Below are 54,603 nucleotides of genomic sequence, written 5' to 3'. Positions count from 1 at the left end.
GCCGTCAGCCGGCTTCACGGGTCGCCGGGTGTCAGGTGATGTCCAGGACGGCCTTGCCGTGGAGTCGGCGGTCGAGCAGGGCGGCGATGGCGTCAGCGGCCTCGCCCCAGGTGCCGCGCCAGGAGATGTGCGGGGTGAGGCCGCCGGTGGCGACCTGGTGGGCGAGCCACGTCAGGTCGCGGGCGAGTCCGGTGCAGGCGAGCAGGAAGAACGTGGTCAGGGAGCGGTCGTGCCGCCCCTGGTCACCGTAGAGCGCGCCGTAGGGGAAGGTTTCGCCTTCGTGGGCGGAGTGCCCGACCGCGACCAGGTTGCCTCCTTCGGCCAGCCTGCCGTAGGCGTCGACGAGTTGCCGTCCTCCCACCAGGTCCACGACCCCGTCCACAGGTTCCGCGACACGGAGCGGTTCGGCCACGACGTCGTGGGCGCCCAGGTCGCGCAGGCCGTCGCCGTGCCGTTCCGGCGCGCCGGTGGAGGCGATGACGTGGGCCCCGCCGCGTCGGGCGAGCTGCACCGCGTAGCGCCCCGTGCCACCGGTGGCACCCGTGATCAGGACGCGCCTTCCCAGGAGGGGGCCGAGGCGGTGCAGGGCGCGGAGCGCGGTGGCACCGGCGACGGGAATCGTACTGACGGCTCCGAGGTCGGCACCGGCCGGCACCACCCCCATCATGTCGGTGTCCACGGCCCGGAGTTCGGCCCACCCTCCGGCTGGTCCCAGGGTCACGACGCGGGTACCGGCCGCCGGGCCGGAACCGTCGGCTGCCGCGCGCTCGACCACCCCCGCCGCGTCCCATCCCAGGACGGTGCCGTCAGCGGCCTCCTGGAGGCCGAACCGCACCTCGCCGTAGTTGAGGGATGTCGCCTCCACCCGCACCAGGGCTTGGTGCGGGGCGGGGTCGGGGTCGGGGACCTGGGCGAGGCGGAGGCCGGCACGGGCGGAACGGTCGACGAGCAGAGCACGCATGGCGGAGCACCCTTCGCGAGATGACGGGAAACACAGTTATGCCACTCAGTGGCACATGCCTGCAAGTGGCATTCACCTCTCGGGTACGCTTTCGGTCATGGGGAATCCGCGTCCATCACCCGAACCCGGGGGCCGACTTCCGCTGCGCGAACGCAAGAAGCAGCGCACACGCGAAGCCCTGGTCGACACCGCCCTGGAGCTCTTCACCGAGCGAGGCTTCCAGGGCGTGACACTCGACGAGCTCTGCGATGCGGTGGACACGTCCAAACGCACGTTCTTCCGGCACTTCAGCAGCAAGGAAGACGTCGCCATGACACCGCTGCTCGACTTGTGGCGGGCCTTTCTGGACGACTTGGAAACCCGCGAGCCCCACGGCGGCCCGCTCCTGGAGCTGCTGCAAGAGGCCCTGCTCGCCGCGCTGGCCCGCATGCCCGTCGATCAATGGCCTCCACGCGTCCTGATCAGCCGTCAGCTGGCCGAGCGGACCCCGGCCATGGAAGCGCACGGCCTGCGCTTCTGCCGCGACACCACCCGCACCGCGCTCGACACCCTCCACCGGCGGCTCGGCCTCGCCACCGCGAACGACCCACGCCCACGCCTGGCCATCGACATGCTCGTCGCCGCCTTCCACTGCGCGCTCGACACCTGGGCGGCCCTGCCGGACACCCCCGCCCGCAGCACTCTGGCCACCCACCTGCGCGCCGCCTGCTCAGCCCTCCCGGAGAGCCTCACCCTGCCGACCGCCACAGCACCCCCACCCCGTTCCTGACCCGGGCTTCCGACCAGCCAGCCTCCACGCCACCACGCCTACGAGTTCGGCACCCCTCCGGTCCGAACCCCGGCAGGCCCCACCACGCCCCCGATCGGGTGACCCCTTGCCTCCAGTGCGCTCCAGGGCGTTGGCTAGGGCGCCATGGACTACACGCAGCTCGGCCGCACGGGGCTGAAGGTCAGCCGGATCGTCCTCGGGACCATGAACTTCGGGCCCGGCACCGACGAGGGCGACAGTCACGCCATCATGGACGCCGCGCTCGACGCCGGGATCAACTTCTTCGACACCGCCAACGTCTACGGCTGGGGCGAGAACAAGGGCCGCACCGAGGAGATCATCGGCAGCTGGTTCGCCAAGGGGGGCGGCCGGCGGGACAAGGTGGTCGTCGGGACCAAGGTGTTCGGGGCGATGAACCCGGGCGGCGAGCCGTGGCCGAACGAGGACCGTCTGTCCGCCCTCAACATCCGGCGGTCCGTCGAGGGCAGCCTCAAGCGGCTGCGGACGGACCACATCGACCTCTACCAGTTCCACCACGTCGACCGTTCGACGCCCTGGGACGAAATCTGGCAGGCCATCGACGTCCTCGTCCAGCAGGGAAAGATCGTCTACGCGGGCTCGTCCAACCACGCCGGCTGGCACATCGCCCGCGCCAACGAGGCCGCCCGGCGCCGCGGCACGCTCGGGCTCGTCAGCGAGCAGTGCCTGTACAACCTCGCCGAGCGGCGCGCCGAGATGGAGGTCATCCCGGCCGCCGAGGCGTACGGGCTCGGCGTCATCCCCTGGTCGCCGCTGGCCGGCGGGCTGCTCGGCGGGGCGATCCGCAAGGCCGCGGCGGGCGGCCGGTCGGCGGAGGCGCTCGCCAACACCACGGTCCGTGAGCAGGTCCAGGCGTACGAGGACCTGGTCGCCAAGTACGAGCTGGAACCCGGCGAGGTGGCCCTGGCGTGGCTGCTGACGCGCCCCGGGGTGACCGGACCGATCGTCGGACCGCGGACGTCCGCGCAGCTGGACTCGGCCGTGCGGGCCGGCCGGTTGAAGCTGCCGGAGGAGCTGCTGAAGGCCCTGGACGAGGTCTTCCCCGGCCCCGGGCCCGCGCCCGAGGCCTTCGCCTGGTGAACCCGGTGGCCGGGCGCGCGAGCACAACCTGCGCGACGTCTCATGGGTCCCCCGTCCCGTCCCCACCCGGACCCCGCTCCGTACGGGCGTGCCTCGCCAGCACCTCCACGAACGCGGAGGCCAGCGCGTCCGGGCGCGTCCGGGCGTACGCCACCAGCGGGCGGGTCACCGGCGGCGACGGGCGCAACAGCCGGCCGTCGAAGCGGGGCGGGACGACGTTCGCCGGGACGAGGGCCGGTCCCAGGCCGGTCGCGGCCAACGGGGCCGCGGCCGCCGTCTGCTCGGTGCGCACGGCGACGCGCGGGGTGAAACCCGCCGCGGCGCACGCCCCGTCGAGCACCTCGGCGAGGCCGTTGCCGGGGGCGTAGTGCACCCAGCCGCGGTCGGCGAGGGCGCTCAGCTCCACCCGGTCCGCACCGCCCCCGGCCAGGGGGTCGTCGGCCGGTACGACCACGACGAACTCCTCGACGCCCAGGACCCGGACGGGGCCGTCCCACTCCCCGGGCGGCGGGCCGACGGCGAGGTCCGCCTGCCCGGCGGCCATGGCGGCGCGCAGCTCGCCGGTGTGCCGGAACTCCACCAGCCGGACGCGGACACCGGGGTGTTCCCGGCGCCAGACCCGCAGCACCGGCGGGAGCACGCCGAGGCTGACCGAATAGACGGTGGCGAGCTGGAGTTCGCCCTCCTCCAGGCCCGACGCCCGGCGGGCCGCCGACCGGGCGCGCTCCACGTCGGCGAGGGCGGCACGGGCGTGCGGCAGCATGGCCCGGCCGGCGGGGGTGAGGCGGACGCCGCGCGGCAGACGGTCGAGGAGCGGGCCGCCGAGGGAGCGCTCCAGGGCCCGGATCTGGTGGGAGAGGGCCGGCTGGGTGACGTGCAGGAGCTCGGCGGCGCGGGTGAAGGAGCCGCCGTCCACGACCGTGACCAGGTACTCGAGCTGCCGCAGCGTTGCCATGCCCGGAGTCTACGAGCGCCCGACCACCGGGGGATCATGGCCTGACCAGGGGTGATGAGCAGAACTTATGGCAGCGGTGACCAGCATGCCTTGGACTGGTCCCCCGGCGGTGGCGGAGAGTCGTCCCGTGCCGCCGCCGACTCCCCCTGGTGGCGGCGGCGCACCCTCCCCCTCCCGGACAAGGACTGCCCCATGCGCCTGCGCACCTCCGTCATGACCACCGCCGCGGCCCTGGCCGCCACCGGTCTGCTCGTCACCGCCACCCCGGTCACCCCGGCCTCCGCCGCTCCGCCGCGGACGGCCACCGCCGCCGAGCGGGACCCGTGGCACCTGGTCGACCGCTCCCCCGACCTCGTACGGCCGAAGTCGCTGACCGTCGACGCCTCGCTCCCCACGCACCGGGCGCGCACGGCCGTGCGCGTCACCCAGCGGCTGTACACCTTCTGGAACACGGGGCGGGCCCGCTATCTCGCGGGCACGGTCGACCCGCGGTTCCGGGACAACACGCTCCCCGCCGGCCGCCCCCAGGGGCCCGCCGGGCTGGCGTTCGCCTCGAAGAACTTCCGGGCCGCCGTGCCCGACCTGACGTGCGAACTCTCCGACGTGCTGATCAGCGGCGACAAGATCACGGCGCGGCTGGTCTTCCGGGGTCACTTCACCGGAACGTTCCAGGGGCGCGCGGGCCGCGGCCAGAAGGTGGAGTTCGCCGCGATCGACATCCAGCACCTCGGTGACGACGGTCTCATCGTCGAGGACTGGCACATCGAGGACAACCAGACCCTGCTCGCCCAGCTGGGAGCCTGAGGGCCGGGACCGGTGGGAGAGCGCCTGGGGCGCCTGGGGCGCCGGGAGTCACCGCGCGCGGCGGCGTCACTTCACCGCTGCCACCAGGGCGACGACGACGAGCATCACGGCGAGGGCACCGGTCATGATCCGGTTTCTGGTCTTCGGGTCCACCCCACGAGCGTAACCGGACCGGTCAGCCGACCCGCCGGGTGCCCAGGGGCCACGACGTCAGGGTCTCGTAGCGGGGGCGCTCGCCGGGGACGCCGGACGCGGGAAGGTGGCTGCGGACCAGGTCCACGCGCTCGACCCACCACCGGCGGCCCCGGAACTCCGCCAGTTCCTCGGTGTAGGGCCGCAGGTTCACATGGCCGGCGGTCCGGGCGAGGGTGACGTGGGGGTGGAAGGGCTTGGTGTCGTCCACGTGGACGCCCGCCCGTCCGGCGCCGGCGCGGGTGGAGCGGGCGAGGCCGCGCAGGGTCTCCAGGGAGCCCGTGGCCCCGATCCACAGGATCCGGTCGCCGAAGCGGCCGCCCGCCGCGAACCGCAGCTCGTGCACCGGGTGCCGGTGGGCGGCGCGGGCGAGGCGCTCGCCCAGCTCGGGCAGCAGCGCCTCGTCGACCTCGCCGAGGAAGGCGAGCGTGAAGTGCCACAGGGCGGGTTCGGTCCAGCGCAGCCGGCCGTGCCGGTCGGGCAGGGCGGCGCGCAGTCGCGCCACCTCGGCCGCCAGCTCGTCGACCGCGGCCTGGGGAGGGACCACCGCTGCGAACAGTCGCATGGAGCCAGTGTGACCCGGTTCGGGGTCTCCTTCCCGGGCGGCGCCCCGGAACGGAAGGAGACCCCGTCCGGCGTCGGACGGCTGTGGCGGCCGCCCTCCGAAGAAGACCCCGCCGAGGCCAGACGGCCGTAGGGGCCACCTCCGAAGGCGCCGCCCGCGTCACGCCGCCGTGGTCACCGCCTCCTGCCGGGCCGACGGCTCGCGCGCCACGAACGCCACGTGCCGGTGCCCTCGCCGCAGATCGACCTTCAGGCGCAGGTCACCGGCGCGGGCCAGCGCCAGGCCGATGCCGGCCGCGGCCAGCAGGGACACCACCCCGCCGGCGAGGAAGCCGACGCGGGGGCCGTAGACGTCGGTGACCCAGCCCACGAGGGGAGCGCCGAGCGGGGCGCCGCCCATGAAGACCATCATGAACAGGCTCATCACCCGCCCTCGCAGAGCGGGGTCGGAGGCCAGCTGGATGCCCGAGTTGGCGGTGACGTTGATCGTCAGGCCGCACATCCCGATCGGCACCAGCAGCGCCGCGAAGACCCAGAAGGAGGGCGCGAGCGCGGCCATGACCTCCAGCAGGCCGAAGGCCGCCGCGGCCCCGATCAGCAGCCGCAGCCGGGAGGTGCCCCGGCGGGCGGCGAGGAGCGCACCGGCCAGCGAACCGGCGGCCATCACGGTGTTGAGCAGGCCGTAGGCGCTGGCGTCGGCGTGGAAGACGTCGTTGACGAAGGCCGTGAGCCAGATGGGGAAGTTGAAGCCGAAGGTGCCGATGAAGCCGACCAGCACGATCGGCCAGATCAGTTCCGGGCGCCCGGCCACGTGTTGCAGGCCCTCCCTCAGCTGGCCCTTGCCGCGCGGGGCGCGGTCGACCTTGTGCAGTTCGCCGTTGCGCATCAGCAGCAGCGCGGCGATCGGCGCGAGGAAGGACAGCCCGTTGAGCAGGAACGCCCAGCCGCTGCCCAGGGCGCTGATCAGCACACCGGCGACGGCGGGCCCGACCAGGCGGGCGGACTGGAAGTTCGCGGAGTTGAGGCTGACGGCGTTGCGCAGGTCGGCGGGGCCGACCATCTCGACGACGAACGCCTGCCGGGCGGGGTTGTCGAGGACGGTGACGACGCCGAGCGCGAGCGCGGTCAGGTACACGTGCCAGACCTGGACGTGCCCGCTGAGGGTGAGCACGGCGAGGGCGAGTCCGGTGACGCCCATCGCGGCCTGGGTGAACAGCAGCAGCCGGCGCTTGGGGTAGCGGTCGGCGATGACGCCGCCGTAGAGGCCGAGCAGCAGCATGGGGAGGAACTGCAGTGCCGTCGTGATGCCGACGGCGGCGGAGGAGCCGGTTAGGCTGAGGACCAGCCAGTCCTGGGCGATGCGCTGCATCCAGGTACCGGTGTTGGACACCACCTGTCCGGTGGCGAAGAGCCGGTAGTTGCGGACCCGGAGTGAGCGGAACATGCCTCCCTTGACGGTCAGGGAGGTGGTGCGTGTGTCGTCGTGGCGGTTCGGTGCGGGTGCGGAGTCTGCTCCGTGTCCCGAACTCAAAGGGTTCGCCTCCTTCTGGTGCGCTTACAGGTGCGCGAGTTTCTCCAGGACGGGTGCCGCGGCGCGCAGCGTCGCCCACTCGTCCTCGTCCAGCCGGCCGGCCAGGTCGGCCAGCCAGGCGTTGCGTTTGCGCCGGCTCTCCTCGAGCATGGCCTCGGCCTGCTCGGTCTGGGTCACCACCTTCTGGCGGCGGTCCTCGGGGTGCGGCTCCAGCCTGACCAGCCCCTTGCCCTCCAGCAGCGCGACGATGCGGGTCATCGACGGCGGCTGCACGTGCTCCTTGCGGGCCAGCTCTCCGGGGGTGGCGGAGCCACAGCGGGCGAGCGTGCCGAGCACCGACATCTCGGTCGGGCTGAGCGACTCGTCGACACGCTGGTGCTTGAGCCTGCGGGACAGGCGCATCACACCGGACCGCAGTGCGTTGACGGCGGCGGTGTCGTCGGGAGTGCGGGAAAGATCCGGCATGTTCTTTAGCTTATCTCATTACCTGAACTAAGGAAAGTGGGCCAGTGGGGCGGACGGAAGCACACGAGGGCGGCTGGGCATCACGCCCAGCCGCCCTCGTCGGCCGTCCTGCGGACCGGTGTACTACTTCACGCCCAGCACCTGCTCGATCGGGTCGAGCAGGAAGTAGACGAGGAAACACAGTCCGACCACGTTCAGCAGCCAGGGGATCTCCCGGGCCCGCTTGTCCGCGAGGCGGAGCAGGATGAAGGCCAGGACGCCGATGCCGATGCCGTTGGTGATCGAGTAGGTGAACGGCATGGAGATGATCGTCAGGAACGCGGGGATCGCGATCGTGAAGTCGCTCCAGTCGATCTCCTTGACGTTCGAGGCCATGATCAGGAAGCCGACGACCACCAGCGCGGGGGTCGCGGCCTGGGCCGGAACGACGGTGGCCAGCGGCGTGAAGACGAGGGCCAGCAGGAAGAGGCCGCCGGTCATCAGGTTGGCGAGGCCCGTGCGGGCCCCCTCGCCGACGCCGGCCGTGGACTCCACGAAGCAGGTGTTGGCGGAGGCGGAGCCCGCGCCGCCGGCGGCGACGGCGATGCCGTCGACCATCAGGATGCGGCCCATGTTGGGCAGCTGGCCCTTGTCGTCCGTCAGCCCGGCCTCCTCGCCGACGCCGATGATCGTGCCCATCGCGTCGAAGAAGCCGGACAGCAGCACGGTGAAGACGAAGAGGCAGCCGGTCAGCAGGCCGACCTCACGGAAGCCGCCGAAGAGGCTGATGTGGCCGATGAGACCGAAGTCGGGGGCGCCGACGACGCTGTCCGGCAGCTTCGGGACGCTCAGGCCCCAGCTCGTGTCGGGGATCTTCGCGACGGCGTTGACGACGACCGCGAGGATGGTCATGGCGACGATGCCGACGAGGATCGCGCCCCGCGTCTTGCGGACGACCAGGACGAACGTCAGCGCGAGGCCCACCACGAACACCAGCACCGGCCAGCCGTGCAGCTGACCGCCCTGACCGAGGCCGAGCGGCACGGTGGTGTGCGCGGCGTCGGGGTTGCGGGAGACGAAGCCGGAGTCGACGAGGCCGATCAGCGAGATGAACAGGCCGATGCCGATCGCGATGGCGCGGCGCAGGCCGCCGGGGATCGCGTCCATCACCCGCTGCCGCAACCCGGAGGCGACCAGCACCATCAGCACCAGGCCCGCCAGGACCACCATGCCCATGGCGTCCGGCCAGCTCATCTTGGGCGCCAGCTGGAGCGAGACGACGGCGTTGATGCCGAGGCCGGCGGCGCAGGCGATGGGGACGTTGCCGATCGCGCCCATGAGGACGGTCGAGAGCCCGGCCATCAGGGCGGTGGCCGTCACCAGCTGGGCGTTGTCCAGCTGGTGGCCGAACTTGTCGTGGCCTGCCCCGAGGATGATCGGGTTCAGCACGATGATGTAGGCCATCGCAAAGAACGTGGCCAGACCGCCGCGCAGCTCGCGGGAGACGGACGAGCCCCGCTCGGAGATGCGGAAGTACCGGTCGAGGGCGCCCTGGGGCGGCTCCGGCGTGGGGGACGGCTGCCGGTCGCCGTCGACGGCGGGAGCGGTGGTGGCCGAGGTGGTCATGCGGGGGGACCTCAGTCGTATGGGCCTGGGACAGGCCGGGACACGGGCTGCCGTCGCGGGCCGTGGGGGACACGCCCGGGAGAGCGACACCTGAAGACGATTGGATGATCGAACAAAACAACCCAATCGAATCCAGTTCGATTCAGTATGAACAAACAAAGTCCGATTGGCTATCTCCGCGCGTAGACCCCTTGGGCGCAAGGGCTCCCCCGCATCGCGCGGCCACCCGGACGCACTACGCTTGACGACCATGACGAAGTGGACCCCCAAGCACGAGGCGCCGGAGCCCCTGGAGGGCCCGGTCGTCGCCACGGTCACCGGCGGCACGATCCTGTGGTTCGTCCTCTTCGTCGCCCAGCTGCCCTTCTACGGCTGGTTCAGCGACCACGGCCACCTGTGGTGGCTGTGGACCTGCCTGGCCGGTGGCGGGCTCGGGCTCATCGGCGTCTGGTACGTCCGCGGACGCGACGCCGCGATCAAGCGGCACGCTGCCGCGCGGGCCACGGAGTCGGCCCACGGCGAGGAGAGCCGCTGAGCGGGGAGAGCCGCTGAGGGACACCCGGGCGGGCAGCGCCGCTCAAGGCCGTCCGCGCCCCCGTCGGCTCCCGGCCCCCGCCGCATCGGAATGCGCCGGTTCGGCCGGTCCGGAAGGTGAAGCGGGCCCACCGCCCGTACCGTCGGATCCATGAGCGATCCGGTGCCGCAGACCGCACGGGGGGACCCGGCCCCGCGCGAGGCCCCCGGCCCGCCGCCCGCACACCCCGGCCTCACCACCGCCGAGGTGTCCGCGCGTGTGGCCCGCGGCGAGGTCAACGACGTGCCCGTACGGTCCTCGCGCTCCACCGCCGAGATCGTCCGCGCCAACGTCCTCACCCGGTTCAACGCCATCATCGGCGTCCTCTTCCTGATCATCCTCGTGGTCGGACCGCTCCAGGACGGCCTCTTCGGCTTCGTCATCGTCGCCAACACCGCGATCGGCATCGTCCAGGAACTGCGCGCCAAGAAGACCCTCGACTCCCTCGCCGTCATCGGCGAGTCCAGGCCCACCGTCCGCCGCGACGGCACCCCCACCGCCCTCGCCACCGGTGAGATCGTCCTCGGCGACCTCATCGAACTGGGCCCCGGCGACAAGTGCGTCGTCGACGGCGAGGTCGCGGAGGCCGACGGACTGGAGATCGACGAGTCGCTGCTCACCGGCGAGGCCGACCCGGTCCTGAAGAAGCCCGGCGACCAGGTCATGTCCGGCTCGTTCGTCGTCGCCGGCGGGGGCGCCTTCACCGCCACCAAGGTCGGCCGCGCCGCCTACGCCGCCCAGCTCGCCGAGGAGGCGTCCCGCTTCACCCTCGTCCACTCCGAACTGCGCACCGGCATCAGCCAGATCCTCAAGTACGTGACGTGGATGATGCTCCCGACCGCGATCGGACTGATCGTCAGCCAGCTCGTCGTCCAGGACCACGACTGGCGGGAAGCGGTCCGGCGGATGGTCGCCGGCATCGTCCCCATGGTCCCCGAGGGCCTGGTCCTGCTCACCTCCGTCGCCTTCGCCATCGGCGTCGTCCGGCTGGGCCGCAAGCAGTGCCTGGTGCAGGAGCTGCCCGCGATCGAGGGCCTCGCCCGCGTCGACGTCGTCTGCCTCGACAAGACCGGCACCCTCACCGAAGGCGGCATGGACGTCAGCGAGCTGCGCGTCCTGCCCGACGCCCGGGCCGACGAGCGGTACGTGCGCCAGGTGCTCGGCGCCCTCGGCGAGTCCGACCCCCGCCCCAACGCCAGCCTCCAGGCCATCATCGACGCCTACCCCGACGGCAGCGGCTGGCGCTGCACCGAGGCGCTGCCCTTCTCCTCCGCCCGCAAGTACAGCGGCGCCTCGCTCAACAGCCCCGACGCCGGCAGCGGCAACTGGCTGCTGGGCGCGCCCGACGTGCTGCTGCCGTCGGGCGCCGCGGCGCTCGCCGAGGTCGAGGAGCTCAACGCCCGGGGCCTGCGCGTGCTGTTGCTGGCCCGCACGGACCGCGAGCTGGACGACCCGCGCGTCACCGAGGGCGTGCGGCCCACCGCGCTGGTGGTCCTGGAACAGCGGCTGCGCTCGGACGCGGCCGACACCCTGCGCTACTTCGCCGAGCAGGACGTCTCCGCCAAGGTGATCTCCGGGGACAACGCGGTCTCCGTGGGCGCCGTCGCCGCGAAGCTGGCCCTGCCGGGCTCCGGGGCGCCGGTGGACGCCCGGCGGCTGCCCGGCGAACCGGAGGCGATGGGCGAGGCCCTCGACGAGGGCGCGGTCTTCGGACGCGTCACCCCGCAGCAGAAGCGCGACATGGTGGGCGCCCTCCAGTACCGCGGGCACACCGTCGCCATGACGGGCGACGGCGTCAACGATGTGCTGGCCCTGAAGGACGCGGACATCGGCGTGGCCATGGGCTCGGGGTCGGAGGCCACCCGGGCCGTCGCCCAGATCGTGCTGCTGAACAACAGCTTCGCCACCCTGCCGTCGGTGGTCGCGGAGGGGCGCCGTGTCATCGGCAACATCACGCGCGTGGCGACGCTGTTCCTGACGAAGACGGTCTACTCCGTGCTGCTGGCGATCCTCGTGGTCTGCACGCGCGTGCCGTACCCGTTCCTGCCGCGCCACCTGACGCTGCTGTCGACGCTGACGATCGGGGTGCCCGCGTTCTTCCTGGCGCTGGCGCCGAACCGGGAGCGGGCGCGACCGCACTTCGTACGACGCGTGATGCGGTACGCGATCCCGGCCGGACTCATCGCGGGGACGGCCACCTTCGCGGTGTACCTGCTGGCGCGGCACCACTACACGGGGCCCGGGTCGCTGGACGCGGAGACGAGCGCGGCGACGCTCACGCTCTTCCTGACCTCCCTGTGGGTGCTCGCCATCATCGCGCGGCCCTACACATGGTGGCGCGTGGTGCTTGTGGCGGCCATGGGGGCCGGTTTCCTGGTGGTGCTCGCCACGCCGTGGCTCCAGCGGTTCTTCGCCCTGAAGCTGGTGGGGACGACCCTGCCGTGGGCGGCGGTGGGGGTGGCCGCCGTGGCGGCCGGGGCGCTGGAGCTCGCCTGGCGGTGGGTGGGAAAGCGGTTCCCGGCGTGACGGAAGCGCCCGCCGGGGCGCTCAGGCCGCGGCCTTCTCGTCCTCCAGCAGACCGCGGATCTGCTCGCGCAGCTCGGGGGTGTCCTCGTGCTCGTGCACGGAGACGGCGTGTTCGGCGGCGGCGCGCAGGACCTCGTCCTCCTCACCGGAGATGGTGAGGGTGCAGTGGGACTCGCTGGGGTACTTGCGGCAGTCGGCGACTTTCCGGGTCATGGGGGCCTCCAGGGTGTGCGGTGAGGAGGTGTTTCGCCGTACTGCCAGGGTAGGCCGGTACGGGCGTGGGCACCTCCCGCACGGACCCGCCGGGTCCTAGGCCGTTGCTCCGCCCCAGGGCCGCCCCGGGACCACCAGCGGTCCGCCGGTCACCGGGTCCGGCACGACCACCGACTCCAGGCCGAAGACCTCCCGGACCAGGTCCGCCGTCACGACCTCCGCGGGCCGGCCGGCGGCCACCACCCGGCCCGCCTTCATCGCCACCAGGTGGTCGGCGTAGCGCGCGGCCTGGTTGAGGTCGTGCAGGACCGCCACCACCGTGCGGCCCCGCTCGTGGTTGAGGCGGCGGACCAGGTCGAGGACCTCCACCTGGTGGGAGACGTCCAGGTACGTCGTCGGCTCGTCGAGCAGCAGCAGGTCCGTCTCCTGCGCCAGGGCCATGGCGATCCACACGCGCTGGCGCTGGCCTCCCGACAGCTCGTCCACCGGCCGGTCGGCGAGCTCCGCGACGTCCGTGCGGGCCATGGCGTCGGCCACCGCCCGCTCGTCCTCCTCCGACCACTGCCGCCACCACCGCTGGTGCGGCTGCCGGCCGCGGGAGACCAGGTCGGCGACCGTGACGGCCTCGGGGGCCACCGGGGTCTGCGGCAGCAGGCCCAGGGACCGGGCGATCCGGCGGGTGGGGATCCGGGCGAGCTGCTCGCCGTCCAGCAGCACCGCGCCGCGCTCCGGCTTCAGCAGCCGGCCCAGCGCGCGCAGCAGCGTGGACTTGCCGCAGGCGTTCGGGCCGACGACGACCGTCACCCGGCCGTCGGGGACGTCCAGGTCGAGGCCCTCGACGACCGTGCGCTCCTCGTAGGCGAGGGTCAGGTCGCGGGCCGCGAGCCGGCTCCCGGTCGCCGGCGTCGTCTCCGCCGGCTGCGTCGTGTCCGTCGTGCTCACGCCGTGCCTCCCGTGCGGCCGCGCATGATCAGCCAGATCAGGTACGGGGCGCCGACCGCGGCCGTCAGCACGCCCACCGGCAGTTCGGTCGGTTCGAAGAGCTTGCGGCCCAGCAGGTCCGCCACGACCACCACCAGCGCCCCCGTCAGCGCCGAGCACAGCAGGGGGATCTGCGCGGTGCGGGTCAGGCGGCGGGCGATCTGCGGGGCGAGCAGCGCCACGAAGTCCACCGGCCCGGCCGCGCCCGTGGCGACCGAAGCGAGGACGACGCCGAGCAGCGCGAGCCCCAGCCGCACCCGGCCCAGCCGGACGCCGAGGGCGGTGGCGGTGTCGTCGTCCGTGGCGACCGTGCGCTGCGCCCGCGCCGCCCAGCACACGCCCGGCAGCAGCGCCAGCAGCACCCAGGCCAGCGGGACCGCCTCGGCCCAGCCGCGGCCGTTGAGGGAGCCGGTCATCCACACCTTGGCCTGCTGGGCCACCAGGTAGTCGCCCTTGGTCAGGAAGAGCTGGGTGACCGAGCGCAGGGCGACCGCGAAGCCGATCCCGATCAGGACGAAGCGGGCGGCCTTCAGCCCCCCGCGCCAGGCGAAGGCCCAGCCGAGCAGCGCGGCCAGCAGCCCGCCGGCCACGGACACGTAGGGCATGACCGCGTAGGAGGTGACGCCGAAGGTCATGGCGCCGACGGTCGCGGCGCTCGCGCCCTGGCTGACGCCGATGACGTCGGGGCTGGCCAGCGGGTTGCGGGCGAGGGTCTGGACGAGGGCCCCGGCGACGCCGAAGGCGGCGCCGGCCAGCAGGCCGACGGTCATCCGGGGCAGCCGGAAGGTGCCCACCGTCAGCTCCTCCGCCGAGGGCAGGCCGAACAGGACCTTCAGCGCCTCGCCGGGCGGGGTGAGGGACGTGCCCACGCACAGGTAGGTCAGGCACGCCGCGGCCAGCAGCACGGTCAGGCCGACCGCGGCGGCGGCTCCGCGGCGGTGCACGAGGAAGGAGGCGCGCCCGGCGCGCACCAGCGCGTATCCGACGGGACGCGCGCCCGCGTGGGCGCGGGCGGCCGGCTTGCCCGGGGCGGCCGTGGGAGAGGTCGCGCTCACGCGGCCACCGCCTTGCGGCGGACCATGGCCACGAGGAAGGGGACGCCGATCAGCGCGGTCATCACACCGGCCGGCACCTCGCCCTCGGCGAAGACCACCCGCCCGGCGACGTCGGCGCCCAGCAGGATCACCGGCCCGAGGAGGGCCGCGGTCGGCAGCACCCAGCGGTGGCTCGTGCCGACGAGGGCGCGGGCGAGGTGCGGCACGGCGAGGCCGAGGAAGGCGATGGGCCCGGCGGCGGCGACCCCGGCGCCCGTCAGGACGACCGCGCCCAGCCCGCCGACGATCCGTACGGCCCCGACGTTGCTGCCCAGGCCCCTGGCGACGTCCTCGCCGAGGGCGAGGGCGTCCAGGCCGCGGGCCACCGCCAGCACCAGCACCGTGCCGGCCAGCAGGAACGGCCAGATCTGGGCGGCGATCGCACCGTCGCGCCCGGCGAGCGAGCCGACCTGCCAGAAGCGGAACTCGTCCAGCGCCGACGCCCTGGTGGTGAGCACGCCGTTGACGACGGAGACGAGCAGCGCGTGGACCGCCGCCCCGGCGAGCGCGAGCTTGACCGGAGAGGCCCCGCCGCGGCCGCGGGTGGCGACGGCGTAGACGGCCACGCCCGCCGCGGCGGCGCCCGCGAAGGCGAACCAGACGTAGCCGGTGAGGGTGTGCACCCCCGCCACGGCGATCGCCAGGACCACGCCGACCGCGGCGCCCTGACTGATGCCGAGGACGCCGGGGTCGGCTATGGGGTTGCGGGTGATGCCCTGGAGAACCGTTCCGGCCATCGCGAGGGCGGCGCCCACCATCAGCCCCACCAGCGTGCGGGGCACCCGCATGGTCCGGACCACCGCGGTGTCGGCGTCCGTCCCGTCGTGGAACAGGGCGTGCAGGACGTGGCCGGGGGCGACCGGACGGGCGCCCACGGCGAGGCTGAGCAGCACGGCGGCCAGCAGGGCGACGACCGCGGCCGCCGTCCAGCCGACGCGGCGGCGGACCGTGGACGGCCCGGGGCTGCTGGTCGGGACGGCGGCTGGCATCGCTTCCACTTCGCGGGTCGGACGAATCGCTCCGTCACCCGGGCACGACGGCGGACGTCAACCGGATGAAACTGTTGAACGAGTGAGGTTAGGCGAGGCTAAGTGTACGGGCGGGGGTGGCGGCACAATGTGGGGCATGACCTCGCACCCGAGCCAGCAGGAGAGCCCCCTGTTCACGGTCGGCTTCGACCTCGACCTCACGCTCGTCGACTCCCGGCCCGGCATCCGGGCCGCGTACGAGACGCTGGTCGCGGCCACCGGCGCGCACATCGACATCGACCTCGTGGTCAGCCGGCTCGGCCCCCCGCTCGTCCACGAGCTGCGCAACTGGTTCCCCGAGGAGCGCGTCGCCGAGGCCGCGGAGATCTACCTCGCCGCCTATCCCGAGCGCGGCATCGCCCCCTCGCCCGCCCTGCCGGGCGCCCGGGAGGCGGTGGCGGCCGTCCGGGAGCTGGGCGGACGGGCCATCGTGGTCACCGCCAAACACGAGCGGAACGCCCGGCTCCATCTTGAGCACCTGGGCATCGAGCCCGACCGTCTGATCGGCGACCTGTGGGCCGAGGGCAAGGCCGTGGCGCTGCGCGAGCACCGTGCGTCCGTCTACGTCGGCGACCACCTGGGCGACGTGCGGGGCGCCCGCGCGGCCGGTGCGCTCTCGGTCGCGGTGCCGACCGGGCCGTACGGGGCGGCGGAGTTGCGCGAGGCCGGCGCGGACGTGGTGCTGGCCGGGGGCCTCACGGACTTCCCCGCCTGGTTGCGCGACCACCGGACCGCGCGGGACACCCCCTAGCCCTGGCCCCGGGCCTCGCGGCGTTGTTCGGCGACCGACCGCAGCACGCCCGCCGCGGCGATCACGAAGCCCGCACCCATCAGCATGCAGACGAAGTACGCGGCCGGGGGCAGCGGATCGGCCCCCAGGAACAGCGGGGCGACCGTGGCGAGAGTGGCCACCGCCCCCACCAGGAAGACGACGGCGCCGGTCCGTACCAGCAGATCCCCGGCTCGGGGCGTTTCGCTACTCACCTGACCAGGGTAGATCCCTGTTCGGCGGAATGGCGGCCGGATGACCTAGACCACGACCGTGACCGGATCGGACGCGCAGAGGTACGGCCCGAGGACGTCTTGTCACCGGGCCCGGGACCATTAGCCTTGGGGTAGCGGGCCCTGCGGCCCGCTGTAGTGCTATCAAGAGCTGTTTTTCTGTGGATTGACGGCGATTTGTAGCTTCGCAATTTCTGGTATCCGACGAGACACGAGGACGAGGACAGACGTGCCTACCGGCAAGGTCAAGTGGTTCAACAGCGAGAAGGGCTTCGGCTTTCTCTCCCGCGACGACGGCGGAGACGTCTTCGTGCACTCCTCGGTGCTCCCGGACGGGGTCGACGCCCTCAAGCCCGGCCAGCGCGTGGAGTTCGGCGTCGTCGCCGGTCAACGCGGCGACCAGGCGCTCACGGTGACGCTCCTCGAGCCCGCCCCGTCACTCGCGGCCGCCCAGCGCCGCAAGCCCGACGAGCTGGCCTCCATCGTGCAGGACCTCACGACGCTCCTGGAGAACGTCACCCAGCAGCTCGAGCGCGGCCGCTACCCCGACAAGGCACACGGTTCCAAGATCGCGGGCATGCTGCGCGCCGTCGCCGACCAGCTGGACGTCTGATGCGGCCTCTTCTGCCGCGGCTGATACGGACGTAGCCGTGGCGGGGCGGCCCGCAGGGGCCGCCCGACCGCCGTCGGCCACCGCACCGGTGGCCGGCGGCTCAGACGAACGTGAGCGCGTCCGGCCCGAGGGCCGGCACCAGCCCCTCGGCCGCGGCCCGCGTCAGCAGCCCGCGCACGGCGGCGTAGCCGTCCTCGCCGAGGTCCGCGGTGAACTCGTTGACGTACAGCCCGATGTGCTGGTCGGCGACCGCCGGGTCCATCTCCTGCGCGTGCGCCAGCACGTAGGGGCGCGAGGCCGCCGGGTCGTCCCAGGCCATGCGCACGGACGTACGGGCCGCCTCGGCCAGCTCGCGCAGCCGCGCCGCGCCCAGCGAGCGCTTGGCGATGATCGCGCCGAGCGGAATGGGCAGGCCGGTGGTGTCCTCCCAGTGCTCGCCCATGTCGGCGAGGCGGCTGAGCCCGTAGTCGCGGTAGGTGAACCGCGCCTCGTGGATCACCAGTCCGGCGTCCACCTTGCCGTCGCGGACGGCCGGCATGATCTCGTGGAACGGCAGCACGACCACGTCGCCGACCCCGCCGGGCACCTCGGCGGCGGCCCAGAGCCGGAAGAGCAGGTAGGCGGTCGAGCGCTCGCTCGGCACGGCCACGGTCTTCCCGGCGAGACCCGCGGGCTCGCCCGCCTCACGGGTGAGGACCAGCGGACCGCAGCCCCGGCCCAGCGCGCCGCCGCAGGGCAGCAGCGCGTACTCGTCGAGCACCCAGGGGAGAACGGCGTACGACACCTTGAGCACGTCGCCCTCACCGCGCTCGGCCATGCCGTTGGTGACGTCAATGTCCGCGAACGTCACGTCCAGGGCGGGCGCCCCGGGGACGCGGCCGTGCGCCCAGGCGTCGAAGACGAAGGTGTCGTTGGGACAGGGCGAGTAGGCGATCCGGACCGGTCGGCCCGGCTCCTGCGGCTGGCTCATCGCGGCGGCTCGGCTTTCTCGGCGAGGACGGGGGCGGTGGACAGTTTCCGGAAGGCCTCCGTCAGGGCCGCCAGCGCCTCGCCGATCCGCCAGGCGGCGCGGTCGCGCGGTCCCACCGCGTTGGACACCGCCCGCAGCTCCAGCACCGGCACCCGGTGCGCGGCGGCGGCCTCGGCGGCCCCGAAGCCCTCCATCGCCTCGGCCAGCGCGGCGGGGTGACGGCGCACCAGCTCGGCGGCGCGCGCGGCGGAGCCGGTCGCGGTCGACACGGTCAGGACCTCGCCGCGCAGGGCGCCGGTCGCGCCCGCGACGGCGTCCACGAGGGCCTCGGGCACCCGGTGGACGTCGGTGCCGAAGCCCAGCTCGGCGACGGAGAGGAAGCCGTCGTCCGGGGTCCGGGCGCCCAGGTCGGCGGCGACGAGGGCCTCGGAGACCACCAGCGAGCCCAGCGGCGCGCCCGGGGCGAAGCCGCCGGCTATGCCCGCCGTGACCACCAGGTCGTACGGCTCGCCGCTCAGCGCGGCGGCGGTCAGCGCGGTCGCGGCGGCGGCCGCGGCGGCGGCCGGGCCCACGCCCGCCGCCAGCACGTCGAGGGCCGGGCCGTCGGGGCCGGCCGGCGGGCAGCGGTGCAGCACCGACCCGCCGGGCAGCGGGAGCTCCCGCGGCGGCGGCCCGGCGGCGGTCACGGCGTCACGTTCCGCCGCGACGGCGGTGACGACGAGGACACGCATCGCGGCGGATCAGCCCGCGTCGCGCTCGAGGGTGAAGTTCCAGACGCCCAGGGCCTTGCCCGAGGCGGCCTCCACGATGCTGACCTTGGTCTTCGCGACCGCCGGGCCCTGGCCGGTGGAGAAGAAGGCGCTGGCCGGGATGGAGCGGAAGGTCTTGTTGTTCGGCTCCGGCTCGACGGCCTGGTCGTTGATGAAGATCGTCCAGCCCTTGTCCGCGATCTTCGGGTCGACGCCGAAGCGGATCTTGTCCTCCATGGCCGCCTTGACGGTCTTGTCCTCGCCTTCCTTCAGGCAGGACGCGACCTTGGGCGTCTCGATGGACTCGCCGTCGTTGTAGCAGGCGGCCTCGGTGGTCACCGTCTTGGAGCCGACGGTCACCGTCGCCAGCGGCGTCGGCTTGTCGCAGGCGGAGAGGGCGACGAGCCCGAAGGCCACGGCGCCGACGGTGGCGGCGGCGCGCAGGCGCCTGCCGCGGAAAATCGCAGCGGTCATGCGGGCAGGCTATATGGCGGCCCGCCTCAGGCCACGCGCGGGTGCGGCGAGGCGCGCCGGGCGGCCGTCAGCAGCCCCCGCACGGCAGTGGCGGCGCCGAGGGCGAGGAACGCGGAGGCCACCGACATGCCCAGCACGCCGTTGAGCGGCAGGAGGATGCCGATCGCGCCGCCGGCCACCCAGCACATCTGCAACAGCGTCTCGGAACGGGCGAACGCCGAGGTGCGCACCTCCTCCGGCACGTCGCGCTGGATGAGGGAGTCCAGCGACTGCTTGCCCAGCGCCTGGGAGATGCCCGCGACGGCGGCGACCAGGACCACGAGGACCGCGCCGTAGAGCACGGCCGCGACGACCGTCGTGCCCAGCGCCACCGTCAGCACCAGCGCGATCGTCTTCTCCGGGCCGCGTGAGCGCAGCAGTGCCCCTATCGCGGTGCCCAGGGCGTTCCCGCCGCCGGCCGCGACCGCCACCACGCCCAGCGAGAACGCCGGGCTGAGCCCGCCCAGCGGGTGGACGCGCAGGAGGAAGGCGAGGAAGAAGGTGAGGAAGCCGGACAGCATGCGCAGCGCGCTGTTGGCCTGGAGGCCGTGCAGCACCGAGGCACCCACCGTGCGCAGCCCCGGCGGCCTGCGGCGCTCCTTGCGCCTGCTGCTCCGCCGGGTGACGTGGCGGCGCTGCTCGGGCGCCGCCAGCCTGGCACGGGCCTCGCCCTTGGCGGAGTCCACCTTGTGCGGCAGGGAGAAGGAGAGGTACGTGCCGAAGGCGAACACCAGGCACGCCCCGTAGAGGGGGTAGGCCGGTCCCAGTTGGTGCAGCCCCGCGCCGAGCGGGGCCGCCACGCCCGTGGCCAGCAGCCCTCCGAGGGTGACCCGGGAATTCGCCTTGACCAGCGCGATCCGTGGGGGCAGCAGTCTGGGCACCACGGCGGAACGCACCACTCCGTATGCCTTGGAGGCCACCAGGACGCCCAGCGCCGCCGGGTAGAGCTCCAGTCCGCCGGTCGCCACCGCCCCCGACATCGTCAGCGCGAGGACCGCGCGGGTCAGCATGGCGCCCGCCATCGCCGCCCTGCGGCCGTGCGGCAGCCGGTCCAGCAGCGGGCCGATCACCGGGGCCAGAAGGGTGAACGGCGCCATGGTCACGGCCAGGTAGAGCGCGACCCGGCCGCGGGCCTGGTCGGTGGGGACGGAGAAGAACACCGTGGACGCCAGCGCCACGGTGATGAGCATGTCGCCCGCGGAGTTCACCGCGTGCAGCTCGATGAGCTTGCCCAGCCCGGACTCGCCGGCGCCGTGCGCGTGGGTGGCCTTGCGGACGCCCCGGACGGCCCCCGTCAGGGGAGCGCGAAGGACCCGGCCGACGCTCCGGCCCGTACGGCGGAGCGGACCGCCTTCGGCTGACCGGATGGCTCCCACCACGCCATACTGCCCCAACTGGCACCGTGCATGGCACTTTCGGCTCATCCAGCGGGCGCGCCCGCCGCCTCGCCGAAGCCCGGGTATGCCCCGGGCGGCCGCGCGGGGTAGCGTGCGTAGCGCGCCACCGGCCGTCGCTCTTGGCCGCACCCCGAGTCCCGATCCCGCAGAATGGGTGATGACAGGTGCGCCCGAGCTCGTTCGGGCGCGGACGTCGACGCGGTCCCGCGGTCCGCTCCGTCCGCAGCCCCGAACCGTTCGGCTGGCGCACTCGTGAGACGGCGTGGAAGAGAGAATCGATTCTTGTGAGTGCTGCGATGCGAAGCCGTACCCCCGACCGCCTGTGCGCCGAGGCGGTCGAACTCGCCCGGACGGCGGCCGAGGAGGCCGCGCGCCCCGGGAAGATCGGCGAGCACGTCGAGGTCGCCGCCGACGGGGACCGGGTCGTCACGCACTACTTCACCTGCGAGGACCCCGGCTACCGCGGCTGGCGCTGGGCCGTCACCGTCGCCCGTGCCTCCCGTGCCAAGGTCGTCACCCTCGACGAGACCGTCCTGCTGCCCGGCCCCGACGCCCTGCTGGCCCCCGAGTGGGTGCCCTGGAGCGAGCGGCTGCGCCCCGGCGACATGGGCCCCGGCGACCTGCTGCCCACCGAGGCCGACGACCTGCGCCTGGAGCCCGGCTGGACCGGTGAGGACGCCCCGCCGCCGAACTCCGCCGTCTCTCAGGAGATGGCCGAGCTGGCCGAGGCCGAGGACGCCGAGGTCTCGGCCGGCCCGCCGTCCGCCCAGCCGGTCGCCCCGGCGCGAGGCTCGCTCTCGGCCGTCGCCGAGGAGCTCGGCATGCGCCGGGCGCGCGTCCTCTCCCGCTACGGGCTGCACACCGCGGCGGACCGCTGGGACGAGACGCACGGCGCCAAGACGCCCATGGCCCAGGCGGCGCCCGCCTCGTGCGTCAGCTGCGGCTTCCTGGTCCCCATCGGGGGATCGCTCGGCCAGGCGTTCGGCATCTGCGGCAACGAGTTCGGGCCGGCGGACGGGCACGTCGTGTCGCTGTCGTACGGCTGCGGCGGGCACTCGGAGGCCGCCGTCATGCCGAAGCCGCCGCGGCCGGCCCCGCCGGTCATCGACGAGACGCTGGTGGAGCCCCTGTCCCTGCGGACGCCCGACGACGAGGACGCGGACGCCGAGGACCTGGGCCACTCCTGACGCCGGCGGCCCGCCGGCCCCCGGCACCGGGCGCTCCCTGCCGCCCGCCCGTCACCGTGAACCCGGTACGTTCACCGCAGACACTGGTGGACGGCACAGGGAGACGACAGACGTGACCGGTACGGGAATGGATCCGTTCGGCACCGCGCGGCTGCGGCGGGGTGTGCTGGACGCGTGGGCGGCGTCGCCCGCGCGGTTCCGCGAGGACGCCAACGCCGAGGAGGACCTGGCCCTCGGCGGCTACCGCGACCGCCTCGTCGTCGAGCTGGCCCAGAACGCCGCCGACGCCGCCGCCCGGGCCGGCGTGCCCGGCCGCCTCCGGCTGACCCTGCGGCCCGCCCACGGCGACGAGCCCGCCGTGCTCGCGGCCGCCAACACCGGCGCCCCGCTCGACGCCGCGGGCGTGGAGTCGCTGTCCACGCTGCGGGCGTCCGCGAAGCGGGAGGGCGACGACTCGGCCGTCGGCCGGTTCGGCGTCGGCTTCGCCGCGGTGCTGGCCGTCACCGACGAGCCCGCCCTCGTCGGCCGCACCGGCGGCGTCCGCTGGTCCCTCACCGAGGCCCGCGCCCTCGCCGAGGACACCGCGTCCGCCAGCCCGGGCCTGGGCACCGAGATCCGCCGCCGCGAGGGCCACGTGCCGCTGCTCCGGCTGCCGCTGCCCGCCGAGGGCGCGGCCCCCGAGGGCTACGACACCTGTGTGGTGCTGCCCCTGCGGGACGGCACCGCCGAGGACCTGGCCGGCCGGCTGCTCGCCGGTGTCGACGACGCCCTGCTGCTGGCCCTGCCGGGCCTGACCGAGGTCGTCGTCGAGACCCCCGACGCCGCCCCCCGCACCCTGACGCGACGCCAGGAGGGCGTCTACACCGTCGTCGAGGACTCGGCCCGCGCCGTCCCCGTCACCCGCTGGCGCGTCGGCAGCGCCGGCGGGGGCCTGGACCCGGCCCTCCTCACCGACCGCCCCGTGGAGGAGCGCCTGCGCCCCCACTGGTCCGTGACCTGGGCCGTCCCCGTGGACGCCGACGGCGCGCCCGTACGCCCGCGCACCGCGCCCGTCGTGCACGCCCCCACCCCCACCGACGAGCCGCTGGGCCTGCCGGCCCTGCTCATCGCGAGCTTCCCGCTGGAGCCCACCCGCCGCCACACCGCGCCCGGTTCGCTCACCGACTTCCTCATCGGACGGGCGGCGGAGGCGTACAGCGAGCTGCTGCGCTCCTGGCACCCCGTCTCCACCGGCACCCTCGACCTCGTCCCCGCCCCGCTGGCACAGGGCGCCCTGGACGCCGAGCTGCGCCGGCAGGTGCTCCAGCGGCTGCCGCGCGTGCCGTTCCTGTCGAGCGCGGCCGCGAGCGTCCCCACCGAGGCGGAGCCGGCGCCGGCGTCGGGCGGCGTGGAGGGGATCCCCTGGACCGAGGGCCCGGACGCCGCCACGCACACGGCGGAGCCGGCCGGCGCCGCGCCGCACGGCCCGGCCGCCGCCGACACCTGGGACGACCCCTTCGCGCCCGGCGGCCCCGGCGGCGAGCCGGCCGCCCTGCGGCCCGTCGACGCCGAGATCGTGGAGGGCGCGGGCGCGGAGACCGTCGCCGTGCTGGGCGAGCTGTTCCCCGGCCTGCTGCCGGCCGGGCTGGAGCGCCGCCCCGAGCTGCGGGCGCTGGGCGTGGCGCGGGTCTCGCTCGGCGAGGTCGTCGACCGACTCGCCGGCGTGGAGCGCTCCCCCGCCTGGTGGTGGCGGCTCTACGACAGCCTCGCCGGCGTCGACCCGGACCGCCTCACCGGTCTGCCCGTGCCGCTGGCCGGGGACGCCGGGGACGAGGGGCCCGGGCGCACGGCCATCGGCCCCCGCCAGGTGCTGCTGCCGTCCGTCGACGCCACCGGATCCGAACGGCTGTCCAGGCTCGGCCTGAAGGTCGCGCACCCGGACGCCGCCCACCCGCTGCTGGAGAAGCTCGGCGCCACGCCGTCGTCGCCCCGCGCGGTCCTGACGACGCCTCAGGTGCGGGCCGCGGTCGCCGCCTCCCTCGACGCCGAGGACTACTGGGACGAGGACGGGCTCGACAACGACACCCTCGTCGAGGTCGTCCTCTCGCTGGTGCGCGACGCGGGCCTGGCACCCGGGGACGAGCCCTGGCTCGCCGCCCTCGCCCTGCCCGACGAGGACGGCGAGCTCGCGCCCGCCGGGGAACTCGTCCTGCCCGGCAGCGCCTTCGAGAGCGTCATCCGCCCCGGCGAGCTGGCCGCCTGCGACGCGGAACTGGCCGAGCGCTGGGGCGAGCAGCCGCTGACCGCCGTGGGCGTGCTCGCCGACTTCGCGCTCGTACGGGCCACCGACGTGGTTCTCGACCCCGACGAACTCGAACCGCGCGACGGCGACTTCGCCGAGCCCGACGACGTGGGCCTGCTCGACGCGGTCGACGTGTGGTGCGAGGACGTCCTGGACCGGCTGCCCGACGCGCCGGTGCCGCCGGTGGCGACCGAGGTCGTGGCGGTGCGGGACCTGGACCTGGTCGACGACGACGCCTGGCCGCAGGCGCTCGCCCTGCTGTCCCGCCCCCCGCTGCGGGACGCGCTGACGGCGCCGGTGCGGGTGCTGCTGCCGGACGGCACGACGGAGTCCGTACGCCCCTACACCGCGTGGTGGCTGCGCGGCCACCCCGTCCTGGACGGCCGGCGCCCCGCCGGCCTGCGCGTGGCGGGCGGCGACCCGCTGCTGGCCGGGCTGTACGAGGCGGCGGACACGGCGGGCCTGGCCGACGAGCAGGTGCTGCGGGCCCTGGGCGTGCGCACCTCGGTGGCGGCTCTGCTGGACGAGCCCGGCGGCGCGGCCGAGCTGCTGGCGCGCCTGGCCGACCCGGAGCTGCCGGTCGGCCCGGCCCAGCTGCACGGGCTCTACGGCGCCCTGGCCGGCCTCGACCCGGAGGAGGTGACGCTCCCCGACGAGCTGCGGGCCGTCGTCGACGGCGCGGTGCGGGTCGTGGACGCGGCGGAGGCTGTCGTGGCGGACGCCCCGGACCTGCTGCCCCTGGCCGCGGGCGTCGCGCTCCTGCCGGTGCGCCCGGACCGGGCCGCCGAGCTGGCGGACCTGTTGCAGGTCCGGCGGCTGAGCCAGGTCGTCACGGCGTCCGTCCTGGCCGACGAGGGCGAGGTGCGCGAGGTGCCGCAGGGCCTGCGGGCCCTGCTGCCGGGCGCGCCGGCGACGTACGTCGAGCACGAGGAGCTCGTGGCCGACGGGATCGAACTGGACTGGCGCTACGGGCCCGACCGCGTCCTGCACGCGGCGACGCTGGAGGGCGTGGCGGCGGGCCTGGCGTGGGCGGCGGGCCAGTGGTCGCGGCGCTTCGAGGCGGCGGCGCTGCTGGAGGACCCGTCCCGCACGGAAGAGCTGGCGCGGGCACGGTGGTTCGACTGAGGCGCCTGTAGCCGGAACGCGCCCCGCCCCGGCCCCACGGCGACGCGAGGGGCCGGCGCGGGGTGGGCCCCGGCAGGGGGCGTGCAGGGCTCTTCGCGGCGGTTGCCGGGTGACCGTGGACAGGTGGCCTGGGGCGGCGAGGAGTCCGGCCCCCAGGGGCCCGCGCCGCCCCGGCCCCGCCGGCCCAACAAGCCCCGCCCCGGCCCCGCCCCGGCGCCCCCTCACCCCGGCTTGCGCGCCCGCCACATCACGAACAGCGCCGAGGCGACGGCCGCGACCCGCACGACCACGGGCAGCGTCTCCGCCAGCGCCGTCCCCATCGCACCCTGCGGCACGGGCTCGCCCCAGCGTTCGTCGACGCGCCCCCACAGCCACGCCACGCCGCCCGCCGCCGCCAGCCCCGGCACGCCCATGACCGCCCACTTCGACTCCGCGGGCGTGAGACGGCGCGTCAGGTAGGCCAGGCCCCAGCCGGCCACCAGCACGAACCAGTTGCCGAGCACGGCGCCGACGACGAGCAGGACGGCGACCAGCACGAGCACCGGACTGAGGGGGACGCGGCCGGCGTCCTCGGCGTCCTCGGCCGCCTCGTCCTCCTCCTCGTCCAGGGCGGCCTCCGTCTCCTTCGCCGCCTTCCGGAGCCCGGCCGCGGCGGGGGCCGCAGCCGCGACCCCGGCCTCCTTCGGAGGCCGGAGCATGTCGGGGACCTCGATGCCGCCCACGAACCCGTGCACCCTGTCCCCGGCGCCCCCGCCGTCGAAGGGCCCCGGCGCCATCCGCCACCAGTCGGGGTCGCCGCCGCCGCGCGGCCGCAGCTCCTCCTCGGTAGCCAGGTGCGGCGGCAGCGCCCCGCCGGGCGGGCGCACCGACTCGCCCTCGCGGCGCTGGACCGGCACCCGGCCCGTCCCCGGCCCGTCGTCGCCGCCCGACGACGAGCCGGCTCCCGCGACCGCCTCCGAGGGCGTGCCCAGACCGTCGAGGATGCGCTGCACGGCAGCGGGCGTCTCCGCGCCCTCGTCGGCCCGGCGGCGCTCGATCTCCGCCCGCAGCCGGGAGACAAGCCGCATGCGGTCGCCGGAGGTGAGCGACTGTCTCTGGGCCAGGTCCCCGACCTGGCTCAGATAGTCGTAAACAAGCTGATCGCTCTCGATCCCCACCGAAGCCCCCAAGGCCACATCAGCCGCCGAACCCCACCGAAGGTACCGGTTTGCGGCCCTCCGGACCGCGTGCCGGAAGGAAGCCGGGGCCAAACCGCACCGACCCGGTACCGTAAGCAGAATGACCACGTCGCGGGAGACCGGCAGCACCGGAGGCAGCACCGGCGGAGCTCCGCGCACGCTCGCCGAAGAGCTGCGCACCCGCCCCGACGAGGCCCTCGCCGCCCTGCTGAGGGCGCGCCCCGACCTCCTCAACCCGGTGCCCGGCGACCTCACCCAGCTCGCCACCCGCGCCTCGACCCGCGCCTCGGTGGTCCGCGCCCTGGACCGCCTCGACCGGTTCGCGCTCCAGGTCGCCGAGGCCCTGGCGGTGGCCCCCGACCCGTGCCCGTACACCACCCTCTCGGGGCTCATGACGGGTGACGAGGCGAGCGACCCCCGGGTCGCCGCCGAGCTGCCCCGCGCCGTGGCCACCCTGCGGGACCAGGCCCTGGTCTGGGGCGGCGAGGACCGGCTGCGGCTGGTGCGCACCGCCCGCGAGCTGCTGGCGCCGAGCGCCGCCCACCTCTCGCCCACCGGGCTCGGCCCGACCGTCACCGAGGCGACGGCCGGGATGTCGCCGGGCCGGTTGCAGCGGATCATCGAGGCGGCGGGGCTGCCGGCCACCCACGACCCGGTGTCGGCCGTGGCCGCCCTCACCGCCCTGTTCGAGGACCGGAGCCGCATGGCGGCGCTGCTGGCCGGCGCCCCCGCCGAGGCCCAGGCCGTGCTCGGCAAGCTGCTGTGGGGCCCGCCGCACGGCACCGTCACCGCCGAGCCCGCGTCGCACCTGCGGTGGCTGCTCGACCGGGGCCTGCTCCTGCCGACCGGGCCCGGCAGCGTGGTGCTGCCCCGGGAGGCCGCCCTGCACCTGCGGGCGGGGCGCGCGCACCGCTGCCCGGAGCCGCTGGCGCCGGACCTGGCGCCCGTCACGGAGCACCCGTCCGCCACCGTCGACGCGGGCGCCGCCGGGCAGGCCTTCACGGCGCTCAGCGTCGTCGAGGACCTGCTCACGGACTGGGAGACGGCCGGCCCGCTGGTCCTTCGCGCGGGCGGCCTGAGCGTGCGGGACCTCAAGCGCACCGCGGCCGTCCTCGACACCACGGAGGGCGACGCGGCGTTCTGGGCCGAGCTGGCCTACGCCGCCGGCCTGCTGGCCTCGGACGGCGACGTGGACGAGCGGTACGCCCCCACGCCCGAGTACGACGACTGGCTGGCGCTGCCCGCCGAGCGGCGCTGGACGCGCCTGGCCACGGCGTGGCTCGCCACCACCCGGACCCCGGCCCTGGCGGGCGAGAAGGACGCCAAGGGCCGCGCCCTGGCCGTCCTGGGCCCCGACCTGGACCGCGGCCCGGCCCCCGAGGTGCGCCGGCGCGTGCTGGACCTGCTGGCCTCCCTCCCGCCCGGCGCCTCCGTCTCGGCCGACACGCTGCTGGCCCGCCTGGCGTGGGAGCGCCCGCCGCGCAGCGCGACGGACGACCTGCGGTCGCGGCTGGCGCTGTCGGCACTGGCCGAGGCCGAGACACTGGGCCTGACGAGCCGGGGCGCCCTGGCCGCCCACGCCCGTACCCTCCTGGCCGGCCCGGACCCGGACACGGCGGCCGCCCGCGCCGGCGCCGAGCTGGCCCCGCTGCTGCCCCGGCCGGTGGACCACGTCCTGCTGCAGGCCGACCTGACGGCCGTCGCCCCGGGTCCGCTGCTCCGCCCGCTGGCGCAGACGCTGGCCGTCCTCGCCGACGTCGAGTCCAAGGGCGGGGCGACGGTCTACCGCTTCACGCCCGGGTCCGTGCGCCGCGCCCTGGACGCCGGCCGAACCGCCGCCGACCTGCACGCCTTCCTGGCCGGGCACTCGCTGACGCCCGTGCCGCAGCCGCTCGCCTATTTGATCGACGACGTGGCCCGCCGCCACGGCCGGCTGCGCGTGGGCGCCGCCTCCTCCTACCTGCGCTGCGACGACGAGGCGGTGCTGGCCGAGATCCTCGCCGACCGCCGCTCCGCGCCGCTGCGGCTGCGCCGCCTCGCCTCGACGGTGCTGGCCGCGCAGGCGGCCCCCGACACGCTCCTGGAGACCCTGCGGGCCATGGGCTACGCCCCGGCGGCCGAGTCCGCGGAGGGCGACGTGGTGATCACCCGCGCGGACGCCCACCGCACCCCGCCGCGCACGGCGCCGGCCCCGGTGCCGGAGGGCCCGCCCGTTCCCGGCGACACCCTCCTGGGCGCGGCGGTCCGCGCCGTCCGCGCCGGCGACCTGGCCGCCACGGCCCACCGCAAGCCGTCGGGCGCCCCGGCCCCCGCCGACGGCGGCCTGCCCCGCACCACCAGCGCCGACACCCTGGCCACGGTGCAGGCCGCGGTCCTCACCGGCGCGGCCGTCTGGATCGGCTACGTCAACGCCGAGGGCGGCGCCAGCCAGCGCGTCATCGCCCCGATCCGGGTCGAGGGCGGCTTCGTCACGGCGTACGACCACACCGCGGACGAGGTGCGCACCTACCCCCTGCACCGCATCACGGGCGTGGCGGAGCTGGCGGACGACGTGGTGTGAGCGGCCGCGGCCCCGCCGGCTGCCTCCCCTCCCCCGGCACCCGAGGGCCGATGGTGGAAGCCCATGGTCAACCGGTCGCCGTTCAGCTCCCACGGCTCCCTGGGCTCCCAGAAGCTCGCCAAGGGAGAGCTGCGGACCACGGACGTCCGCCTGCGCGTCGCCTCCGGCGCGCCCCCGGGCCACGCGACCGTGATGATGTGGGGCGGCCCCGAGAACGGCTCCTACCAGCGGGCGACGACCCGCGTGATCGAGGTCACGGCCAACTGACCTGGTGCACCGCACGACCGAAGCGCCCCTCCCCAGGGAGGGGCGCTTCGCCGTACCCGCACCCCGGCCCGTACCCGCACCCCGACCCCGGGCCCGGTCAGCCGGCCCGCGCCCGGCCGGCTCCTTCCCGGCGCTCCGCACGTACCGCGCCGCATGGGGGACACTGGAAGCTTGTCCCGCGGCACGGGCGGGACCGAAACGAGCGGAAGGCCGAGGCGTGAGCGGACCCCTGATCGTCCAAGCGATCAAGCCTGATACGCATACTACGGCGGATGGGGTCGTCACGGTGCACGTTCCCGAGAACAACCGGTAGGGGCGCACCCGGAGCACCTAAGGCCCCGCCCGAACGCCAGGCGTACGACGCACGAGCGGGGCCAGTCCCTCACCGCCGAAGCGGCACCCTGCCTACGAGGGCGGACCGGGGCGAGAGCGCCTGAAGAGCGTCCCTTCAGGGTGGGCACGCCTGCCCCCGCTCAAGGCTGGTCCGGTCGGGGGACCTCTAACCGCCTCCTCCAAGCGATCTTTCCAACATGGAGGAGGCGGAGCATTGCCGCTCACGGCGATGGGCAGACACCACATCCCCCTGCCATGAGCGGCGTACCCACCTCACGGGAATGGACCTCAACCAACCCGGTCGTGGGGTCTTTCGGCCGTGCCCCCGCAGGTCTCGCACGGGAAGGGGCACGGCGGTTGATCAGCCCCCTGGGGGATGTAGACGACGCCAGAGCGCACGTCCAGCGCCCCGCCGTACGGTGTCCACCACCCCTCGGGAGAACCCGCGTACGGGCTGGCAGGGGCGTCTACGCGGCTCACCAGCTCCGGGGCCGGTAACGGGCGCACAGGGAGCCTCTGGAGCCGCGCGGGGGCCGTCACCGTTTGATCTCCCGGGTGCCGCCGCAGTGCGCGTGCCGGTACGCGACGACGGGGGCAGCCGAAGCGCGCTCGACCGTGAACCGGCGGCAGGGCTCGAGCGGCTTGATCTTCCTCCGGCAGGCGGGGCAGGTCTCCCCGGTCGGTGCGTAAGTGACGTACTCCCACTGACGTGCGTCGGCGTCCGCCGCCTGCGTGCGACTGCCCATCTCGCCATCCCCTTACGTGGTCCGGAAGAACCACCACGCTAGGAACAGCAGAGTCTCAACTCCCAGTCGATTGCACGCGATTGCGGAACAATCATCCGAGGTCCGCGATAGCTGCTGCGATCATCCTGCGGGCCTTTTGGCCGTATGCCGCCATGTCGGCAAGCGTGGCGAAGGTCTCGGCGTACGTCGATACCTCGCTGGGCTGTGTGATCGTGAGGTAGCCGGACACCAGCTCGACATTGACTTGGGCGTTGTCGTAGATCCAAAAGTTCTCGACCGGCAGTTGGCGGCGCTGCTGTGCCACCGGGATCACTCCCAGGCTGACGTTCGGCAGGCGACTCACGCTGAGCAGATGCTCTAGCTGCGCACCTTGTGCCTCTCCAGAGCTGAGCGTGTTCCTGAGTACCGGCTCTTCGATCACGAAGGCGAACAGGCGTTGCCCTTCGTGCAGCACCCGTTGCCGTTCCATACGTGCAGCCACGGCGTCGGCCACATCATCGACCGGCACCCGCTGCTGCTGGATCACGCGAAGCACGTCCTCGGTGTACTGGTAGGTCTGGAGGAGTCCGGGGAGCGCCCAGGAGCAGTACGAACGGAACCGGCGCGTGCGCTGATACAGCGGGAGCCGTTCCACCTGGGACCGTCGCAGCCCCGCACGCTCCAGTCGACGCCACGACAGCCACGTGCCCTCAACGGCACGCAGGGAGGCGATGAGATCGTCTGCCTGATCCTCAGCGCCGCACGCGCGGCACCAGGCACGAATGTCATCGGCGCTGGGCTGCGTCTTGGCGGTCGAGATCCGAGAGACCTTGGACGGGTGCCAGCCACACAGCGCGGCGAGGTCTTTGCCGTCCAGCCCGGCGTCCTTGACCAACTCGCGGAGACGGTCGGCAAGGACTTGCCGGGCTTGCTGGGCGCTTGATGATCCTGATACTGACATGGCGCGCTAGACCGGCTTGTACTCCTCGTGAGGCGTGGCCCGCTTCCAGACCGCCTCGAAGGCTTCGGTGCACCACGCGGCCAGCTCGTCGTCAGTGACGTACTCACGCTCCATGAGTACGCCATCCCCGCTGAAGTGGTGGAACAGCACCAGCTCACCGTCAAAGACCCAGAAGTCGACGGCAGGGACGGCCAGATCCTTGGCATGGCGCCGGGGGAGCCAGCGGACTTGTTCGCCAGCAGCGACGTTGGTCACGGCGTAGGCGTGCTCCCAGCGCACGTACTCACTCAGCGGCTCGGAGACGACGCGGGCACGGCGGACGGCCACGCCTCGAGACACGGCGGTGTGTACGGCGTCGTGCCAGCCCTCCCACCAGTCCGCCCGGTTGTCCGGGGTGAACGTGCGGCGGCCCTCTCGCCATGCAAGGAAGTCCGGATCCTCACTGTGGTAGTGGTCCCGAACTTCCAGATGGATTGCGGTCCGCTGTGCCTGAGACAAGGGCTCACGTGCCGGCGGCTTCATCAGCGGCGTCTCCGTCCGGTCGGGGGATGTACTGAAGCATGACCTTCGGCAGCCGGATGACCGTCTCGTGATCGGGGACGTCCGTGCTGTGACCGGGGATTGAGCCGATCTCCTTGCACGCCTTCAGCTCCTCCTCCGTGGCCCGATAGGACTGGATCAGCAGGTCTCCGCTGTCCTGGTCCAACCAGATCGTGGGCGAGTCGTCCTTGCCGGTGTTCGGGATGATCCCAAGGAACCGCAGCTTCATTCCTACCCGCTCCCTGTGTCGACGTGATTGCGACCGATTGCACGACCATCGCCCCGCCAGCCGAGCCCGTCAAGGGTGCCTGTCAGTCAGACACTTGGGGGCGAGAGGGTAGGGGCGCGCTCCCCGCCCTTGACCTGTCGTTCAGGCCCGCTACCAGCGCGTTCGCAAGCCCTTTCTGGCGCGCAGAGGGGCACGTTTTGGCAGGTCAAGGCAACTTTCCGGCTCAAAAAAGACGTCACACTCAGCGCGCGTACGTAAAGCTTGAGCCGGGATCGCTGGACGACGGCACTCACCAACTTTGATGACGCCCACCCCCCACGGCCGAGACACGATAAAGGCCGTCCGCCACAGTCGGCAGACGGCCTCTCAGCGCGGATCGGACTACTCCGCGTCGGCAAGCGCCCGGTACAACGTCGCGCGAGACACCTCGAGAGCCTTGGCTATCGCCGTGACGCTCTCCCCCTTCGCGCGGCGCGCCTTCGCGGCGGCAAGCTTGTCCGCGTCCATCACGGTCGGGCGTCCGCCGGTACGCCCTTGCGCCCGTGCAGCGTCCAGGCCGGCACGGGTCCGGTCCCTGATCAGGGACCGCTCGAACTCCGCCATGGCGCCAACCACCTGAAGCATGAGGCGACCGTCCGCCGTGTTCGGGTCGATGCTCGCCAGAGCGCCCGTGAGGACCTTGAACCCCACCCCCCTCTCAGCAAGGCCGTCCACCATCGTCACAAGGTCGATCAGCGACCGGGCGAACCGGTCCAGCTTCCATACGCAGAGCGTGTCCCCGGGACGCAGGTAGTCCAGCGCCGCAGTGAGTTCCGGGCGGTCCGTGTTCTTCCCGCTTGCCTTGTCCGTGAAGATCCGGGCGCAGCCTGCCTCAGCCAGTGCATCCAACTGAAGCTGCGCCTCCTGGCCGTCAGTGGAGACTCGGGCGTAGCCGATGAGGCGTCCGGTGTTCGTGGTCATGACGAGACCGTCTCATAACTCATCTCAGAACATCAAGCGATTTCGACAGGTTGTGAGACGGGTTTTGAACGTGAATCCGGTGCTCAGTGGGCCGTGGTGACGCCGTCTCACATACCTGGTTTCTGAGACGCCCCGCAGTGATCACTCACAGCGACACGCCCTCCGAAACGGTCCGATGAGCCACGCGAGAGATTCCGCTCACTGCCGATCGGCGTAGCGAGAGGAGGGGGGTACCCGCCCACCCCTGACCAGCCCCAAAACCCGTACGCACAGCGAGGCGCCATCACGTACCGGTATCCGGCGGTAGGCGCAGTGGGGTACCCCCCAGGGTCAGCGCGCCATCAGATGCGGCGGCGACCACTCGTCCATGAGCTGATCCTTCTTCGACGTGTTGCACGGCACGCAGACCACGCGCATGTTCGCAGGCGTCGACAGGCCACCGCGCGAGATGGGGCGCAGGTGATCGATCACGCCCCCTTCGGGCAGCGGAGCGGCGCAGTGGAAGCACCCGGCGTCTCCGTGTGCCTCGCGTATTCGGCGCTGGAGCGTCACCCGGCGCGCCACCGTGCGCTGCATCTGCTGACAGGAGCGGCACACGCCATCGCGGAACTTGAGAATCACCGGCTTGCCGCAGCGTCGACATGGCACCGGGTCAGGCTTGGTACGGGCACGCTTGCGGATGTACTCAGCGGCGCGACTACATTCCTCCGAGCAGTACAAGCGACTCCGGTTTCTTGAAGGCCCGACAGGGTTGGAGCACTTCGGGCCCTGGCACGGTTTCTGGGCTGCCTTTTCCTGCTCCCGCTGCACCTGCTTGCGGCGCTCCTCCTTGCGTGACTCCTCCGCCTCTTCAGCGCAACCCATGCAGTACCGCGCCCACGCATCACGCCCATGCGGCTCATTGCAACGCTGGCAGCGGGGAGCGCCGACAGCAGCACGCACCGCTTCACGCGCCCGCTTGGCGGCAATCTGCAACCGGGCCGACTCCACGCACAGCTGTGCCCCGCACGTCCTGCGGTTGGGACGCTCATGCGGGGCGCCGCACTCCGAACAGATGACGCGCGACTCATCAAGGGCCGTCAAGCGAGACCCCTACCTCTCTTTTTGTTGATCTTGAAACGCTGCGGCAAGGGCGCCGCAAGCCAGTAACCGCAAGGGGAAGGGCTGGTCTCCGGACGGGGCGCAAAGAAGCAAAGCAGGCGCATGCAGACCCACCCCCCACAACGTCGCTTCGTCACCTCCCTGACAAAATCGCGACCGAAGTTCGACACCTCCCGACCCTAGGCGCAGCCACCGACAACACCTCAGAAGCCGCAGAAACACCCTAGAACGCACGAACGGCCCGCTACCAGGGAATTCCCCAGCAACGGGCCGACGGGCGCTCAGGTGCGCTTACGTCATTTCGAGATCTCGGGCTACGGCCTCCCGGATGACCTCCTCCACGTCCTTGCCGTCCGCGTCAGCCCTGCGGATCTTGCCGTCCTCCCCGAAGAAGACGGCGAGTCGGGACGTGTCCAGTCGTTGTGCGCCCCGCTTGGCCGGAGCAACCTCCACGTACGCGCCTGCTTCCAGCAGGAGATCCCGCTTCCCCTCCACGTCCGCCGCCTTCCACAGTTCGCCGAACGTCCGGCCCGTGGGCACCGCCTCCATGCCCGCCGGTTTGGCGTTGCGCTGCTTCTCCTTCAGCGAGGCAAGGCGGTCCTCCAGCTTGGCGTACTGGTCTGCGTAGCGCTTCGCACCGTCGTCGCCCTTGAAGAGGCCCCGTTCGTACCGGTCCTTCTCCAGGTCGCTCAACGCCTCCTCCGCCTGGCGGATCTGCGGGCGGAAGTCCTCCCCGACGTGCTCCACCATGCGCACGACTTGCAAGCTCCCGAACTTCTCCAGGAACTGCCCCGTGACGTGCTCCTCCGTGTGCTCTGCCGGGACGGACGGGCCGTAGCAACCGCCCTGTTCGCCCGTGCGCTGCCGCTGCTTCAGGCGGCCGATGCAGCGGTAACGAAGTCTGCCCTTGGACGTGTAGGTGTACATCCGGGACGCGCACACTCCGCAGTACAGGACAGCGCGCAGCAACGCCGTGTTGTGGCGGCGCCGTTCACCGGCCCCGGTGCGCCGCTTCAGCTCGTCCTGCAAGGCGTGCCACGTATCCATGTCCAGGATCGGCGGGCGGGTCACGAGCGGCAGCCCGTCCGTGCGGAGGATCGGCTTGCCGTCTTCGATGACCTGCCCGAGGAGCTGCGGATTGGTGAGGAGGCTCTTGAGCGTGGTCGTGTACCACTGCTTCGAGTCGGTGCGCTTGCCGCTGGTCTGCCGGGACGAGTGGCCGGGCGAGGGAACGCCGGCCTTGGTGAGATCCGTCGCGATCTTCATCAAGGAGTCCTTCTCAAGGACCCGCCCCACGATCTCCCGGACCGTCTTCGCCTCCTCCGGGTTCACCACCAGCACGCGCCCGGGACCGTCCGGGTTCGGGGCCACCTGGTAGCCGTACGGGACGCGACCGCCCGTCCAGCGGCCTTCCCGTCGCAGGTGCTCGTGAGCGTTGGAGACACGCATCCCTATGGTGTCGGACTCCAGCTCCGCGAAGACCGCGATCACCTTCGCCATGGCGCGCCCCATGGACGACGTGAGGTCCAGCGGCTCGCTGGCCGACGCGAGCGCCACGCCCTCGTTCTGCGTGATCTTCATGATCTCGGCGAAGTCCACCGTGGACCGCGCGAGACGGTCGATCTTGAAGAACACGATCACGTCGAACTCTGCGAGCCGGGCCAAGATCCGCTGGAGTCCCGGACGATCAAGCCCCCGCGAGTAGCCAGAGACGTCGATGTCCTCTTCGACGGCTATGACCTGCCAGCCCCTGGCCTGGCACAACGCCTCGCACGCCGCACGCTGGCGCTCCGGGGAAGTAGACTCTTCAGTTTCACGGGAAAGGCGAACGTAGACAGCAGCGCGCATACCGGGCGCGTTCGCTGCGACGCCTTTCGGGCGCCGGGCACGGGGCATGGCCCGCGCAGTGGCAGGTGTGGTGTCTGTCACGCGACGATCCTATCTGCGGAGGTATGTGTGTCCTGCTTGATCGTCCAGAGCGACAAGACCCTGCTGCTGGAGGTGGACCACGAGCAGGCGGAGGCGTGCCGTCGCGCCATCGCGCCGTTCGCGGAACTGGAGCGGGCGCCCGAGCACATCCACACCTACCGGGTCACGCCGCTGGGCCTGTGGAACGCCCGCGCCGCCGGGCACGACGCCGAGCAGGTCGTCGACGCGCTGGTCGCCCACTCCCGCTACCCGGTGCCGCACGCCCTGCTCGTCGACATCGCCGAGACCATGGCCCGCTACGGGCGACTGAAGCTGGTCAAGCACCCCACGCACGGGCTGGTGCTGGAGAGCACGGACCGGCCGGTGCTGGAGGAGATCCTCCGGTCGAAGAAGATCCAGCCGCTGGTCGGCGCCCGGATCGACCCCGACACCGTGGCCGTCCACCCCTCCGAGCGGGGCCAGATCAAGCAGGCGCTCCTCAAGCTCGGCTGGCCCGCCGAGGACCTGGCCGGCTACGTCGACGGCGAGGCCCACCCGATCGAGCTGCACGAGGACGGCTGGGCGCTGCGCCCCTACCAGCGGCAGGCCGTGGAGGGCTTCTGGCACGGCGGCTCGGGCGTGGTGGTGCTGCCGTGCGGCGCGGGCAAGACGCTCGTCGGCGCGGGCGCGATGGCCAGGGCGAAGGCGACGACGCTGATCCTGGTGACCAACACCGTCTCCGCGCGGCAGTGGAAGCACGAGCTGGTGAAGCGGACGTCGCTCACCGAGGACGAGATCGGCGAGTACAGCGGGACGAAGAAGGAGATCCGCCCGGTCACCATCGCCACGTACCAGGTGCTGACGACCAAGCGGAAGGGCGTCTACCCGCACCTGGAGCTGTTCGACTCCCGGGACTGGGGCCTGGTGGTCTACGACGAGGTGCACCTGCTGCCGGCGCCGGTCTTCAAGTTCACGGCCGACCTCCAGGCGCGGCGGCGCCTGGGGCTGACGGCGACGCTCGTGCGGGAGGACGGCCGCGAGTCGGACGTCTTCTCCCTCATCGGGCCGAAGCGCTTCGACGCGCCGTGGAAGGAGATCGAGGCGCAGGGCTACATCGCCCCGGCGGACTGCGTCGAGGTGCGGGTCAACCTCACGGACTCCGAGCGGCTGGCGTACGCGACGGCGGAGACGGAGGAGAAGTACCGGTACTGCGCGACGACGGCCACGAAGCGGAAGGTCACGGAGGCGCTGGTGCGCAAGCACCGCGGCGAGCAGACGCTGGTGATCGGCCAGTACATCGACCAGCTCGACGAGCTGGGCGAGCACCTGGCCGCGCCCGTGATCAAGGGCGAGACGTCCAACGCGCAGCGCGAGAAGCTCTTCGACGCGTTCCGTGAGGGCGAGTTGAAGGTGCTGGTGGTGTCGAAGGTGGCGAACTTCTCCATCGACCTGCCCGAGGCGACGGTGGCCATCCAGGTGTCGGGCACCTTCGGCTCGCGCCAGGAGGAGGCACAGCGCCTGGGCCGGGTGCTGCGTCCGAAGGCCGACGGGCACGAGGCCCGCTTCTACTCCGTCGTGGCCCGCGACACGGTCGACCAGGACTTCGCGGCGCACCGCCAGCGCTTCCTGGCGGAGCAGGGGTACGCGTACCGGATCGTGGACGCGGACTCGCTGCTGGCGGGGGAGGACGCCTGAGGGCTAGGCCCTGCGCTCGTCCGCGTACTGCCCGAGCAGGGCGACGCTGACGGCCGCGCCGGCGAACGCCTTGATGACGCGAAGGGCGTTGGCGAGGGGTGAGGCGGAGGGGGTGGGGTCCGGGGTGATGGATGCCGTGGTCATGTCTTCCATGGTGGCGCCGGGGCGGCGCCCGGGCATCGGCCTGCCGGTGTAAACGCGCGAGCGCCCGCGTACGACCCGAGGATCATGCCGTCCCCTACGGGAGACGGACGGCGACCCTGAGGGCTCCCGGGGTGCGGGGGCCGCACGGGCCGTCCGGGCGCGGAAAAACCGTTCGCGCCGCCTGACCCGGCTGGCTACACTCCCTCGTTCCCCCGCCTCCCGCATCGCTTCGGGAGCGCCGCCGTCCGGACGGAAACCGGCCGGCTCACCGCTCATCCCGCCGTATGCCGTCGTGTTCCGCGTATGCCTGGAGGCCCTGCCGTGCCCGCGTTCCCGCCCGCCGACCCGTCCGTGACGGACACGCCGACCCCTGTGACCGACACTGCCGACGCGACCGACACAGCCGACGCGGCCGGTCCGCTCGCCCGCGAGCGCGCCCATCTCGCCTCCTCCCGCGCGGCCCTGCGGGCCATGCGGGCCGACGTCGAGGCGCTCGACATCAAGGACGTCGCCGCCAACTGGGTCAACGCCCAGGTGCTGCGGCGGCAGATCGACGAGCGGATCACCGCGCTCGCCGACCTCGCGCACACCCCGCTCTTCTTCGGCCGTCTGGACTACCTCCACGCGCCGGGTGCCGAGCGGGCGGAGGGCGCCGGGGGCGAGCAGTTCTACATCGGCCGGCGGCACGTGCACGACGCGGCCGGCGACCCCATGGTCATCGACTGGCGCGCGCCCGTCTCCCAGCCGTTCTACCGGGCGTCCAAGAAGGAGCCGATGGACGTGCGGCTGCGGCGGCGCTTCGGTTACACGGGCGGCGAGTTGACGGCCTACGAGGACGAGGACCTCACCGACACCACCTCGGACGACCGGGCGAGCCGGCTGCTCCAGAGCGAGATCGAGCGGCCGCGCGTCGGTCCGATGCGCGACATCGTGGCCACGATCCAGCCGGAGCAGGACGAGATCGTCCGCGCCGGCATCGGGGGCACGGTCTGCGTCCAGGGCGCGCCCGGCACCGGGAAGACCGCGGTGGGCCTGCACCGGGTCGCCTATCTGCTGTACGCCCACCGCGAGCGGCTCGCCCGGACCGGCACGCTGGTGATCGGGCCGAACCGGTCCTTCCTGCGCTACATCGAGCAGGTCCTGCCCGCGCTCGGCGAGTTGAACGTGGCGCAGGCCACCGTCGACGACCTGGTCGCCCACGTGGAGGTACGCGGCACGGACGACCCGGTCGCCGCCCGCCTCAAGGGGGACGCCCGCATGGCCGAGGTGCTGCGGCGCGCGGTGCGGTCGGGGGTGACGATGCCGGTGGAGCCGGTGATCGTGGTGCGTGGCTCGCGGCGCTGGCGGGTGCCGGCGTACGAGATCGAGGAGATGGTGCGGGAGTTGTTGGCGCGCGACATGCGCTATGGGGCGGCGCGTGAGGCGCTGCCGCAGCGGATCGCGCACGCGGTGCTCGTACGGATGGAGGAGGCGGGTGAGGCGCCGGACGACCGCGTGCAGGACGCGGTCGCGCGCAACGCGGCGGTGAAGGCGGCGGTCAAGGCGATCTGGCCGGCGGTCGACCCGGCCAAGCTGGTGCTGCGGCTGTTGTCCGACGCGGAGTTCCTGGCGGAGCACGCGGCGGGCGTCCTGGACGAGGACGAGCAGCGGGCGGTGCTGTGGGCGAAGCCGGCGCGCGGGGTGAAGTCCGCCAAGTGGTCGTCGGCGGACGCGGTGCTGGTCGACGAGGCGTCCGACCTCGTGGCCCGCACCCCTTCCCTCGGGCACGTGGTGCTGGACGAGGCGCAGGACCTCTCCCCCATGCAGTACCGGGCGGTGGGCCGCCGCTGCACGACGGGGTCGGCGACGGTCCTGGGCGACCTCGCGCAGGGCACGACGCCCTGGGCGACGACCAGTTGGGCGGAGGCGCTTGCGCACCTGGGCAAGCCGGACGCGGCTGTGGAGGAGCTGACGCAGGGCTTCCGGGTGCCGCGCGAGGTCATCGCGTACGCGTCGCGGTTGCTGCCCGCGATCGCGCCGGGGCTCGCGGAGGCGACGTCGGTGCGCGAGTCCGCGGGCGACTTCTCGGTGCGCGAGGTGGCGCCGGAGGCGCTGGACGCGGCGGTCCTGGGCGCCTGCCGCGAGGCCCTGGGGCGGGAGGGCTCGGTCGGCCTGATCGCGGCGGACGACCGGATCCCCGTGCTGACCGGGGTGCTGACGGCGGCTGGCCTGCCCTTCCTCGCCCCCGGCGAGGAGACCTCGGCGGACTCCCGCCTCACGCTGGTGCCCGCGTCCCTCGCCAAGGGCCTGGAGTACGACTACGTGGTCCTCGACGAACCGGCGGCGGTCGTCGCCGCCGAGCCCGACACGCGCACGGGCCTGCGCCGGCTGTACGTGGCGCTCACGCGTGCGGTGTCGGGGCTGGCGGTCGTCCACGCCCGCCCCCTGCCGGAGGAGCTGGGCTAGGGGGCCCGGTGGGCCATCTTCCCGCGCGTCAGCCTTCGACCCGGGCGTCAGCCTTCGACGGCCCGGAGCAGCGTGGCGACGAGGCCGGGGAAGCGGGTGTCGAGGTCCTCGCGGCGCAGCCGCACATAGCGGTTGCGTCCCACGACCCGCGTCGAGGTGACGCCGGCCTCGCGCATGACGCGCATGTGGTGCGAGATGGTCGACTTGTGGAGGTGGTCGACGCCCAGGCGCTCGGACGAGCAGTCGTACTGCTCGCCGTTCGCGTAGACCGTGAAGAGGTGCAGCCGCACCGGGTCCCCCAGCGCCTGTAGCACCTTCTCCAGCGCGATGTCCTCGACGGCCGGCTGCGGCAGCAGTTCTCCGCTCACGGTGCCCTCGTCCTCCCCATCCTCGTCCGTACAACTGTTTGACTTCCGTCAAACAGTCTCTATTGTTTGGCGTGCGTCAAACAATACCGGCTGTACCGGGGGAGGATTTTTTTCGTGCGTTTCCGCCTGCTCCTACTCGCTCTCGGCTCGTTCGCCATGGGCACCGACTCGATGGTCATGGCCGGCATCCTCGGCCTCGTCGCCGACGACCTGGAGGTCTCCGTCTCCGCGGCCGGCCAGATGGTCACCGTCTTCGCCCTCGCCTACGCCCTTCTCGCGCCGGTGCTCGCCACCCTCACGGCCCGCTGGCCGCGCCGCCGCCTGCTCCTCGCGGCGCTGGCGCTCTTCACCGTGGCGAACGCGCTGAGCGCCGTCGCCCCCACCTACGGGCTGCTGCTGGCCACGCGCGTGCTCGCCGCGGCCGGCGCCGCGCTCTACACGCCCAGCGCCAACGCCGTCGCCACCTCGCTCGTGCCGCCGGAGCAGCGGGGCCGGGCGCTGGCCACCGTGATGGGCGGCCTGACCGTCGCCACCGCGCTCGGCGTGCCGCTCGGTACGTACGTGGGCCGTGTCGACTGGCGGCTGACGATGTGGCTCGTCGTCGCGCTGGGCGTGCTGGCCTTCGCGGGGCTGGCGGCCTTCCTACGGGAACTGCCCGCTCCGGCGGCCTCCTTGGGGCTGCGCGAACGGCTGGCACCGCTGCGGGACCGCCGCGTCGTGGAGGCCGCCGCGACGACCTTCATGTTCTTCCTCGCCATCAACGCGGTCTACGTCTACCTCGCCACCGCGGTCGGCGGGGCGACGGGTGGCGACACGGGCCGGCTGAGCGTGATCCTGCTCGTCACGGGTGTCGCCTCGGTGGCGGGCAGCTGGCTGGGCGGCCGGGTGGTCGACCGCGTGGGGGCGCGGGCGGTCATGCTGGCGGGCGGCCCGGTCGCCGCGCTCGTCTACGCGGCGCTGCCGTGGCTGGGCGAGAGCATGCCGGGCGCGGTCGTCTACGCGGTGGCCGCCCCGCTCGCCGGCTGGGTCGTCGCCGTCGCCCTCCCCCACAGGCTGGCTTCCTTGGACCCGGCGAACGCCCCGCTGCTCATCTCCCTCAACAGCAGCGCGCTCTACCTGGGCATCGCCGCCGGAGGCGGCGCGGGCAGCATCGCGATCGCCCTGCTGGGCGAGCGCTGGTTCCCGTTGGCGGCGACGGTCCTGGCGGTGCTCGCCACGGGTCTCGCGGCGGCGACGACACGGGAGCGGCCCGGGACGGTACGCGCGACCGCCCCGGCCGCCCCGGGGGCGGCGGAGTCCGGGACACCGAGCCCGTCCGGGGCCTCCGGCCGGCGGTAGCCGGGGGAAGGGAGCCCGGGGGCCGCACGGCCCAGCCCGTCCGGGGGGACACACGCCACGGGGCCACGCGGCCGCCCCGTACGACGACGGCCGATCAGCCGATTGCCGACGGGACCCGCCCGGGGCCACCCCCGGCGGTAGCCAGGGGTGGCCCTGCGAGGGCCGCGCGGCCGAGGCCGTCGCCGGCGGTGGCCGCCCTACGCGTCCAGCGCCGCCCGCCAGGCGGCCACCGCGTCAGCGGCCACGGGTGCGGCCCACCCGTGGGGGCGGGCCGCGCCGCCGATGTGGAAGCCGGTGAGTCCCGCGGCCCGCAGGACCGGCACGTGCTTGAGCTGCAGGCCGCCCCCGACGAGGATCCGCGGCTCGTAGCCCGGCTCGTTCCCGCGCGCCGCCTCCGCGAGCAGCGTCGGGAGGCCGTCGTCGACGCCGGCGGCGGAGCCGGCGGTCAGGTAGGTGTCCAGGCCCGGCTGGTCGGCGAGCTGCTTGCGCAGGGCGTCGCGGTCCGCCGCGTGGTCGATCGCGCGGTGGAACGTCCACCGCGCGTCCGGCCCGACCGCGTCGGCCAGCGCCGCGACCGCCGGGAGGTCGGCGCGGCCGTCGTCGGTCAGGAAGCCGAGGACGAACTCCCGCGCCCCCTCCGCCCGCAGGGCCCGCGCCCGCGCGCACAGTGCTTCGAGCGCCGCGGCGCCACCGGCCGCGAAGCCGTCCGAGGCACGCAGCATCACGCGCACCGGGATGTCGACGGCGTCCCGCACGGCGACGAACGTCTCCAGGGGCGGGGTGAGGCCGTTGGCGGCCATGTCGCAGACCAGTTCGAGCCGGTCCGCACCTCCGGCCCGCGCCGCCACCGCGTCCTCCGCGCCGAGGGCGATCACCTCCAAGATTGCATCGCTACCCACGTGACACCATTCCTCTCTAGTAACACACGTAACTTGGACAACGTGCGTGCAATCTCTTAGGGCCGTCAGTCGCGGCGCCGCGAAGACGAAACAGGTCTAGTCCAATAGCACAGCGTAAGTCCTGCGAGGCGTTCGTGGCATCACAGCCTGGCTGGGTGCACGTCGGGCGCTTCGAGGACGTGGGCCTCAGCGGCTATGACCCCCATGTCATCCGCCCCCGGCCCTGACGCACTCAGGGAGGCCGTTCGCACAGGCGAGTGTGACGTGGTCGTGGTCTTCAAGCTGTCGCGACCGACCCGACGCGGCGCCCGCGAGGCGCTGAACAGCGAAGCCGAGCTGCGTGAGCACGGCGTCTCTTCGATCTCCGCCACCGAGCGGTTCGTCGACACCTCCGACCCCACGGGCGTCGCCTTGATCGCCGCTCTCGCCGAGCAGGAGAGCAAGAGCACGAGTGGCTTCGTCCGGTCGGCGAAGACCGAGCTTCGGGACATAGGCAGCCACACGTCCGGGATCGCGCCGTACGGGTTCACGACCACTCGCGAGCAGCGCGGAGACCTCGTGGCCGTGAAGCTCAACGCCGACCCGGTACAGGTCAAACCTTGACGGCAGCGGTGTGGGAAGCAAGCCTCGTAGACGCCCGTAGAACCGGCAGGCCGACGGAGGCTGTCATGGCGCTACTGTTCATCGCGAAGGACCCGAACACCAACGGCACCCAGTGCCCCACGGCTTGGGTGGACGACGAGGCACAGGAGATCGTCGTCCAGGGCTGGAAGGCCGGGGAAGCCCTGCTTGCTCAGTGCCGGGAGTCGGGGCCCATTCCGGAAAGCGAAGCGGTGGTGAGGCTGCCGATCCGTATGGTGCCCGCCCTCAGGGAGGCTTGTGATGTCGCAGACCGACTTGGCGTTCACTGACCTGCTGGCGAGCACCAGGCATTCGGCCGTGCACCTCGAAATGCGCGACTCGTACGGCATCGGCGAGGAAGCGGCCGAGTTCGAAGCCTGGCGGGCCGGTTGGCGGCCGTCCAGCAAACCGGGAACGTGGTGGAACGACTTTCACACCATGGTGCGCGACGCCGTGGCTCGCGGCGTTGTGTTCCGCCGTGCACGGGTCGTCTCGGAGCCGGTGAGCGATTACATCCGGTACGAACACGACTGCACCTACCAGAACGTCGCGGCGGGGGAGTTGGTGCGTTGGCTGCCCCGGCGCAAGGCGTCGGATCTCGCTCTTCCCGGCAATGATTTCTGGCTGTTCGACGAGCAGGTCATCATGTGGAACCACTTCACCGGCGATGGCGGTTCCGCCGGGCCGGAACTGGACGAGCGGCCCGAGGTGGCGAAGCTGTGTTCTACCGCCTTTGAGGCCGTGTGGGAGCGGGCGACGCCCCACGAGGAGTACCGGATCTAATCGGCGCGCCCAGAGATGCCCACCCCACCCTCATCCAGTGTTCAGGCAGCCCGGAAGGCCGTTGCTGACCGTCTCCGGGAGATCCGCCGGGACGCCGGGCTGACCGCCAAGGAGGTGGCCCGGCGTGCCGGCTGGTACCCCTCCAAGGCGTCGCGCCTGGAGAACGCCGTCACGCCGCCGTCCGACGCCGATATTCGCGCCTGGTGCGCTGCCTGCGGGGCGGATGACGTCGCCGTGGATCTGATCGCCGCCTCTCGCTCCGCCGCCACCATGTACGTGGAGTGGAGGCGGGTTCAGCGCACCGGGTTGCGCAGGCTCCAGGAGTCGTTCATCCCCCTTTTCGAGCGCACCCGGGTGTTCCGTATCTACTGCTCGAACGTCATTCCAGGCGTGCTCCAGACCCACGCCTATGCCACGGCCCTCATGAGCGCGATCACGGATTTCCACGGCACGCCCAACGATGTCGCCGAAGCAGTCGAGGCACGGCTGGCCCGGTCGCACGTGGTCCGTGAAGGTAACCACCGCTTCGCGCTGCTGGTGGAGGAATCAGTCCTGCGCCACCGGGTCGGAGACGCCGAAACCATGGCGGGTCAGCTCGGTTATCTGCTGTCGGTGACGGCCTACCCATCCGTCTCTCTCGGGGTCATCCCCTTCTCCGCCTCCCGGCGCATGTGGATGATCGAGACGTTCAGCGTGTACGACGAGGACATGGCACAAGTCGAACTGCTGACTGCACAGGTGAAGCTGACTGCACAGGTGAACGTGACTGCGCCCACCGAGATAGCCCAGTACCTGAAGGCGTTCGGGGAGTTCGCCGACCTCGCCGTATACGGCGCGAAGGCACGCGCCCTCATCACCTCTGCTGTGGACGCTCTGGGCTAACTGGTGTGAAACTCCGTAGAACCTTGTTGGGGTCCGCGTGACGGCGTCCCTAGCGTGTCGGCATGGCGAACAGCGAGCAGCCGATGCCGGGCGACGACGCCGCGCTGATGACTCTGCGGGTGAGCAGGGACGGCGGGCGAACGTACGGGCCGCCACGAGCGGTTCGGAGGGACGGCCCCGTCGTCATCCTGGCGAACCCAGTGAGCTGCCCGCCGCGCGAGTGTCCCCGCTGCACGCCTGAGCGCCAGGCGACACGAGCCGTATCGGCCCGTTCGCTGCGCCCTGCCTAGCCGCCCGCTCGGGACCAGAGCGGGCTCACGTCCCAGCACCACCCTTCCGAGGAGGTAAGACGTGACCATCGTTGAGGAACGGCCCGCGATCGACGCGGGAACCCTGGTCAGCGCTGAGCTGCGCAAGACCATCGCCACCGACGTGCGAGCGAAGTACGACCACATCACCGCCGACATGGCACACCGGGGCGTCGGTCAGATGCTGGCGTTCGTGGCCGCCAGCGCGACCAGCGAGAAGCCGCTCAGCCCGTCCCCGCTGGTGGATGACTTCTGGCACGCGTTCGTCCTGCGCACCAAGGCGTACGCCGACTTCTGCCAGCAGACGTTCGGCACGTTCGTCCACCACCAGCCCGGGTTCCTGGACCGTGAGGACCACGGCGGCGGCAAGGGGCTGAGGGCCCGGACCGTGGACGCCATCCAGGCGGCGGGATACGCGGTCGACCTGGAGTTCTGGCCGGAGCTGGACATCGCCGACTGCTCGCAGTGCCACGCGAACTGCCACAACAGCCCGAAGCACGCCATCACCGCCGCCGGTTGAGCCCGGCATACACCCCTTGGTCAGCCGTACCTTCTGGTGCGGCTGGCACCCCTTCTGAGTGCACGAGGAGAAGCGCGTGACCGACACCACCGCATGGGACACCTACGCCCGCAGGAAGCCCGGCGGCCGGCGGGAGAAGAACGCCAAGGGTGAGACCACCTGGTTCAACTGGACCCAGTACCCCGACCACGGCCCCGGCATCGACGTACTGGGAGAGGCCGAGAAGGCAGCACTCCTGGAGCTGGGGTGCGGCGCAGGGGGGAACCTCGCCCATGCGGCCACCCTCGGACACCGTGCCGTCGGCGTCGACGTCTCCCCCGTCCAGCTCAAGGCCGCCCGCGAGCGCTGGGGCGACCTGCCCGGCCTGGAGCTGCACCAGCGCGGCGCGCTCGACTTCATGGGCGAGACCGCCGAGCGCTTCGACGCCGTGTACTCCGTCTTCGGCGCCGTCTGGTTCACCGACCCGCGCCAGATGCTCCCCGCCGTTCGCCAGGTCCTCAAGCCCGGCGGAGTGCTCGCGTTCTCCCAGCGGCCCCCGGTCGAAGGCTGCTACGGCTGCCAGGCGTCGTACATCAATCAGGCCGACGACCCGAACCCCCTCGTGGTCAAGCGCTGGGACTACACCACCGACATGTGGACCGGCCTCCTGAAGGAGCACGGGTTCCGCCACGCCCTGGCGAACGAGATCCCTCCGCCGGAGGGCTGGAAGACCGGCACTCTCCTGGTCCGCGCCCTGGTGCCCGGCGCCTGAGCCTCCAGCCCCCTGAGGCGGGCGGCCTGCCCCACCATTCGGACAGGCCGTCCGCCCAGGAGTTCTCTCGATGAGTCTTGACACAGAGACCTCAAGAATTGGTCTAGATATATAGGCGGCCTGCCACACCCCCAACCCCAACACGAAGCCGTACTCCACAATTGGACGCATGGCAGCCACGCCCGAGCCCCAGCACCCCCGGCACGAGGCCCTTCACGCGCGGTGGCGGGAGACCGTCCGGCGCGTGCGCACCACGCCCGAGCCGGACTCCGGCCCGTACGCCGACGACCTCCTCGCGCGCTGGTCGGAACCCCAGCGCCGCTACCACACGCTCGACCACCTCGCCGCCGTCCTGCACCACCTCGACGCGCTGGCCGCCCACGCCGACGACATCGACACCGTCCGCCTCGCCGCCTGGTTCCACGACGCCGTCTACCGCCCCGACCGCTCGGAGAACGAGGAGCGCAGCGCCCACCTCGCCGAGCGCGCCCTGTCCGAACTGGGCGTCGACCCCGCCCGCACCGCCGAGGTCACCCGCCTGGTGCGGCTCACCGTCAGCCACGACCCCGCCCCGGGCGACCGCGACGGCGAGACCCTGTGCGACGCCGACCTGGCCGTGCTCGGCGGAGCGCCCGAGGAGTACGCGGCCTACGCGGCGGCGGTCCGCGAGGAGTACGGCTTCGTCCCCGACGCCGCCTTCCGTGAGGGCCGCGCCGACGTCCTGCGCCGCCTGCTGGCCCTCCCGCGCCTGTACCGGACGCCGCTGGGCCACGACCGCTGGGAGCTCCTGGCGCGCCGCAACCTCACCACGGAGCTGGAGTTGCTCACCGCGGCGACGGTCGGGGAGCCGCGGGAATAGTCGCGTACATGATCGCGCTGGCACCTGATATGCCGAACGCCAGCACGACCCGTACGTCCATGCCCGTCGCCGTCCACGTTCTCGGCCTCTCCGTCTTCGCCCTCGGAACCAGCGAGTTCATGCTGTCCGGGCTGCTCCAGCCCATCGCCCGCGACATGGGCGTCTCCATTCCCCAAGCGGGCCTGCTGGTGTCCGCCTTCGCGATCGGCATGGTGGTGGGGGCGCCCCTGCTGGCCGCCGCGACGCTGCGGCTGCCGCGCCGCACGACGCTGGTCGTCCTGCTCGCCGTCTTCGGGCTGGGCCAGGTGGCCGGGGCGCTCGCGCCCACGTACGGGGTGCTGTTCGCCTCGCGGGTGGTGAGCGCACTGGCGTGCGCCGGGTTCTGGGCCGTGGGCGCGGCGGTGGCCGTGTCGCTGGTGCCCGTGGACGCCCGGGCGCGCGCCATGGCGATCATGATCGGCGGGCTGTCGATCGCCAACATCGCGGGCGTGCCGGCCGGTGCGCTCCTGGGCCAGCACGCGGGCTGGCGCGCCGCCTTCTGGGCCGTGGCCGCGCTGTCGGCGGTGGGTCTGGCCGGTGTCCTGGCGCTCGTGCCGGCCACCAAGCCGACGACGGGCGAGGACGCGCCGCGCCTGCGCGCGGAGCTGCGCATCTACCGCGACCGCCAGGTGTGGCTCGCCCTGGTCACCACCGCGCTGAACGCCGCCGCCGTCTTCTGCCTCTTCTCCTACCTCGCCCCGCTGCTGACCGAGACCGCCGGCCTGAAGGAGAGCTGGGTGCCGACCGTGCTCGCCCTCTTCGGCGTGGGCGCGCTGATCGGTGCGACCATCGGCGGACGCGTCGCGGACGCCCACCTGTTCGGGACGATGTACGGCGGCATCGGCGCCTCGGCCGTCGTGCTGGCGGCGCTGGCGCTGACGGCGGACATGGCGGTCGTCGCCGTGGGGCTGGCGCTGCTGCTGGGCGTCGCGGCCTTCATGACGGCCCCGGCGCTCAACGCGCGGATGTTCAACCTCGCCAACGCCGCCCCGACCCTGGCCGGGGCCACGACCACGGCCGCCTTCAACATCGGCAACACCATCGGCCCGTGGCTGGGCGGCCTGGTCATCGCCGCCGGCTGGGGCTACCCCGCCGTGGCGTGGCTGGGCGCGCTGCTCGCGGCGCTGGCGGTGGGCACGACGGCGGTCGCCTCGCGGCTCCACCGGGGGCCCTCCCGCGTGGTGGCCGGGTCGGCCGGGGCCGCGGTGCGGACGCCCTCGCAGGTGGGCTGAGCCGCCCGGTCAACCACCCTGGCGGGGCGCGGCGGGGTTCCGCCGCCCCCGCTTGCGGCGGCGCAGGCCCGCCGCGGTCAGCAGCCGCACGACGTCCTTGCTGCCCACCTCGACCGCGCCCAAGGCCACCGCGTCCGCGTAGGACGCCGACGCCACGTCGTAGTGGTCGCCGTCGAAGGCCCGCTCCGGCAGGCCCAGGCGTCCCGCGAACGCGTGGAGTTCGTCGAGCGACGCGTCACTGATCAGGTGCGACCAGAAACGGCCGTGGCCCGGCCAGTGGGGCGGGTCGATGTAGAGGGTCACCGACGCGGCACCGTGCCCAGCGAGCCGACGCGCGCCACCAGGACCGCCTGCTTCGCGCAGGCCCAGTGCGGGTCGGCGCCCAGCTCCGGTTCGACCTCCAGGGCGTGCAGCTCGCCGTTCCCCGTGCAGACCGGGCACAGCGGCCAGCGACCGTACCGTTCGAGCAGCGCGTCCTGGACGTCCTGGGCGACGAGGCCCGGCAGGAACGCCATGCCCTCCGGCCACTGCTCGACCCACCATCTGCGGTGGGCGACCGCGTCCTCGACGAGCGAGACGACGTCCGCCTCCGCGACGTCCCCGGCGGCCAGGTCGGCGAGGATGAGCGCCCGCGCGGTGTGCAGTGCCTGTTCGAGCTCCATGCGACCCATTGTCTGCTGCGCGGAGGGTTGACGGCACACCGGCCCGAAAATACCTTTCACTGGTGAGCAGCGAACTGAAAGAAACTTTCGGAACGGCCGTCTCCCCCGCCCCGCCCCCACCCGCCGCACTCGCCGCGAAGGTGCGCACCCTCGTCCCCTCGATGACCCGCTCGATGCAGCGCGTCGCCGAGGTCCTCGCGAACGACCCGGCCGGCGCGGCCGCGCTCACCGTCACCGGCCTCGCCGAGCGCACGGGCACCAGCGAGGCCACCGTCGTGCGCACCGCCCGCGTCCTCGGCTACCCCGGCTACCGCGACCTGCGACTCGCGCTCGCCGCCCTCGCCGCCGAGCAGGCGGCCGGCCGGGCGCCCGCCGTCACCGCGGACATCGCCGTCGACGACCCGCTCTCCAGCGTGGTCGCCAAGCTGGCCCAGGAGGAGGCCCAGTGCCTGGCGGACACCGCAGCCGGGCTCGACCCGGCCGCCCTGGAGTCCGCCGTCGCCGCCCTCGCCGCCGCCCGCCGCGTCGACGTCTACGGGATCGGCGCCTCCAACCTCGTCGGGCAGGACCTCGTCCAGAAGCTGCTCCGCATCGGCCTGATCGCCCACGTCCCCGCCGACCCCCATCTGGCCGTCACCAACGCGGTGCAACTGCGCTCCGGGGACGTGGCGATCGCCATCACCCACTCCGGGCGCACCACCGACGTCATCGAGCCCCTGAGAGTCGCGTTCGAGCACGGCGCGACCACCGTCGCCATCACCGGACGGCCCGACGGCGAGATCGCCCAGTACGCCGATCACATCCTCACGACGTCCTCCGCCCGGGAGAGCGAACTGCGGCCGGCGGCCATGTCGAGCCGCACCAGCCAGCTCCTCGTGGTGGACTGCCTGTTCATCGGCGTCGCCCAGCGCACGTACGAGAGGGCGGCCCCCGCCCTGTCCGCCTCGTACGAGGCGCTGGCGCACCGGCACGACCCGCGTTCCCCGCGCTGACGCCCGCGAGGGGAGCCACGACGACACCGGACACGACCCACGAGAAACGAGCCGCCCGCCCATGACCTCGACCGCCGCCTTCGCCGCGCTCCGGGCCCAGCTCGCGACGCTGACCACCGAGGCGTTCCGCCCCGACCTCGCGGACATCGACCGGCTGCCCACCCAGGCCATCGCGAAGATCATGAACGCGGAGGACGCCACGGTGGCCGCCGCGGTGGCCGAGCGGCTGCCCGAGATCGCGGCCGCCATCGACGCGACCGCCGCCCGGATGGCCCGCGGCGGCCGGCTGGTCTACGCGGGCGCGGGCACCGCCGGGCGGCTCGGCGTGCTGGACGCCAGCGAGTGCCCGCCCACCTTCAACACCGACCCCACCCAGGTCGTCGGCCTGATAGCGGGCGGCCCCGAGGCCCTGGTCGCGGCGGTCGAGGGCGCGGAGGACAGCGCCGAGCTGGCCGCGGCCGACCTGGACGCACTGGGGACCGGACCGGACGACACGGTCGTCGGCGTCTCCGCCTCCGGCCGCACCCCCTACGCCGTGGGCGCGGTCCGGCACGCCCGCGCCGCCGGGGCGCTCACCATCGGGCTGTCCTGCAACGCCCGCTCGGAGCTCGGCGCGGCCGCCGAGCACGCCGTCGAGGTCGTCGTGGGGCCCGAACTGCTCACCGGCTCCACGCGGTTGAAGGCCGGCACGGCCCAGAAGCTCGTCCTCAACATGCTCTCGACGATCACGATGATCCGGCTCGGCAAGACCTACGGCAACCTGATGGTCGACGTCCGCGCGTCCAACGAGAAGCTGCGCGCCCGCTCGCGGCGCATCGTCTCGCTCGCCACCGGCGCCGCGGACGACGAGATCGAGGCCGCGCTGACCGCGACGGACGGCGAGGTGAAGAACGCCATCCTCGTCCTCCTCGGCGAGGTCGACGGCCCCACCGCCACCCGGCTCCTCGCCCAGTCCCACGGCCACCTGCGCGCAGCCCTCCGCGCCGCCGCCGACTGACGCCCCGTCACTCCCCCCACAGAGCAAGGCCCATGGCAGCAGACGACCACAGCAAGCACCGCGCCACCGCCACCGCCCTCCTCCCCCTCCTCGGCGGCACCGCGAACCTCCTCACCGTCACCCACTGCATGACCCGCCTGCGCGTGGAGGTGCGGGACCCCGCCCTCGTGCGGGGAGACGGACTGCGCGCCCTGCCGGGCGTGCTGGGCGTGGTGGAGGACGCGGCGTCGCGCCCCGCGGCGTACCAGATCGTGCTGGGCCCGGGCACGGTCGCCCGCGTGACGCCGGAGCTCCGACGCCTCGCCGGAACGGGGACGGCCGTCACCGCCGAGGCGCTCGCGGAGCGCGGTGCCGCCCTCCGCGCCGAGCGGGGCGCCCGCAACGCCACCCCCCTCAAGCTCCTCCTGCGCCGCGTCGCCCAGGTCTTCGTCCCCCTCATCCCCGCGCTCATCGGCTGCGGCGTCATCGCCGGCCTCGCCGGCCTGCTGGCCAACCTGCACTGGGCACCCGCGCTCGTACCGGCGCTCACCGCGATCGCCGCCGGGTTCATGGCGCTCATCGCCGTCTTCGTGGGCCACCAGACCGCCAAGGAGTTCGGCGGCACGCCCGTCCTGGGCGGCGCGGTGGCGGCCGTCATCGTCTGTCCGGGCGTCACCCACGTGCACGCCTTCGGCCACACCCTCTCCCCCGGCCAGGGCGGCGTCCTCGGCGCACTCGCCGCGGCGCTGCTGGCGGTGGCCGTGGAGAAGTGGTGCCACCGCAGGGTGCCGGAGTCCGTGGACGTGCTGCTCACCCCCTTCCTGACGGTGCTGCTGCCGGGTCTGGTCACGCTCTACGGGCTGATGTACGCCGCCGGCGCGGTCTCCTCGGCCATCGGCCGCTGCGCCGACTGGCTGCTGACCGGCGGGGGCGCCGCGGCGGGCTTCGTCCTGGGCGGCCTCTTCCTGCCGCTGGTGATGCTGGGCCTGCACCAGGCCCTGATCCCCATCCACACCACCCTCATCAGCGAGCAGGGCCACACGGTCCTGCTGCCCGTCCTCGCGATGGCGGGCGCGGGCCAGGTGGGCGCGGCGCTGGCGGTCTATGTGCGACTGCGACGGAACAAGTCCCTCCGGAAGATCATCCGTTCGGCCCTGCCGGCCGGGCTGCTGGGCGTCGGCGAACCGCTGATCTACGGGGTCTCGCTTCCGCTGGGGCGCCCGTTCGTGACGGCGTGCGTGGGCGGCGCGTTCGGCGGCGGCTTCCTCGGCCTGCTGGCCCAGCTCGGCGACCCGGTGGGCGCGACGGCCATCGGCCCGTCGGGCTGGGCGCTGTTCCCGCTGCTCACGGGCGGCCACGGACTGGGGCGGGCGGTCGCGGTCTACGGGGCTGGGCTGCTGGTGGGGTACGCGGCGGGCTTCCTGGCGACGTACTTCTTCGGCTTCGCCGGACACGACGGCGAGCGGGCCGACCGGCAGATGGCCGAAAAGCACCGGCGCTCGGAAGAACTAGCGTGACGACGACGGCAATTCGTACTTATGGTGATCACTCTTTTTGATCTTCATCAAGGGAGTGACCATGCGAGCACGCAAGCCGCTGGCCGCGGGGGCCCTGACCGCCGCTGCCGCCATCGCCGCCACCGGGCTTCTGGCCCCGACCGCTTCGGCGGCGGACACCAAGACCCCGCCGTCCTGCGTCACCGCCAAGTACACCTGGGGCTGGGTCCCCAAGGCCACGGTGACGAACAACTGTGCGGGTGATCAGGCCAAGACCTACAACGTCAAGGTCAAGTGGCTCATAGGGTACGAGACGTACCGTACGAGCGAATGCTTCGCCGTCGCTCCGAACGAGAGCAAGGAGACGTCGGGCCACTACGAGACGGACACGATCGCGGCTCTCGAGTCCTGCTGAGCATCACCACTCGCCGGGAAAGCCCGAGGGCGGCACCCCCCGTTCAGGGGGTGCCGCCCTCGGCGTACAGCGTTTAGGACAGGTGATCCGGTGCGGATCAGAAGTCCATCTCACCGCCGGGCATGCCGCCCGGAGCGGCCGCGGCGGCCTTCTCCGGCTTGTCGGCGATGACGGCCTCGGTGGTCAGGAAGAGCGCGGCGATGGACGCGGCGTTCTGCAGCGCGGAGCGCGTGACCTTGGCCGGGTCGATGATGCCCTCGGCGATCATGTCGACGTACTCACCGGTCGCGGCGTTCAGGCCGTGGCCGACGGTCAGGTTGCGCACCTTCTCGACGACGACGCCGCCCTCAAGGCCGCCGTTGACGGCGATCTGCTTGAGCGGGGCCTCCAGGGCCAGCTTGACGGCGTTGGCACCGGTGGCCTCGTCGCCCTCGAGGTCGAGCTTCTCGAAGACCGAGGAAGCCTGGAGCAGGGCCACGCCACCACCGGCGACGATGCCCTCCTCGACGGCGGCCTTCGCGTTGCGGACGGCGTCCTCGATGCGGTGCTTGCGCTCCTTGAGCTCGACCTCGGTCGCGGCACCAGCCTTGATGACGGCCACGCCGCCGGCCAGCTTCGCGAGGCGCTCCTGGAGCTTCTCGCGGTCATAGTCGGAGTCGCTGTTCTCGATCTCGGCGCGGATCTGGTTGACGCGGCCCTGGACCTGGTCGCTGTCACCGGCACCGTCGACGATGGTCGTCTCGTCCTTGGTGATGACGACCTTGCGGGCGCGGCCGAGCAGGTCGAGACCGGCGTTCTCCAGCTTGAGGCCGACCTCCTCGGAGATGACCGTGCCACCGGTGAGGATGGCGATGTCGCCCAGCATGGCCTTGCGGCGGTCGCCGAAGCCCGGGGCCTTGACGGCGACGGACTTGAAGGTGCCGCGGATCTTGTTGACCACCAGGGTCGACAGGGCCTCGCCCTCGACGTCCTCGGCGATGATCAGCAGCGGCTTGCCCGACTGCATGACCTTCTCCAGCAGCGGGAGCAGGTCCTTGACCGAGGAGACCTTCGAGTTGACGATCAGGATGTACGGGTCGTCCAGGGACGCCTCCATACGCTCCATGTCGGTGGCGAAGTACGCCGAGATGTAGCCCTTGTCGAAGCGCATACCCTCGGTGAGCTCCAGCTCCAGACCGAAGGTCTGGGACTCCTCGAC

The 54,603-nt window shown here is 73.0% G+C and carries 55 protein-coding genes (1 of these 55 running past the window's edge); 26 read left to right on the top strand and 29 right to left on the bottom strand.

Annotated features, from left to right (window positions below; all coding sequences use genetic code 11):
• Positions 1 to 31: 31 nt before the first annotated feature.
• Positions 32 to 961: a zinc-binding dehydrogenase gene (locus tag CYQ11_RS18035; RefSeq protein ID WP_099201784.1), complete on the bottom strand. Its 930-nt coding sequence runs from the start codon at positions 959 to 961 to the stop codon at positions 32 to 34.
• 97 nt (positions 962 to 1,058) lie between these two features.
• Between CYQ11_RS18035 and CYQ11_RS18030 the strand changes: the two genes are divergently transcribed.
• Both CYQ11_RS18030 and CYQ11_RS18025 read left to right on the top strand, forming a co-directional pair.
• Positions 1,059 to 1,730: a TetR/AcrR family transcriptional regulator gene (locus CYQ11_RS18030; protein ID WP_099201785.1), complete on the top strand. Its 672-nt coding sequence runs from the start codon at positions 1,059 to 1,061 to the stop codon at positions 1,728 to 1,730.
• A 144-nt stretch (positions 1,731 to 1,874) separates the two neighbouring features.
• Positions 1,875 to 2,849: an aldo/keto reductase gene (locus CYQ11_RS18025; RefSeq protein WP_099201786.1), complete on the top strand. Its 975-nt coding sequence runs from the start codon at positions 1,875 to 1,877 to the stop codon at positions 2,847 to 2,849.
• 40 nt (positions 2,850 to 2,889) lie between these two features.
• Here the strand turns inward: CYQ11_RS18025 and CYQ11_RS18020 are convergent, their stop codons facing one another.
• Entirely contained in the window at positions 2,890 to 3,804 is a 915-nt protein-coding gene (locus CYQ11_RS18020) for a LysR family transcriptional regulator (protein ID WP_099201787.1), read from the bottom strand.
• 54 nt (positions 3,805 to 3,858) lie between these two features.
• Between CYQ11_RS18020 and CYQ11_RS18015 the strand changes: the two genes are divergently transcribed.
• Positions 3,859 to 4,608, top strand: a complete 750-nt coding sequence (locus CYQ11_RS18015; RefSeq protein WP_240003630.1) for an ester cyclase — start codon at positions 3,859 to 3,861, stop codon at positions 4,606 to 4,608.
• Between the two features lie 175 nt (positions 4,609 to 4,783).
• On the opposite strand, the gene thpR is transcribed toward CYQ11_RS18015, so the two are convergent.
• The 4 genes from thpR to CYQ11_RS17995 all read right to left on the bottom strand — a co-directional run bounded on the left by thpR (position 4,784) and on the right by CYQ11_RS17995 (position 8,965).
• Positions 4,784 to 5,365, bottom strand: coding sequence for an RNA 2',3'-cyclic phosphodiesterase (gene thpR / locus CYQ11_RS18010; protein WP_099201788.1), 582 nt, complete (start codon positions 5,363 to 5,365; stop codon positions 4,784 to 4,786).
• Between the two features lie 159 nt (positions 5,366 to 5,524).
• The gene (locus CYQ11_RS18005) at positions 5,525 to 6,895 is read right to left on the bottom strand and encodes an MFS transporter (protein ID WP_099201789.1); all 1,371 of its coding nucleotides are present in this window, start codon (positions 6,893 to 6,895) and stop codon (positions 5,525 to 5,527) included.
• A gap of 24 nt (positions 6,896 to 6,919) precedes the next feature.
• Positions 6,920 to 7,360, bottom strand: coding sequence for a MarR family winged helix-turn-helix transcriptional regulator (locus CYQ11_RS18000; RefSeq protein ID WP_099201790.1), 441 nt, complete (start codon positions 7,358 to 7,360; stop codon positions 6,920 to 6,922).
• A 123-nt stretch (positions 7,361 to 7,483) separates the two neighbouring features.
• Complete coding sequence (locus CYQ11_RS17995; RefSeq protein ID WP_099201791.1) at positions 7,484 to 8,965, bottom strand: NCS2 family permease; 1,482 nt, start codon at positions 8,963 to 8,965, stop codon at positions 7,484 to 7,486.
• 250 nt (positions 8,966 to 9,215) lie between these two features.
• On the opposite strand from CYQ11_RS17995, the gene CYQ11_RS17990 reads away from it, so the two are divergent.
• Entirely contained in the window at positions 9,216 to 9,500 is a 285-nt protein-coding gene (locus tag CYQ11_RS17990) for a DUF2530 domain-containing protein (protein WP_099201880.1), read from the top strand.
• A gap of 150 nt (positions 9,501 to 9,650) precedes the next feature.
• Positions 9,651 to 12,065, top strand: coding sequence for an HAD-IC family P-type ATPase (locus CYQ11_RS17985; RefSeq protein ID WP_099201792.1), 2,415 nt, complete (start codon positions 9,651 to 9,653; stop codon positions 12,063 to 12,065).
• Between the two features lie 21 nt (positions 12,066 to 12,086).
• Here the strand turns inward: CYQ11_RS17985 and CYQ11_RS17980 are convergent, their stop codons facing one another.
• The 4 genes from CYQ11_RS17980 to CYQ11_RS17965 form a co-directional block, all read right to left on the bottom strand.
• Entirely contained in the window at positions 12,087 to 12,278 is a 192-nt protein-coding gene (locus CYQ11_RS17980) for a DUF1059 domain-containing protein (protein WP_099201793.1), read from the bottom strand.
• Between the two features lie 96 nt (positions 12,279 to 12,374).
• Positions 12,375 to 13,220, bottom strand: a complete 846-nt coding sequence (locus CYQ11_RS17975) for an ABC transporter ATP-binding protein (RefSeq protein WP_099201794.1) — start codon at positions 13,218 to 13,220, stop codon at positions 12,375 to 12,377.
• Positions 13,217 to 14,314: a FecCD family ABC transporter permease gene (locus tag CYQ11_RS17970; protein WP_099201795.1), complete on the bottom strand. Its 1,098-nt coding sequence runs from the start codon at positions 14,312 to 14,314 to the stop codon at positions 13,217 to 13,219. The genes CYQ11_RS17975 and CYQ11_RS17970 overlap by 4 nt, the downstream gene beginning before the upstream one ends.
• Entirely contained in the window at positions 14,311 to 15,342 is a 1,032-nt protein-coding gene (locus CYQ11_RS17965; RefSeq protein ID WP_099201796.1) for a FecCD family ABC transporter permease, read from the bottom strand. The genes CYQ11_RS17970 and CYQ11_RS17965 overlap by 4 nt, the downstream gene beginning before the upstream one ends.
• Before the next feature lie 136 nt (positions 15,343 to 15,478).
• Here CYQ11_RS17965 and CYQ11_RS17960 point away from each other — a divergent pair, with 136 nt between their 5' ends.
• Positions 15,479 to 16,132: an HAD family hydrolase gene (locus tag CYQ11_RS17960; RefSeq protein WP_099201797.1), complete on the top strand. Its 654-nt coding sequence runs from the start codon at positions 15,479 to 15,481 to the stop codon at positions 16,130 to 16,132.
• Here CYQ11_RS17960 and CYQ11_RS17955 read toward each other — a convergent pair.
• Positions 16,129 to 16,365 carry a hypothetical protein gene (locus CYQ11_RS17955; protein ID WP_099201798.1) on the bottom strand — a complete coding sequence of 79 codons (237 nt, stop codon included), beginning with the start codon at positions 16,363 to 16,365 and terminating at the stop codon, positions 16,129 to 16,131. The genes CYQ11_RS17960 and CYQ11_RS17955 overlap by 4 nt on opposite strands.
• A gap of 247 nt (positions 16,366 to 16,612) precedes the next feature.
• On the opposite strand from CYQ11_RS17955, the gene CYQ11_RS30660 reads away from it, so the two are divergent.
• Positions 16,613 to 16,996, top strand: a complete 384-nt coding sequence (locus CYQ11_RS30660; RefSeq protein ID WP_099201799.1) for a cold-shock protein — start codon at positions 16,613 to 16,615, stop codon at positions 16,994 to 16,996.
• A gap of 100 nt (positions 16,997 to 17,096) precedes the next feature.
• Here CYQ11_RS30660 and CYQ11_RS17945 read toward each other — a convergent pair whose 3' ends face one another.
• From CYQ11_RS17945 to CYQ11_RS17930, 4 genes are read right to left on the bottom strand one after another with little or no spacing between them, the layout of a single operon-like run.
• Positions 17,097 to 17,966 carry a 1,4-dihydroxy-6-naphtoate synthase gene (locus CYQ11_RS17945; RefSeq protein ID WP_099201800.1) on the bottom strand — a complete coding sequence of 290 codons (870 nt, stop codon included), beginning with the start codon at positions 17,964 to 17,966 and terminating at the stop codon, positions 17,097 to 17,099.
• Entirely contained in the window at positions 17,963 to 18,697 is a 735-nt protein-coding gene (locus tag CYQ11_RS17940; protein ID WP_099201801.1) for a futalosine hydrolase, read from the bottom strand. Before CYQ11_RS17940 ends, CYQ11_RS17945 begins: the two co-directional genes overlap by 4 nt.
• A 9-nt stretch (positions 18,698 to 18,706) precedes the next feature.
• A complete protein-coding gene (locus CYQ11_RS17935) occupies positions 18,707 to 19,189 on the bottom strand; it encodes a DUF2771 domain-containing protein (RefSeq protein ID WP_099201802.1) in 483 nt (160 codons plus the stop codon).
• A gap of 26 nt (positions 19,190 to 19,215) precedes the next feature.
• Entirely contained in the window at positions 19,216 to 20,604 is a 1,389-nt protein-coding gene (locus CYQ11_RS17930) for an MFS transporter (RefSeq protein ID WP_099201881.1), read from the bottom strand.
• A 317-nt stretch (positions 20,605 to 20,921) separates the two neighbouring features.
• On the opposite strand from CYQ11_RS17930, the gene CYQ11_RS17920 reads away from it, so the two are divergent.
• Together CYQ11_RS17920 and CYQ11_RS17915 are read left to right on the top strand one after the other, a co-directional pair.
• The gene (locus CYQ11_RS17920) at positions 20,922 to 21,812 is read left to right on the top strand and encodes a DUF3027 domain-containing protein (protein ID WP_099201803.1); all 891 of its coding nucleotides are present in this window, start codon (positions 20,922 to 20,924) and stop codon (positions 21,810 to 21,812) included.
• A gap of 127 nt (positions 21,813 to 21,939) precedes the next feature.
• Positions 21,940 to 25,218 carry a sacsin N-terminal ATP-binding-like domain-containing protein gene (locus CYQ11_RS17915; RefSeq protein WP_099201804.1) on the top strand — a complete coding sequence of 1,093 codons (3,279 nt, stop codon included), beginning with the start codon at positions 21,940 to 21,942 and terminating at the stop codon, positions 25,216 to 25,218.
• Between the two features lie 221 nt (positions 25,219 to 25,439).
• On the opposite strand, the gene CYQ11_RS17910 is transcribed toward CYQ11_RS17915, so the two are convergent.
• Positions 25,440 to 26,375 (bottom strand): hypothetical protein, encoded by a 936-nt coding sequence (locus CYQ11_RS17910; RefSeq protein ID WP_099201805.1) that lies wholly within the window; start codon positions 26,373 to 26,375, stop codon positions 25,440 to 25,442.
• A 121-nt stretch (positions 26,376 to 26,496) separates the two neighbouring features.
• Here CYQ11_RS17910 and CYQ11_RS17905 point away from each other — a divergent pair, with 121 nt between their 5' ends.
• Both CYQ11_RS17905 and CYQ11_RS17900 read left to right on the top strand, forming a co-directional pair.
• A complete protein-coding gene (locus tag CYQ11_RS17905; RefSeq protein WP_099201806.1) occupies positions 26,497 to 28,956 on the top strand; it encodes a helicase C-terminal domain-containing protein in 2,460 nt (819 codons plus the stop codon).
• Positions 28,957 to 29,019: 63 nt separating this feature from the next.
• Positions 29,020 to 29,223, top strand: coding sequence for a hypothetical protein (locus tag CYQ11_RS17900; RefSeq protein ID WP_099201807.1), 204 nt, complete (start codon positions 29,020 to 29,022; stop codon positions 29,221 to 29,223).
• Positions 29,224 to 30,092: 869 nt separating this feature from the next.
• Here the strand turns inward: CYQ11_RS17900 and CYQ11_RS17895 are convergent.
• The 7 genes from CYQ11_RS17895 to CYQ11_RS17865 form a co-directional block, all read right to left on the bottom strand.
• Positions 30,093 to 30,302, bottom strand: a complete 210-nt coding sequence (locus tag CYQ11_RS17895; protein ID WP_099201808.1) for a hypothetical protein — start codon at positions 30,300 to 30,302, stop codon at positions 30,093 to 30,095.
• A gap of 91 nt (positions 30,303 to 30,393) precedes the next feature.
• Positions 30,394 to 31,242: a helix-turn-helix domain-containing protein gene (locus CYQ11_RS17890; protein WP_099201809.1), complete on the bottom strand. Its 849-nt coding sequence runs from the start codon at positions 31,240 to 31,242 to the stop codon at positions 30,394 to 30,396.
• Positions 31,243 to 31,248: 6 nt separating this feature from the next.
• Positions 31,249 to 31,764, bottom strand: coding sequence for a DUF6879 family protein (locus CYQ11_RS17885; protein WP_099201810.1), 516 nt, complete (start codon positions 31,762 to 31,764; stop codon positions 31,249 to 31,251).
• The gene (locus CYQ11_RS17880) at positions 31,745 to 32,011 is read right to left on the bottom strand and encodes a hypothetical protein (RefSeq protein ID WP_099201811.1); all 267 of its coding nucleotides are present in this window, start codon (positions 32,009 to 32,011) and stop codon (positions 31,745 to 31,747) included. Before CYQ11_RS17880 ends, CYQ11_RS17885 begins: the two co-directional genes overlap by 20 nt.
• A gap of 381 nt (positions 32,012 to 32,392) precedes the next feature.
• A complete protein-coding gene (locus CYQ11_RS17875; protein ID WP_099201812.1) occupies positions 32,393 to 32,971 on the bottom strand; it encodes a recombinase family protein in 579 nt (192 codons plus the stop codon).
• A 330-nt stretch (positions 32,972 to 33,301) separates the two neighbouring features.
• Positions 33,302 to 33,946, bottom strand: a complete 645-nt coding sequence (locus CYQ11_RS17870) for an HNH endonuclease (protein ID WP_146104701.1) — start codon at positions 33,944 to 33,946, stop codon at positions 33,302 to 33,304.
• A 417-nt stretch (positions 33,947 to 34,363) separates the two neighbouring features.
• The gene (locus CYQ11_RS17865; RefSeq protein ID WP_181143693.1) at positions 34,364 to 35,920 is read right to left on the bottom strand and encodes a recombinase family protein; all 1,557 of its coding nucleotides are present in this window, start codon (positions 35,918 to 35,920) and stop codon (positions 34,364 to 34,366) included.
• A gap of 108 nt (positions 35,921 to 36,028) precedes the next feature.
• Here CYQ11_RS17865 and CYQ11_RS17860 point away from each other — a divergent pair, with 108 nt between their 5' ends.
• Positions 36,029 to 37,675, top strand: coding sequence for a DNA repair helicase XPB (locus CYQ11_RS17860; protein ID WP_099201815.1), 1,647 nt, complete (start codon positions 36,029 to 36,031; stop codon positions 37,673 to 37,675).
• 3 nt (positions 37,676 to 37,678) lie between these two features.
• On the opposite strand, the gene CYQ11_RS29595 is transcribed toward CYQ11_RS17860, so the two are convergent.
• Positions 37,679 to 37,819, bottom strand: coding sequence for a hypothetical protein (locus CYQ11_RS29595; RefSeq protein WP_181143692.1), 141 nt, complete (start codon positions 37,817 to 37,819; stop codon positions 37,679 to 37,681).
• A 303-nt stretch (positions 37,820 to 38,122) separates the two neighbouring features.
• On the opposite strand from CYQ11_RS29595, the gene CYQ11_RS17855 reads away from it, so the two are divergent.
• Positions 38,123 to 40,264, top strand: coding sequence for a HelD family protein (locus CYQ11_RS17855; protein WP_099201816.1), 2,142 nt, complete (start codon positions 38,123 to 38,125; stop codon positions 40,262 to 40,264).
• A gap of 47 nt (positions 40,265 to 40,311) precedes the next feature.
• On the opposite strand, the gene CYQ11_RS17850 is transcribed toward CYQ11_RS17855, so the two are convergent.
• Complete coding sequence (locus CYQ11_RS17850; RefSeq protein ID WP_099201817.1) at positions 40,312 to 40,632, bottom strand: ArsR/SmtB family transcription factor; 321 nt, start codon at positions 40,630 to 40,632, stop codon at positions 40,312 to 40,314.
• Between the two features lie 114 nt (positions 40,633 to 40,746).
• Between CYQ11_RS17850 and CYQ11_RS17845 the strand changes: the two genes are divergently transcribed.
• Positions 40,747 to 41,970, top strand: coding sequence for an MFS transporter (locus tag CYQ11_RS17845; RefSeq protein WP_099201818.1), 1,224 nt, complete (start codon positions 40,747 to 40,749; stop codon positions 41,968 to 41,970).
• A gap of 197 nt (positions 41,971 to 42,167) precedes the next feature.
• On the opposite strand, the gene CYQ11_RS17840 is transcribed toward CYQ11_RS17845, so the two are convergent.
• Positions 42,168 to 42,869 carry a copper homeostasis protein CutC gene (locus CYQ11_RS17840; RefSeq protein WP_099201819.1) on the bottom strand — a complete coding sequence of 234 codons (702 nt, stop codon included), beginning with the start codon at positions 42,867 to 42,869 and terminating at the stop codon, positions 42,168 to 42,170.
• 195 nt (positions 42,870 to 43,064) lie between these two features.
• Between CYQ11_RS17840 and CYQ11_RS17835 the strand changes: the two genes are divergently transcribed.
• The 8 genes from CYQ11_RS17835 (at position 43,065) to CYQ11_RS17795 (ending at position 48,864) form a co-directional block, all read left to right on the top strand.
• Positions 43,065 to 43,472, top strand: coding sequence for a recombinase family protein (locus CYQ11_RS17835; RefSeq protein ID WP_099201820.1), 408 nt, complete (start codon positions 43,065 to 43,067; stop codon positions 43,470 to 43,472).
• Positions 43,473 to 43,537: 65 nt separating this feature from the next.
• Positions 43,538 to 43,780, top strand: a complete 243-nt coding sequence (locus CYQ11_RS17830; protein WP_099201821.1) for a hypothetical protein — start codon at positions 43,538 to 43,540, stop codon at positions 43,778 to 43,780.
• Positions 43,752 to 44,273, top strand: coding sequence for a DUF6879 family protein (locus CYQ11_RS17825; protein ID WP_099201822.1), 522 nt, complete (start codon positions 43,752 to 43,754; stop codon positions 44,271 to 44,273). The genes CYQ11_RS17830 and CYQ11_RS17825 overlap by 29 nt, the downstream gene beginning before the upstream one ends.
• 15 nt (positions 44,274 to 44,288) lie before the next feature.
• Entirely contained in the window at positions 44,289 to 45,155 is an 867-nt protein-coding gene (locus CYQ11_RS17820) for a helix-turn-helix domain-containing protein (RefSeq protein WP_099201823.1), read from the top strand.
• A 351-nt stretch (positions 45,156 to 45,506) separates the two neighbouring features.
• Positions 45,507 to 45,983 (top strand): glycine-rich domain-containing protein, encoded by a 477-nt coding sequence (locus tag CYQ11_RS17810; RefSeq protein WP_099201824.1) that lies wholly within the window; start codon positions 45,507 to 45,509, stop codon positions 45,981 to 45,983.
• Positions 45,984 to 46,059: 76 nt separating this feature from the next.
• Complete coding sequence (locus tag CYQ11_RS17805) at positions 46,060 to 46,734, top strand: class I SAM-dependent methyltransferase (protein ID WP_099201825.1); 675 nt, start codon at positions 46,060 to 46,062, stop codon at positions 46,732 to 46,734.
• A gap of 169 nt (positions 46,735 to 46,903) precedes the next feature.
• Complete coding sequence (locus tag CYQ11_RS17800) at positions 46,904 to 47,593, top strand: HD domain-containing protein (protein ID WP_099201826.1); 690 nt, start codon at positions 46,904 to 46,906, stop codon at positions 47,591 to 47,593.
• Positions 47,594 to 47,601: 8 nt separating this feature from the next.
• Positions 47,602 to 48,864, top strand: a complete 1,263-nt coding sequence (locus CYQ11_RS17795; RefSeq protein WP_398780111.1) for a Cmx/CmrA family chloramphenicol efflux MFS transporter — start codon at positions 47,602 to 47,604, stop codon at positions 48,862 to 48,864.
• A 9-nt stretch (positions 48,865 to 48,873) separates the two neighbouring features.
• Here the strand turns inward: CYQ11_RS17795 and CYQ11_RS17790 are convergent, their stop codons facing one another.
• Entirely contained in the window at positions 48,874 to 49,167 is a 294-nt protein-coding gene (locus CYQ11_RS17790) for a DUF4031 domain-containing protein (protein WP_099201827.1), read from the bottom strand.
• Complete coding sequence (locus CYQ11_RS17785) at positions 49,164 to 49,526, bottom strand: DUF8819 family protein (protein ID WP_099201828.1); 363 nt, start codon at positions 49,524 to 49,526, stop codon at positions 49,164 to 49,166. Before CYQ11_RS17785 ends, CYQ11_RS17790 begins: the two co-directional genes overlap by 4 nt.
• Before the next feature lie 62 nt (positions 49,527 to 49,588).
• On the opposite strand from CYQ11_RS17785, the gene CYQ11_RS17780 reads away from it, so the two are divergent.
• The 4 genes from CYQ11_RS17780 (at position 49,589) to CYQ11_RS17765 (ending at position 53,405) form a co-directional block, all read left to right on the top strand.
• Positions 49,589 to 50,518, top strand: a complete 930-nt coding sequence (locus CYQ11_RS17780) for a MurR/RpiR family transcriptional regulator (RefSeq protein ID WP_099201829.1) — start codon at positions 49,589 to 49,591, stop codon at positions 50,516 to 50,518.
• Between the two features lie 61 nt (positions 50,519 to 50,579).
• Entirely contained in the window at positions 50,580 to 51,515 is a 936-nt protein-coding gene (murQ, locus tag CYQ11_RS17775) for an N-acetylmuramic acid 6-phosphate etherase (protein ID WP_099201830.1), read from the top strand.
• Between the two features lie 32 nt (positions 51,516 to 51,547).
• Entirely contained in the window at positions 51,548 to 53,011 is a 1,464-nt protein-coding gene (locus tag CYQ11_RS17770; RefSeq protein ID WP_099201831.1) for a PTS transporter subunit EIIC, read from the top strand.
• A gap of 61 nt (positions 53,012 to 53,072) precedes the next feature.
• A complete protein-coding gene (locus tag CYQ11_RS17765; protein ID WP_146104700.1) occupies positions 53,073 to 53,405 on the top strand; it encodes an alpha-amylase inhibitor in 333 nt (110 codons plus the stop codon).
• A gap of 97 nt (positions 53,406 to 53,502) precedes the next feature.
• Here CYQ11_RS17765 and groL read toward each other — a convergent pair whose 3' ends face one another.
• Positions 53,503 to 54,603, bottom strand: the 3' portion of a protein-coding gene (gene groL, locus CYQ11_RS17760) for a chaperonin GroEL (protein ID WP_099201833.1). 522 nt of this gene lie beyond the right edge of the window; only the last 1,101 of its 1,623 coding nucleotides appear in the window; its start codon lies off the right edge, out of view — the gene reads right to left on this strand; it ends in the stop codon at positions 53,503 to 53,505.

Source organism: Streptomyces cinnamoneus (assembly GCF_002939475.1).
Lineage (GTDB): Bacteria > Actinomycetota > Actinomycetes > Streptomycetales > Streptomycetaceae > Streptomyces > Streptomyces cinnamoneus_A.
This window is presented reverse-complemented; position numbering and strand designations above follow the sequence as displayed.

Excerpts from the sequence above, each read along its gene's own strand:
- CYQ11_RS17915 (WP_099201804.1), top strand. The coding sequence starts at position 21,940 with ATGGATCCGTTCGGCACCGCGCGGCTGCGGCGGGGTGTGCTGGACGCG.
- CYQ11_RS17905 (WP_099201806.1), top strand. The coding sequence starts at position 26,497 with ATGACCACGTCGCGGGAGACCGGCAGCACCGGAGGCAGCACCGGCGGA.
- CYQ11_RS17940 (WP_099201801.1), bottom strand. The coding sequence starts at position 18,697 with ATGCGTGTCCTCGTCGTCACCGCCGTCGCGGCGGAACGTGACGCCGTG.
- CYQ11_RS17820 (WP_099201823.1), top strand. The coding sequence starts at position 44,289 with ATGCCCACCCCACCCTCATCCAGTGTTCAGGCAGCCCGGAAGGCCGTT.
- CYQ11_RS18030 (WP_099201785.1), top strand. The coding sequence starts at position 1,059 with ATGGGGAATCCGCGTCCATCACCCGAACCCGGGGGCCGACTTCCGCTG.
- CYQ11_RS17835 (WP_099201820.1), top strand. The coding sequence starts at position 43,065 with ATGACCCCCATGTCATCCGCCCCCGGCCCTGACGCACTCAGGGAGGCC.
- CYQ11_RS17965 (WP_099201796.1), bottom strand. The coding sequence starts at position 15,342 with ATGCCAGCCGCCGTCCCGACCAGCAGCCCCGGGCCGTCCACGGTCCGC.
- CYQ11_RS17830 (WP_099201821.1), top strand. The coding sequence starts at position 43,538 with ATGGCGCTACTGTTCATCGCGAAGGACCCGAACACCAACGGCACCCAG.
- CYQ11_RS17800 (WP_099201826.1), top strand. The coding sequence starts at position 46,904 with ATGGCAGCCACGCCCGAGCCCCAGCACCCCCGGCACGAGGCCCTTCAC.
- CYQ11_RS17785 (WP_099201828.1), bottom strand. The coding sequence starts at position 49,526 with ATGGAGCTCGAACAGGCACTGCACACCGCGCGGGCGCTCATCCTCGCC.
- CYQ11_RS17900 (WP_099201807.1), top strand. The coding sequence starts at position 29,020 with ATGGTCAACCGGTCGCCGTTCAGCTCCCACGGCTCCCTGGGCTCCCAG.
- CYQ11_RS17875 (WP_099201812.1), bottom strand. The coding sequence starts at position 32,971 with ATGACCACGAACACCGGACGCCTCATCGGCTACGCCCGAGTCTCCACT.
- CYQ11_RS17865 (WP_181143693.1), bottom strand. The coding sequence starts at position 35,920 with ATGCGCGCTGCTGTCTACGTTCGCCTTTCCCGTGAAACTGAAGAGTCT.
- CYQ11_RS17855 (WP_099201816.1), top strand. The coding sequence starts at position 38,123 with ATGCCTGGAGGCCCTGCCGTGCCCGCGTTCCCGCCCGCCGACCCGTCC.
- CYQ11_RS17990 (WP_099201880.1), top strand. The coding sequence starts at position 9,216 with ATGACGAAGTGGACCCCCAAGCACGAGGCGCCGGAGCCCCTGGAGGGC.
- CYQ11_RS18020 (WP_099201787.1), bottom strand. The coding sequence starts at position 3,804 with ATGGCAACGCTGCGGCAGCTCGAGTACCTGGTCACGGTCGTGGACGGC.
- CYQ11_RS17890 (WP_099201809.1), bottom strand. The coding sequence starts at position 31,242 with ATGTCAGTATCAGGATCATCAAGCGCCCAGCAAGCCCGGCAAGTCCTT.
- CYQ11_RS18025 (WP_099201786.1), top strand. The coding sequence starts at position 1,875 with ATGGACTACACGCAGCTCGGCCGCACGGGGCTGAAGGTCAGCCGGATC.
- CYQ11_RS17885 (WP_099201810.1), bottom strand. The coding sequence starts at position 31,764 with ATGAAGCCGCCGGCACGTGAGCCCTTGTCTCAGGCACAGCGGACCGCA.
- CYQ11_RS18015 (WP_240003630.1), top strand. The coding sequence starts at position 3,859 with ATGAGCAGAACTTATGGCAGCGGTGACCAGCATGCCTTGGACTGGTCC.
- murQ (WP_099201830.1), top strand. The coding sequence starts at position 50,580 with ATGACCTCGACCGCCGCCTTCGCCGCGCTCCGGGCCCAGCTCGCGACG.
- CYQ11_RS18035 (WP_099201784.1), bottom strand. The coding sequence starts at position 961 with ATGCGTGCTCTGCTCGTCGACCGTTCCGCCCGTGCCGGCCTCCGCCTC.
- CYQ11_RS17895 (WP_099201808.1), bottom strand. The coding sequence starts at position 30,302 with ATGGGCAGTCGCACGCAGGCGGCGGACGCCGACGCACGTCAGTGGGAG.
- CYQ11_RS17945 (WP_099201800.1), bottom strand. The coding sequence starts at position 17,966 with ATGAGCCAGCCGCAGGAGCCGGGCCGACCGGTCCGGATCGCCTACTCG.
- CYQ11_RS17995 (WP_099201791.1), bottom strand. The coding sequence starts at position 8,965 with ATGACCACCTCGGCCACCACCGCTCCCGCCGTCGACGGCGACCGGCAG.
- CYQ11_RS17880 (WP_099201811.1), bottom strand. The coding sequence starts at position 32,011 with ATGAAGCTGCGGTTCCTTGGGATCATCCCGAACACCGGCAAGGACGAC.
- CYQ11_RS17980 (WP_099201793.1), bottom strand. The coding sequence starts at position 12,278 with ATGACCCGGAAAGTCGCCGACTGCCGCAAGTACCCCAGCGAGTCCCAC.
- CYQ11_RS17770 (WP_099201831.1), top strand. The coding sequence starts at position 51,548 with ATGGCAGCAGACGACCACAGCAAGCACCGCGCCACCGCCACCGCCCTC.
- CYQ11_RS17935 (WP_099201802.1), bottom strand. The coding sequence starts at position 19,189 with ATGACCGCTGCGATTTTCCGCGGCAGGCGCCTGCGCGCCGCCGCCACC.
- CYQ11_RS17960 (WP_099201797.1), top strand. The coding sequence starts at position 15,479 with ATGACCTCGCACCCGAGCCAGCAGGAGAGCCCCCTGTTCACGGTCGGC.
- CYQ11_RS17765 (WP_146104700.1), top strand. The coding sequence starts at position 53,073 with ATGCGAGCACGCAAGCCGCTGGCCGCGGGGGCCCTGACCGCCGCTGCC.
- CYQ11_RS17985 (WP_099201792.1), top strand. The coding sequence starts at position 9,651 with ATGAGCGATCCGGTGCCGCAGACCGCACGGGGGGACCCGGCCCCGCGC.
- CYQ11_RS17825 (WP_099201822.1), top strand. The coding sequence starts at position 43,752 with ATGTCGCAGACCGACTTGGCGTTCACTGACCTGCTGGCGAGCACCAGG.
- thpR (WP_099201788.1), bottom strand. The coding sequence starts at position 5,365 with ATGCGACTGTTCGCAGCGGTGGTCCCTCCCCAGGCCGCGGTCGACGAG.
- CYQ11_RS18000 (WP_099201790.1), bottom strand. The coding sequence starts at position 7,360 with ATGCCGGATCTTTCCCGCACTCCCGACGACACCGCCGCCGTCAACGCA.
- CYQ11_RS29595 (WP_181143692.1), bottom strand. The coding sequence starts at position 37,819 with ATGACCACGGCATCCATCACCCCGGACCCCACCCCCTCCGCCTCACCC.
- CYQ11_RS17920 (WP_099201803.1), top strand. The coding sequence starts at position 20,922 with ATGCGAAGCCGTACCCCCGACCGCCTGTGCGCCGAGGCGGTCGAACTC.
- CYQ11_RS17795 (WP_398780111.1), top strand. The coding sequence starts at position 47,602 with ATGATCGCGCTGGCACCTGATATGCCGAACGCCAGCACGACCCGTACG.